Consider the following 57,671-nt stretch of genomic DNA (forward strand, 5'->3'; position numbering starts at 1 on the left):
GGTCGCCTGTAGGCGGGTACTCGGCGGAGAAGTCCGCTGTACCAAACACGATGTCCCAGATCGGGAAGACGGCGCCGTAGTTACAGGAATTGCGGCCGGCCGCGCGCAGGCCATGATGCAACCGGTGAAAGCGTGGCGAGACGATCAATCGGTCCCCGAGCCAGCCGAACGAAAGCTTGATATTGGCGTGGCTCAGGCTTTCGATGAAGCGCATGAACAGGAACAGCAGCGGAAACTGCAGCGGCGGAATACCGATCGCGAGGCCGACGACGCCGAACCAGATTGCGGCGACCAGGTCGTCAAGCAGATGGTTGCGGTCGTCCGACCAGAAACTCATCTGTCGCTGCGCATGATGCAACGCATGCAGTGCGTACCAGCTACGGTATGAGTGCGACAGGCGGTGACGCCAGTAATCGGCACAGTCCAGAATCAGCGCGTACGCGATGAAGGTAATGACCGGATGTCCGAGAAGCGGCGGTATCAACGTCTCAAGCGTTGGCGGTATGTAGCCGTGATCGACCACGAAGCCGTTCACCCACACCTGCACCTGATAGAACAGCAGGAAACTGACGACAGGCAACACCCCGACGCGGTTGAGGATCGTATAGAACGCGTCGGTTACGACGGCTTTGCGGTCATCCCAGCGTTCGATCGGAAAGAGTGCTTCGAGCGGCCAGCAAACCGCATACGTGACGATAACCGCGAAGAGGCCATAGACGCAGATCAGCGCCCAGTCGAAGGAAAGCTCTTCCCATTGCATCCAGCCGAAGTGATACAGCAACGGCAGAACGAGATACTGGTCGATTTCACCGGCCAGCATATTGAAGAATCTGTCGAGAAATATCAGCATGATGGGCGTTAGAGCGTTTCGGCGGTAACGAGACCTGGGCGGCTCATTTCGGTGGTGAGGAAGATGCCGTGCGGCGAGCGTCCGACATCAATGGTCTCGTAGTTGCCGCTGGCTGGATCGAGTACGGCGACCTGCTCCCGGAAACGCAGCGTCACCCATAGCTTGCCGTCGGGGCCGACAGCAATATCATCTGGCCCCGCAGCGTGGAACGGATAGGTACGACGAAGCTCGAGGGTGGTTGGATCGAGCGCCACCAGCGAGCCGCCGATCCGGTTGCTCACGTAGAGCGTCGCGCCGTCGGGCGTAAGAAAGACATTGTGCGGGCCGACGCCGGTTTTCACCCGCCGCAGCACGTTACCCGTCACTGGATCGACTTCCGCCACATGGTCGCTGCCCATCACGCAGACCAGTACCTTGCCGTTGTGCCAGAGCACGCCGGCGGGGGTCGATCCGACGTTCGACTTCCAGCGGATCGTCAGGTTCGTCAGGTCGAATGAAACGAGCGTGCCGGACTCCTGCATCGAATTGAAGCTCCAGCGCGAGTCCGGCGAGAAGTCGAGGTGGCTGGGCATGCCGCCGGGCGAGAAGCGCTTGACGAGCGTCAGGTCGTCGGGGCGGTAGATGTCGACATAGTTGAGCCGCAGTGCATTGACGACGAGGTAGCGGAAATCCGGCGTGAAGCCAAGCTGGTACGGATCGGCGATCACCTTATGGCCAAGCGCCAAACCGGTGTGCGGGTCGACAATGAACAGTGCATTGCCGCTGGCGTCGGCAATATAGAGCTTGCTTCTGTCGCGCGAAAGCGCCCAGTGACTGGGTTCGCGCAACGTCGGCAAGGTCCGGACGATCTTGTGCGACGCCATGTCGATGACCGAAACGCTGGCTTCGCCGGAATTCATTACGATAGCGAGATTGGGGGGCGCCGCGCTGGCGATACCTGAACGAAGGGCGAGGAAAGGCGACAGGCCGAGACTCAGGGGAATGGCCAGACTACGGCCAAGTACTTCGCGACGTGAAAGCTTCATGGAGGGCATGCATGAGAGAATTAACCACTCATTCTGCTGGATGGATTCACCGTCACGCAAGGACGAATTGCGAATGGCGCTGATATGGAGCGATGCTCAACCGCTTCCTGTCAGTCGCCTAACAAATTTCGGGCGAAGCTGACGATGCGCATGCGATTTCGCCGTATTTGACCGAGCTTCCCGCGGCCCCGGGCGCGCTTTGCGCAGCACCCGCCCCGATCATCCGCGGAGTTTGGCCGTTGTATATTGCCATCACGCGCTAAAGAACCTGGAGTAATAGCTGTGCCACGTTCGTCCAGAGAAGTCGGGAAGTGTCCATGAACAGCACTGCCGGCAAAAATACGCTCACAGATCGCACGACTGTTGCGATTCGCGATGTGCTGGCCGGCAAACGACGCGGCTTGCGCTCTGCGCTGTTGTTCGCCGGACCCGCAGTGATTGCCTCGATCGCCTACATGGACCCAGGCAATTTCGCGACCAACATCCAGGCCGGTTCCCAGTTTGGGTACACGCTGCTGTGGGTGGTACTGATGGCCAACCTGATCGCCATGCTGTTCCAGGCGCTCTCTGCCAAACTCGGCATCGTGACGGGCCGTAATCTGGCGGAAGTGTGTCGCGAGCAACTGCCGCGCAAGGCCGTCTTCGTCATGTGGTGTGTCAGCGAAGTGGCTGCGATGGCAACCGACCTGGCCGAATTCCTCGGTGGCGCAATCGGCCTCGCGTTGCTGCTCAAAATGCCGTTGATGGCCGGCATGGCGGTGACCGCGGTGGTGACATACGGCATCCTGGTGTTTGAAAAAGGCGGCTACCGGCCAATGGAGATCATCATCGGCGCGCTCGTTGCTGTGATCGGTCTGTGTTACCTGGTCGAATTGTTCATTGCGCCCGTCGCATGGGGACAGGCCGGATTGCACTCGATCTTGCCCTCAATGCCGAACCGGGAAGCGCTGACCGTTTCGGTCGGTATCGTGGGCGCCACCGTGATGCCACATGCGATCTATCTCCATTCCGGGCTGACTCAGGGCCGGACTCCGGCGAGCAACGCGAGCGAGCACCGCGCACTGCTGCGTTTTTCGAACCGGGAAGTCATCGTTGCGCTTTTCTTCGCAGGTCTCGTCAACATGGCCATGGTAATCATGGCCAGCGCGGCATTCCATGCCGGCCACCGCGACGTCGCGGAAATCGAAACTGCTTACCATACGCTCACGCCGTTGCTCGGTGCGGGCGCGGCGGCGGTTTTCCTGATTTCGCTCATCAGCTCGGGTATCTCCAGCTCCGTTGTCGGCACCATGGCTGGCCAGATGATCATGCAGGGCTTCGTCGGTTTCCGGATTCCCGTCTGGGTGCGACGTCTGGTGACCATGGTGCCGGCGTTCGTGGTGGTCGGCCTCGGCGTGAATGCCACCCAGGCGCTGGTGATCAGTCAGGTCGTACTTTCGTTTGCGTTGCCGATCCCAATGGTGGCGCTGGTGCTCTTCACCCGCCGCAAAGACATCATGGGCGAGTTCGTCAATAGACGTCTAACGGACATTGCAGCGATTGCCGCGACGGTCGTCATCCTCGCGCTGAATGCGGTGCTATTGCTTCAGTCGTTCGGCGTCAGCATTCCGGGCATGCCTGCAAGCTGATGCAGCCCACCCGGACTCTTTCGGGATGGGCCGCGCTCCCGGTGCGATGGACGGCGAAGTTTGTTCGCCAGCCATCGATTGACCGCTGGGGGACCAGAGCTCCGGCTCCAAAAACGGCTTGTCGATTCGTTCGCTTTCGTCTGCGATGCCGGTGCATGCCTATGCACGATCGCTGCTTCCATGTTCGTTTTGAGTTGTGAAACATACGGTAAGAACGGCGTTGACCCATGGGCACCTGGCTGGCTATGCGGATGAGGTCCGAGGCGGCATCTCCTGGTGCAAGCGTACGTCGACCTGGCGGGCTTCTCCGTTGTCTGGGCTGATCGTCCCAAAGAAAGCCTCGCCAGTGCGAGGCCCGGGGGTGGCTATTTGTACGGTCAGGCAAGCGCCGGGTAATCCGTGTACCCTTCTGCCCCTGGGTGATAGAACATCTCGGGCCGCGGCTCATTGAGCGATGCGTCCAATCTAAGTCGGCGCGGCAGGTCCGGGTTGGCGATGAACATCTGCCCGAAAGCAACCGCGTCGGCGTCGCCGACCGCAAGCAAACGTTCGGCGGTGTGCTTGGTCATCTTTTCGTTGGCGATATAGATGCCACCGAATGCTGCCTTCAGTGCGGGTCCGAGCCGGTCGTCTCCCAGCGCTTCACGCGCGCAGATGAAGGCAATGCGGCGTTTGCCGAGTTCGCCTGCGACATAGCCGAAGGTGGCCGCAGGGTCCGAATCGCCCATCGACTTCACGTCACCGCGCGCAGACAGATGCACGCCGACCCGGTTGGCGCCCCATATGGCGACGCGCGCGTTCGTGACTTCGAGCAGCAGTCTCGCACGGTTCTCGATCGACCCACCATATGCGTCAGTGCGCTGATTGGTGGAGTCCTGCAGGAACTGGTCAAGCAGATAACCGTTGGCGCAGTGGACTTCCACGCCGTCGAACCCTGCCTTTCTGGCGTTTTCAGCGCCGTGGCGGTAGGCCGCAACCACGCCGGCGATCTCGTCGGTTTCCAGCGCGCGCGGGACCTCCCTATGTGTCCGGGCGATCTTTCACGATAACCCGGACCGCGCATGACCAAACCCACCAGGAAGCAGCAATCTCCGTCCCGTCCCCCTGTAGACGCTCTCCAGTATGAACGGCTCGCGCTGGCCGCCTTCCATCTTTGCGACCGGCAGGGGCAGCAACTCCGACATCTGATTACACTTGCGACCTCGATGTGCAGGAGTCCTGCTGTGACTGCCGAGGAAAGGCACGAACACCGGAACCTGCTGGAGGTGATGATCCAGCTCGGCGAGGACTACCACGCCGCCAATCGCTGCGATCAGGAACTGTTCACGGTGCTTGCGCTCGACGCCAAGGGGCTTCCTAACCGCCAACTGACACCGCAGGACGCCGCAGCGATTCTCGCTGACGCTGCGCAGGGCGCGAACGGGAAACTGGCGGCTATGGACGCTTCGTGGACAAAGCACTAACCGGCGTCGATCACTTACGGAAAAAAAGCGGCTCAATGCCGCTTTTTTTTGTTGGACGGTGACACTGGAAAAATGCACCTGAAAATGAGATAGGCAGAGCAATTGTGAATAGCTGTCAAAACAGTTTTATCTCAATTTAAAGTCGTTGACCGTGTCGCGGTTTGGATGGTTTATTCGTCGGGTGTGTTCTGGAAAATCAGCAGAGGTCAGATGGAACAACAGAAACAGGATGAAACCGGGGGCAAGGAAGAATGCCAGCTTTGCCGTATCACCTATTCAATCTACTCAAACTTCCCGCCAATGCCGTCCGCAATGGCGCTGAACGCAGAAACCGGCGAATGGTTTCCGTTCGATAGGCTGAAGTCGTATTCAAATGGTTACGAGATGGCTGAAGCCCTCGGTTACGCATGAGCGTGCGATTGCCGGGAACGCTCCCGGAATCGTTTCGATGAACAGTTCGTACTGAGAGATCGTAAAGGCCGACCATTCGCGAACGCGCGCTATCGAGCGCGTGTTGGCCTGAACGTAGTAGCAAGTGGCGTCACGGACGCCGCAGGCCGCACACAGCGAATCAGCACCAAAGACGCGCGGCGGCTAACACTCGAAATCAGCGGGGGCGTCTGATGGGGATTCCTGTAGTGAGGGATCGAGACGCATGTGAAGGCCGAACGCATCAAGACGAATGCAGTATCAAGCTTGATACTTTACATTACAGGAGAAATCCGGAATGAACGAATCTGGTGAACGCAATAAGTACGGTTTCAAGGCGAACGAAAATGAAGAATGGTTCGAGGTTCATTCTGGCGCAGTGACGAACACGAATCCGGGCTCAATGGTTTATGTGACAATTGACACTACACCAATATGCCCAAACATGACGGACGCCGAATTTCGCGCCAAGGTCATGAAGTTGCGCGACGATGCGGTTGTTTTGGTTGACAAGCGAATAGCTGCATTGAAGACATGGAGTCCTTCAGAGCAAGCGCGCGTCGCCAATTGGTTTGGCACGAAGGACGATGCAACGCGCGATCTTCTGATTCAAGGATTTACCGCAGTCAATAGAGTTATGCGTGGTCTCCAACCCAAGAATTTTGTTCGGCAGTCCCCTGAGCTTGACCGTGTTCTTGGGTGTTTGCCCCATCCGGTCAGCAGTGGTTCTGCTGCGCACGTTTGCGCCCCTGATACAGCCACGCATACCATTGGCATTCACGAGGTCTTTTGCGAAACCCGTGATTTCACGTCAGGAGGGGATTCGAAGCTGTCAACGATCATTCATGAGTGCACGCACTTTACGGACACTTTTGGGAGCAAAGATTGGAAATATACGATCACAAGATTCTTGGCAACCTGGGGGCGAGAAAATCCGCAGCAAGCAATTAATAATGCAGATAGCCTGGCGGGATACGTCGTATATGAATATTAAATTGGGTGCCTTGGCATTTGGGCTGCTGTCTATCAGCGCACAAGCATGCAATACGTCTCAGAACCTTCCGGGTCAAAATATCGATTTGTATTTTGAAAGAAACTCGACGCAGGTATCGGCGGATCAAATTTTAAAATTGGCAAATTGGGCCATCGACATGCGCCTTAAGTATCCTATTCAAGAGGTACTGTCCATTGGTGGAGTGGCTGAGGCAAGCGAAAAGGAGCCTAAGCAATTGGCAATGCAACGTGCGGACACAGCAAAGGCAATGCTGATGCAGTTTGGTCTTACTCAAGTTCCATACGACGTCCGCGCTGGAATATACAAGCCCCTTGAGCATTTCGTCGAGCCGCCTGAAAAGGTCCGACGTGTGGAGATTGAACTGTCCCCCGGTTGTCCTAATAATTGCTGCGACGGAAAGTGAAGCGATGTGCAGAAACGAAGCGGTCTTATGCTTGTGCTGGCAACTCGAAAGCGACGCATTCCGTGTCGAGGGTCGTTTCGTGCGATGTCGTCGGGAAAGGGTATGTCGCGGCGTGTTCTACGGTTGCATCGCAACAGAAAGTACGTCGTAGTGAGACGACAGGTCCTGGCCGGACAATCCTGGTGGACAGGCCGCGCCCTCGCGCTTGCCGGTCAGTAGGTCTGTTCGTTAATAACCCGGGCCACTGTTTCCAGCGACCGGCGCAGCGTGGCCAGATCGACGGACCCAATCGCGAGGCGGATGGCGTGAGGTACATGCGTCGATGTCGCGAACGGCAGGGCCGTCGACACTGAAATGCGCTCACGCATCAGCGTCATCGCAATCGCGTCGGCGCGGACTTCCTGCGTCAGGGGGATCCAGATGAAGTACGACGCTGGATGGCTCATCGTCTTAAGCTTGCCGAGCGCTTCGGCAAGGATTTGGCGTGTCTTCGCATCCCGCCGCTTTTCGTCTTCGAGCCGGGCCACCGTGCCGTCGTTTAATTTCGCTTGAAAGAATACGGTCATGAAAACGCGGAAATTCCCCGACGCAAGGCCGCGGTCAAACAGGGGCTCACAGGCGTTCTCATACGGTTCCCACGTAACTATCAAATGCGGTCACGAGATGCTGGATCGCCTGTTCGAGGTCATCTGCCGGCGTTTCAAAAGACTGATTCAGTTGCATCGCTTCCCTCGACGTCAGGGCTTCCAGCAGTGTGGCGGTCATCTCATCGTAGCGATTGGCCCTTTCCCGGTCATGTGCGTCCGGTTCCCCGCTCCGAAGGACTTCGATCACCGCGGCGGCGCCGCAAACCACCCGCACCGCGACGGTCAGGTTCCGCAGTTGTTCGAGCCGCGCAGATCGCCGCTGGCCCTCCAGGAGCATACGTTCTCTCGCAACTTCAAGCCGTGAGCTGGCGAGACCGGCTTCGCGTTGGAGGCGATCGAGGGTGGCGGTCGATCCTCCAGCCATCCGAAGCGCGGCGGACGCGAATGCCATGTTGGCCGAAATCGCGGCTGAGATCACGGCATTCAGCGCGTTACTCTCCTTCTGCGGCCAGAGAAGAAAGCTCGCCGCCACGCCTACGCAGGCACCGACGAATTCATTGGTAAGACGAGCGACAATCAATCCCTCCGTCGGATGGATGAAATCCGACATCAGCATGAACATCGGCGTCAGGAAGACAACGAACAGACCGTAGTTCACCAACCTCAATGCGACGGTCACCGCGGCGAGCGGCAAGATTGCCAATGTCACCGCAACCGGACCGGACAGACTCGTCAGAAGAACAGCGGCGATCGTTGCGCCGATGAGGGTGCCGCATGCACGCTCCAGCACGCGCAACCATGTATTGGCGGAAACCGGTTGGGTCACGACGATTGCAGCGATCACGCCCCAGTATGCAAACGTGACACTCAGCGATGTGCCGATCATGAAAGCGAGCACCGATGCGACAGCCACCCTCAGCGCATGGTCCCAGACCAGCCTTTCAATCTTGACCGCGCGAGCGGCGGCAGGCGCGGGCGTCTCGGGGTCCATTGCGAGCGCGTGTCGCCCGTCCGCGAGCCGAGCGATGGCCCTTGCCGCAAAGGCAACGGCGCTTGCCGTTTGGTCCGTCCGTTCAGCCGTCTGCCGCAACAATGCGTGTGCTTGCGCTATCAGCGTATCGGGAATGGGCAGTTCTTGCTGTGCCTGCGCGGCCACGCTTTGCAGCAACTGTCGCAGGCCCTGGAGCAATTGCCGCGATCCATCGTCGTCGGCAATCGCTGCGTTGCGTCGGGCATGACCGATTGCGATCAGCGTGGAAAACACCCTGCCCGCGGCATCGACGCCCGGCCCGAGATCAGGGCCGTTGCGAACATCATGCGCCGCCAATGCCCTGCCGCGCTCGATCGACATGCGCACCCCGCGGCGATAAACGGTATCGAACTCGGTCCAGCCCTGCACATCCATTCCAGGCCGCGAATCCAGCGACTCCAAAAAACCGGCCATGTCCTCGAGCCTGCCGAAGATCGTCGCGAGCGTGAAGCCCGCGGACTGTGGGAACGGGACGGGCCAGAGGAAGATGCAAAACAGCATGGTCCAGGCTGACCCGAGCAGAAAATAGCCGCCATGAGCGAGTGCAGCGGCAAGCGGCTCGGGCGACGCAATTCCGATCACGACCGCGAGCGAGGCAATCAACCCCGCCTGCGCCGGCATAGGCCCGAGCGAGGGCTTGTAGGAGCGTGTCAGTCCACAAAGGAAGACCAGGACAAACAGGGTGACAATGCTGACGGCATAGCCCCAATGCGCGGCATAGGACGCCAGCGGCATGACGACAACGCCCATGGCCGTGAAGATGGCCATCGCCTTCAGGCGCTGTGACCTGGCCCCTTGCGGATCGCAGAGACAGTTCCAGAACGCCGCGACGGCTCCGAAAGCGATATCCGAACGACCGAGAATCGCCGCGGCACAGAGCATCGGCGCCATCGCAAGCGCAGCGTGTATCCCTTCCGCAATCCCGATGCGCTCGGGCGTTATGGCGAAGACATGACCTTCAGCCCGCAAGGTCCGACGGCTTACCAGGGATACGAGCTTACCTATTATTGTCATCGCACCTTTGCTGCTCACGAACGTTGATTGCTGGACGACAAGGCCCCAGGCCGTACCGGATAAACAACTCGTCGCCAGCGCGATGTCGCACACCGCTTCAACAAACACGCGCCCGTTCTCTTCCACGGCTTCGCAATTTGCGTCGCATGCTTGGTTCAGCCAGCGTGCGCTGTTGCCACCCTGCGCGCCGTCGATCACGCGCCCGTTCGAGAGTCCGAACAGGAACGTATGGCCGGGCTTCCCAGTACGCTTATAGCGGCTCGCCGCTCGCCGCCAGGCTCGCCGCTCGCCGCCAACTGGTCACTTCGCCCTTGTATTCGAGGATCCGTTCGCCAGCGGCGAGCGCTCGTAGCGCGAACACGCCGCTGCCGTGGACCGGCGAACGCCGGACTATCACACGTCTCATATCATCTCGGTTAGTCATTGAACGGCGGAAGTATACGCATCCAATAGTCGGCGCAGTCTCCGCACGCTCATATGTTCCGTTGCTCCTTAACCGGTACGTCAAAAAATCGTGTGCAGAGCGTACAGCGGAAAAGGCGCCGCTTGAGCATCTGCGCGGATTGCGTCCGGGTTCGCTTGAAGCCATGCGGCATTGCGGGCGCTTCCTGATGGCAATGCGGACACGCCAGCATCGGCCAGGGCGCTTTCAGGCCGAGTTTGACCCGCTGTTCACGATGTCCGGACGGGTCGAGCACGATCAGCCATTGCCGGAATCGCTTGACCCACGCCTTCACGATTTCCGGTGAGGTGTTCAACTCCGCCGCGGCATGCGCGAGTGGTCGATGTTGCGACAGCCACGGCAGAAAGTTGAACAGCATGTCGCGCCGGAGCATGTTCGCCATCGGCGTACGCGTCGCACGCGAAATATCGCGTACACGCGCGGCACTGGAAGGTCGGCAACGCCGTCGGGGTGCGCGGCCGACTCGACAGGTGCGTGTTGACGCCCTCGCAGTGCGGACACGCTGGAGGCTCAATGTTCTGCGAGAAGACCTTGCCGATTTCGTCGGCAAGAAAGGCCGTGAGTTCGCGATCCTCGATATGACGACGCGGCAACGGGCTGTTTGCGCGCAGTGGCTGGCTGAAGTCGAAACGATTTGCGTGCGGGGCTGGAACGGACGGCGCGGTAACTGATGCAGGCGCGGCGCGAGCGGGAATTTTCAGGATCGCGTGCTCGGCGCTCGCGAGCGCGGGCGCGACTTGCCCTGCTCGCGTGCGGCGTGCGACGGCAGTCAGCGCAAGATCCTTGACGACGCGTACCGTGATGTCCGCACCCTCCACGCCGGGGGCAATCGACCAGGTGCGGCTGCAGTGCGGACATAGGGCGCAGCGCCGCGTGTCCGGGCCGAAGCCGCCATTCCGAAGCTGCCCACTGTAGCCGCAGTGCGGGCATGTCCCGGTTGGCTGGTATTTGACACCAAGCCGCACGCGCGAGGTCCATCGGTCATCCGGATCATGCTGCGCGATCAGCTCGCGAAAGCGCATCAGCCAGTTCGACAGGGCCGTGTAATCGACGCGGAGTCGACGCGAGGCTTCCTCGAGCGGAATCGGCTGGGACAGCAGCCGGATGAAGGCGGGCATTTTCACGGCAAACCGCAGCCGCGCGAGAGGCGTCCCGGTTAGGCGCGAGTAGGTCCGCTTGCACGCGCGGCACCGGAAAAACGGTAATGCATGATGGCGATTCGGCCGGTTCTGCACCCGCGTGTTGCCACTCTTGCAGGCCGGGCACGGTGGCACGGGTGTCGTCTCTCGCGAGTACAACTCGTCCCAGATTCCGGTTACGAACGTTGTTAACAACGGATCGTCCTCGTCGCTGTACGCGCGGCCCGCAGCATGCGTGACCGGTAGCGTCGCGTCGAACTCGGGGATCAACGTTTGCGTTGGACTGCACGCGGTCGAGCCGCGGTGGTCCTTGTGCTCCGTGTGCTTACGTTTATGCGTGCGCGTCATGTTCGCTGTTCAAAGCTTCCTGCGGGGGTTTGATACTCTGGTGATGGCAGCTCTGGCACCAGTCACCCGCCAGCACGCCCTCCAGGCTGGCGAGCCATGTATGACCGGCCGCGCGGCGCCACCGTAGTTTTTCCCTGGTGCTCTCGTATTGGGTCGACAGGCACTGGCCACCCTTTGCCGCCGCGAGCGCACGCGCCTCCTCAAGCGAGTGAATCGTTGCGCGCTCATAGGCGCAAGCCTGGCACCAGCTACCCACGCGCAGCATGTGAATCAGCATCGGGAACCGGTGTCCCGCTGCGCACTCGAACTCGAGCGGCACCTTGCAGCCCTCATACGCGGCCGAGACGCATTGCCCACCCCACGCCCGCGCGAGTTTGCGGATCGCGGCGAAGGCCCGCTCACGATAGTCGGGCGCGCCGCTTCCGCCCGGTCCGGGCAGGCCGTCCCGTGCACGTTGTACGCGCTGTCTCGTGCCTGCGGGAACCCGCTCTGACCATACCGCAGTCGCGATCGGTCGGGTCCGCCGGGCTGTCGACTTCGCCCGACCTCCCGATCCGGTTTCGTGTTCACGGGCGAGCCGGGTGTCAACATCCAGCTGGTCGAGTTCCTGCTGCAGTTCGCGAAGCGTCTTCATCGGGCCGCCCCGTCATGCAAACACGTTGGGCACAGACACTTCCGGACGTCGTGTCATTCCGGCTAGTCCTTCTGGCGATCACCGGATGCGACCAGTTCCTGATCCATCAGCGTGAGCTTCAGCGGGGCATCGGCAGACAGCTTCTTCTTTACGATCACGTATTTCCAGCCATCGCCGTTGCCAGGATTGCGATAGAACGCGACGATCGCCACGTACTTCGTGTCTGCCTGCATGGGCTGAGACAGGCTGACCGACGCGCCCGGATTGACGACGGCTGCCATACTGGCCTGCAGGTCCTGCGCGAGTACGGTCCTGTCGTTCTTCAGCAGATCGTCGTAGGACACGCCGTCAAACAGCTTTCGATCCTTGAGCTGATAGACGCGGACCGCGAGTGACGTCGAACGGCCCGCGTCATCCGGATTCAGCTCGGCACGCGCGGTCAGGTCGACGTCAAGCACCTTGACCTGCCTGAAAAACACCGAGTGATACGCGCTGGAAGTCGTATCAGATACGGACTGCCAGGCGCCGCATGCGGAGAGCAGCAGACCTGACGCGAGGGCGGCCACGGTTAAACGTAAAGGCATGGTTTCTCCAGATTCAGGCTGCGCGCGGAACCCGATGCGGGTTCGGTCCGGGCGTGGGAAAGACTTCGTAGACGCCGAGCGCGATGGTGATGGTGCGTTCCTCATCCGAGGGCAACACGACGGTCCATCCAAGGCGCGGCGACGGACCAGCCGCAACCAAGCCGACCGACGGCGCGGGCGCGAGACGCGACGACACCTCCATGCGCAGGTGTACGTCGGCCTTCGTGCCCACATACAGGCGGATGAACGCCATCAGCTCGCGATGCAGCCATGCGCCGGGTAGCAGGTCGTGCGCCTGCTGGCCGCCCGAAGGGCGCAGCGTTACCCGCACGGCGCGACTGCGATACTCGAGGCGGTTGCCGAGCACATAGCCCCCGCCAAGTCCGCGGCGCTTGCTGTCTTCCTGAGCGCCGGCGAGCCTGCCTGACGATGTGAGGGGTTGCGGCTGTCCTGCGCGCCTGAGCGTCGGCCAGAACTCGTCGACACGCACCTCGACACCGGGCACCGCCAGCGCCACCACACCGGCGAGTCCCTCGGGCGTGCGCGTGCGCTGGACCATCAGACCCAACAGCGCGAGCACGCGTGAATCCGGCAGACCCGACCGGGCCGGCTTCTCGCCCCATCCGAAGCCGGCGAGGCACAGGAGGTTGCGCGACTGCGCATCGGTGCCGCCCGCCTGGAAACTTTCCGGGTAGCGGTACTTCTTCCAGGCGCGGTACAGCAGCGCCACGTAGCGGTGGTTGAACTGGTCGAGAAACGCTTCGACGGCTTCATGTCCTTCCTCGCGCAGGACGATCTCATCGATCATGTGCGATGGCACCGCGGCGTCGACGCCATACAGGCCCAGGAAGGTCGTGCGCACGGTCGGCGGCGCATCGGGACCGAATGTGTCCGACCCGTCATCGAATTCGACCGCGGCGATCTCACCGGCCGGGAACCCCAGCCGCGGCCTCGGCCGGAACCTCACCGGCTCGTGCCCCGGCGTGTCTCGCGTGCCGAAGCCGGGTTGATCGGGTACACGCACTTCGAGCAGCCTGCATAGCTGCATGAAATTCATCTTCGGCGCGCGCGCAAGCAATGACGCCACGAGCGGTTCAAGATTCGGCAACTCGCGTGGTCTCATAGGGGAGCACGCTGCGCCTTGCTGCGCGGCCAGTCGGTACGGGTTTGCGAAGGCAGGCTCACGATCGCGAGCTTCGTGAACAGGTTGATCTCCGCATACAGCCCGAAGAACCGGTGCAGCAGTTCGCCGAACAGCATCACGTCTCCCTCGCCCGCGAACGCGTGCGAATCGAGCGTGACTTCGATCAGTACGCCCCGCTCGACCGAGCCGCCCGACACCTCCTCGAGCAGTTCCTCCGACACATGCAGGATGCCGGCCAGGCGTCGGCGGTTCAGCTCGTCGTTGGTCCAGTCGTAGAGCGCCAGTGCGCCCCGCAGCACTTCCGCGTCCATCATCGACAGGAAGTTCGGCGCAAGATGCGACAGTACTCTCCACTGGAAACGATCGCCGGTCGGCGGGTAGAGCGGCAGCGTTGGCGCCACCAGGTTACGTACACCCGCGACATTGGGCGTGCTTGCGGCCAGTTCGTCAATGCTGGCCTCGCGCAGACCCTTGCGCGGCAGCATGCCGTTCGTGCCGGTTACGCGCAGCGATACGCTCTCCTCGGGCAGATCCTCCATCGTCTCCCACGCGTGGCCGCCGAGGATCACCCACGTTTCGTGCAGACCGGTCACGCCCGGCCGCACGCGGGTGTGGAAATACCGTTCGGGCGCTTCATGGCGCAGCATGCCGCCGCGATGCCGGAAGGTGGCGAACGGCACATACTCGTAGCGCTCAGCCGTCACATGGTCGAATGATTCGATCGCGTCGACCGAATAGGTTTCGACATGTTCGCCCTGGTGCCCGGCCGGGACGACCCGGTACTCCGTTTCGTGGTGATCGATCACGATCGGCGCGGCATCAAGCTCGAACAGGTTGATGACCGGCGTGCAGAAGAGCCGCACGTTCTCCGCGCTGAAACGCTGGTCGGACGGATACGCCCGCTTGAGCGCGATCTCCAGTTCGAAGCGCGTTGTGCTCGACGGCAGCTTCGTCACATCGAGTCCGCACAGGTCGACAAAGAGGAATTTCTCGCGGAAAGTAAAGTATTCGAGGAGCATCTGGTAGCCCGAAAACGACGCCTCGGCTTTGGGCCATAACCGCTCTTCGGTCGAAAATCCGGCCGGTTCCATCGTCACGCCGGCCAGCGGCAGCACCTCGCCATCACGCACTTCGGGGATCCGCCATGCAACTGAATCAACCTGGCGGGTCAGCGCAAGATGCATCGCGAATGCGGTCGGCAGATCCGCGTTCAGATACAGGCGCACACGGGACAGGTCCGTCGCTTCGCGTCGCGCAGACTGGTCCAGATGGAATCCGAGGCGGATCACCGAGCGGCCGTCATGTCGCACGGTAGGGCCCGCATGCGTGAGGCGCAGCGGCTGCAGCGTAACGTCCTGCGTGGTCCGGTAGAGGCACTGCACAGTCCTGGGCGTGGTGCCCTCGGCGCCCGCTGCCGGCGGCACGGCGATGGATGCGGAACGCACCGGCACGCCGGCAGGCACGTTTTCCGTCTTCTGCAGTGTCTCGGCCAGCGGGATCAGCTCGACGACCGACAGCGACGGCATCATGCGCAGGTAGTGTGGCCACAGCAGGCTCACGAGACCTTCCGTCAGTTCGGGCAGTTCGTCGTCGAGCTTCTGCTGCAGGCGCCCCGTCAGGAACGCGAAGCCTTCGTGCAGGCGCTCGACATAAGGATCGCGCTCTCCGACGCGATCGAGGTTGAGCATGCGCGCCCGGTCGGGATGCGCTTTCGCGAACTCCTTGCCGGACTCGCGCAGATAGCGCATCTCGGCTTCGTAGTAGCGCAGGATCGGATCGTCGTTTTCCATGGTGTTCTCTTGTTTTCGTTCTCTTATGACAGCGTCAGCGCACGGGATGGGTCGAGCACAGTCAGCTCGTCGCGCAACTGACCGATGCGGTGCGCGAGCGCCGGCTTGTCCGCGTCCTTGCGGCTGCTTGCGGCTTTCAGCGCACGCATCAACTGGTGCTTGACCTCGAAGATGAGCGCCGGCTCCCAGCGCATCAGCGGCAACCAGCGGGCAGCAGCATCGAGTTCGGTCAGCAGCGCCATCGCCGTATCGGCGCGGCCCGCATGATCGGCGAGTCGCGCCATCACGAGCCGCTGCAGGTAGCGCTGGCGTTCCGTCCGGATGCCAGGCAGTGCTTCGAGCCATGCGAAGGCTGCCTCGATACCGTCGCCGGCCACCATGTCGCGCGCCTGCGCTTCGATCTCGGGCCAGTCGCCAGCAGCACCATCGTCGCTGTCAGCGGATACGGACAGTGGTGCAACGCTTTCGCCCGCCTCGAGATCACGCACGACCGCGTGGCGGGCGATCCATTCGAGCGTCGCGTCGTCGGCGAACGGCGTGCCGTCGTTGAACGCGAGCCGCTCGATACCGGGCAACCTTTCGAGGAACAGCGCGAAGTCGGCGCGCAGCAGTTCCCGCCACGTGCTGTAGGGCACACCGACGTGGTCGAGCGCGACGTGCTGGAAGTACTGCAGGTCGAACCAGAGGTGGTTCACGCCCTCCATGTACGCCCCTTCGACGCGCTCCAGCAGTTCGTGCCACTGCTTCTGCAGCACGAGCCGTTTCATCTGCTGGCGAAGTTCGCCGCGAGGCGGCACGAGGCGCGTGCGTGCGCTCGCATCCGCTGGCGGCACCTCGTGCAGCGTGTCCCAGCGGATGCTACGCACGAGCCGCACGGAAGGCAGGTAGCCATTTTCCTGATCGCGCAGCCACGTTGCCATCGTGCGCGCCTGGTCAAGCAGATCACGCGTGGAGGCGATCGCGCTGGATGCTGAAGGGGACCCCGCCACGGCGAACGGCGCGGTCGAGTCGGGTTCCGCGCTGCGTGCCGGATCGTCGCTGCGCTCGAAACGGGACACGAGGGGGCGCAGGTTCGGACGGGCCGCTTCTGGCCACACCCCGGTGCGGGTCACAAGCAGATCGAGCGCGGCGATAGCACGTTCGAGATCGGCCGGCGCGAACTCGCCGCGGCTCTCCAGCAGGTCGATCATGCGGGTGGTGGCCAGCATATCGAGCGCGCCCTTCTTCGCCTCGGCGCGTGCGGGCAGCAGCGCCTCGCCGAACCGCTCCACCAGCGCGGCCGCAAGCTCCAGACCGTCCGCGAAGCCAGCCGTCCCATCCTGGCGCAGTCGCGCGAACGCGTAATACCCCACCACCCGCAGATCCTTGCCGGTTTCCTTCGTGAGCTGCTCGCAGGAGCGGACGATCAGGCCGTCATCAATGCCGGAGAGCCTGTTCGCCTCGTCCTTCAGTTCGAAGAACGCATCCTCGTAGCCCGGATCGCGGCCCACACCGTGGTCGCCTGGTAACGGGTGTAGCCAGGCGTCCCACGCATCGAGACGCGCGCGCACCAGTTGCTCCGCATCACGCGACGGAAAGAGACTCTTGAGCAGACCGGACAGCATTTATTCGACCTCCGGCATCGCGCCATGCGGCAGCGGCATCGCCGCGTGTTTCGCTGCTGCGATTGCCGACGGCGGCAGGGGCGGCGGATTGACGGCCGAGAGCTTCGGTCCGCCTTTCGCTGCGCTGGTCACGAAGATCCGCGTCGGCAGCGTGAAGTGGCGCAGTTCGAGCACGTCGAGCGGCCCCTTGCCGGCCTCACTGCGCAATTGCACACGCAAGGGAATGCCCTGACTCTGATCCGGCGTCCACGACAGCAGATAGCGCGCACTGTCCTGCGGCGTGACCGTGGCGTGCTCGAACAGGCGGATCAGCCCGAAGCGGCCCTGAGCGTCGAGCCCCGAGCGCAAGCCGCCCTGCTCAGTCTGCCACTCGATATGCGAGAGATTCTCCAGCGAGTCGCCGGGCCAGATAAACGGCGTCCACTCTTCCTTCTGGTTGAAGTAGTGCAACTCGCGGCCCGACAGCGCGAACTTCATGTCGGTTACGCCTGGTGTCGGCACCGCGCGTAGCTCATAGCGCACATGCGCGTCGCCGGATGGAAACAGCACGGTCGCCACGCGGGTGAGCCTGTTGAGGTCCGCGAGGAAGCCCGGATCCAGTGTGAGCGCGCCGTGATTCGCCCCTTGGGCGGCGACCCATCGGTCGCCCTGACGCTCGACGATACCGGCCAGTTGCGTCGTGACGAACCCGGTGATGACGCCGCTGTCCGGACGCATGAAGCGCGCCATCTCGGGCAGGGAAGCATCGTTATCCGAATCGGCGAATGGATAGCGGCCGCCGAACGTCCGGTTCCAGTCCGCGACAATCGCCGTGCGCCAGATGTCGTTCAGGCTCGCCGCGGCCGGCTGCACCACGACCTGCCAGGTCTGGTCGAGCGGTGCCTGAAAGAGATCGCCGAAGCCTGCCCATTGCTCGCCGAGGCTCGCAGCCAGACGGCTCGCGTAATCCCGGCTGTCGGCGATATCAGACGTCTTGCCCTGCAGCACCGATTGTGCGGCCGAGCGGGCCATCGCGTCCGCGTCGGCACTGTCGACCATCTGCTGTGCCTTCAGCCGCATCGCGCTCACCCGTTCGAGATAACGCGCGAGGCTCAGGTCGCCCGTGGCCGCCAGCTGGGAGGCGGCCTTCGCGTTTGCGGGAGCGCCCGAAGCCAGGGAAGCCAGGTCGCCGCCCGTCAGGCGCAGGACCGGTCCGAAGGCCGCGGCCAGCGGTGCCAGTTGCGGCTGGGTCTGCTTCGACGGATCTTTCTCGTCGGCGCCGACAAGCTGCTGCGCCTTGCTGATCAGGGTGTCGGACAGCGATTGCGTCGCGGCGCCCGCGCCTGCCTGATAAACCACTGCGTTCATCAGGGCAACAAGCGGCGAGCGCTGCGGATCGCTGAGCAGCGTCAGCTGGTCAACCGTGCCTGACAACGTCGGGGCGGGTTGCCAGCGCAGGCTGTTGAGAAACAGCTCCCAGGCCCGCGCGTAGTCGTCAAAATAGCGCTGACGCAGTTCGGCTTTCAGCGAGCCGATCGACGGCGCGCTCGCGTGGACGTCTGAGAGCACCCAGTCGCCGGTCAGGTTGCGCTGCTCGCTCGCGTCGTCGATCGCTTTCGAGATCCGCTCGTCCCACGCAGTGCGCGTGAACACGCCCGGTACGGTCACCGCGGTATTGAAAAGCCCCTTGCTGCTCGTATCGCCGAGCAGCGTCGCGAGCGACACAGGCGGATATTTCGGCTTCGCGTCGTCGAGGATCTGCTGGTAGATCGCGTCAGTCGAGTTCTGGATGCCGCGCACGCCGATGATGGTCTGACGGGCCGTGGCCACCAGTGCGCCATCCGGAACGATCGCGAGCGACGAGTCCCCGGCGGGTCCACGGCGCCCCAGGTGACTCGCAAAGAACGCGATTGCATGCTGGCGCAGGTCTTCCCACGTGCCGGACGTGAGCTGGGAACGGGCCGGGCGCGCTGGCACGGCCGTGGTGATCAGCTGCGGGGTCAGGAATGCGGCAACCGCGCGGTCCGGCCTCGCGAGCATCAGGTAGGTCTTGAGTGTGTCGTAGGCGGCCTGGACCTGCGCGTTGCCGCCGCTGGCGATTTCCGCATCCGAGAGCGAGGCGAGCTGGTGCAGGCGCTCCTCCAGTTTCAGACGGATCGGTGCGACGAGAATGCGGCTGACGGCGTTCTCATAACCGGGCCAGGCGGCAGTCAACAGCGCATCGTCGTGGTTCAGACCGAAGCGTGTAGTCCACGGTGCGCCGTCGCGCTGACGGACTTCAAGCGTATCGAGCTGTTTGTCCAGGTTATCGAGTGCGAGTGCCCCCTGCGTGCGGTCCTGCGTCGTCGACAGTTTCGTGAGCGTGTCAGTGGCCGTCTGGATCGTCGTGCGGTTCATCATGCCCGACAGCATCGTGCCGGCGACCCAGCATCCAATGAGCGCCGTCGTCATCCACGCGGCCGTGGTCGACAATGAGAAGCCAACACGGCGGCCGTGAATCTTGCGGCTGTGGTCGGCGACCGTTTGCCAGATCGTCCTTTGCTGCGGCGGTAGGGGGTCACTGTCTTCAGCGCCAAGAGCTGGAACGGGTGCAGTTTCTTCCCGCTCCTTGAACAGCGGAGCAAACAGCAGCCCGTGGACCGCATTGCGCCAAAGGCGTGACGCCCTGGTCTGCATCACAAGGTCCGACAATGCTGCGCGGAGTTCCGAAATGTGTCGCGACAGCTCGGCCGGGTACCGGTCGTTCGCGTCCTGCGTGAGGCGCACGACTCCAGCGTCGGCAAGATTTTCGGAGAGTCCGCGCAGCGACGCTTCGACCTCGTCGGGACGCGTGCGCTCATTCGCCCAGGTGAAACCGATCGCCTCGTCTGGTCCGGACTGTTCGCCACCAAAGTCGGTGACGTTCAGCAGGTACGCGGGCGCAGCCCAGCGCAGCGCGCGGGCGTGACGTGCGAGCCGCTGGGCAATGCCCTCCGCGTCGAACGGCGTATTCGCTGAACCGCGGTTTCGCGTCAGGGCTACGATCGCGTCAACAGGGCGTCGCCGACGCAGACGACGGATCTGGTCGAGCCATCCGGTATCGAGCTTGTCAGTTGTCTGCTTCGCATAGAGCAGCACGGTATCGCCGGTGATCGCATAGCCGGTGTCGGCGAGCCCGGGCGCAAGACGCTTGACGAGCGGCTCGTCGCCAGCGACCACGACCCAGCGGTCGCGATAACGCCAGCTCCAGCCGTGACGCTCGCGAAGCGCATCGCGCAGCATAACGATCTTGTCCGGTGTTGGGACGTGCGCGAACGCCGGGCCTTCGTTGGCACCTTGCGCCTGCTTCTGCGAATCGTAGCGTGCCAACCACCGCATCGCACGCATTGAAGCAATCCAGAGTAAGACGGCCTCAAAGTACTTTACGAACATCAACGCCAGGAGCAGCCCCGAGAGCAGACATAGTTCGATGATGATCCGTGTCTGAAGCGACCATCCGCGCGCCGGGCCCTCCATCCAGACGGCCAGACCCAACGCAACGAAAAGGATGCCAATCCCGATGCCAACGAAGAGCGCTACCGGCTCAGACTTTTGTTCATTCATGTTTGATTTCTGCACACGAGCGCGATCAGGTCGCCGCCGTCCGGTGTAAGTACGAGCTGCGGGTCGCCGGTCCGCGCCGCGAGTTCAGCCGCGAGAGCGGTTGCAAGCCATCCGCCCGTCGCCCCACAGTCCCCGACCGTCGTTTTCAGGTCGATCTTTGATCTTTGTCCGTCGAGTTGGGACGCCGACTTTATTGCTACCTCTAGCTCGGGCGAAAGTCCGTGACTCCAGACAGTCTTGACGCGTGTCGACGCCGCTTTCCCCCAACGCATGGCATGTCCGAGTGTCTCTCCAACAGTATCGACCGGGCCCCGTGCTGGACGATGCAGGAGCAGGGGCGGGTTTCCTGTCATTGTTTTGGCAAGGCTCGGGTGCCCCAATAGCAGCGCGACGCCCGCCTCCGCGACTCCGTCCTGCAAGCGCTCGCTGACCGCATTGCGCAATCGAACTGCAACGAGCAGGTGAACAACCTGCGGCCTCATGAGGTCGAACCACGCGTCCGCTTGAAACACCGACGAAGGCGCGGGGGGAGGCGTCATCGTCACACGTAGAGACGGCGATTTCGCGGAAACAAGCTGCGGCAGCAGGGCACGCACGTCAGTGTCCTCAAGTACGGAATGCAGGCTCGATTCGACCTGGAGCGTGGTGCGCGCCGGAAGGGCCATTAGTTGCGGCGCCAGGCTGTCGATCAATCGGACCAGAAGCCAATTGCAGACTGCTTGATGGCGAGCGTGTTCCGTTAGTTCGTTTCCCGCATGGAATTGCTGATCCGGGAGTTCTAGCCAACGAGCACTCACGTCGGTGTTTGGCTCGGCCCGGCTCGCCCGAGGGCGCAACACCAGGCTGCCGTCCACCAGCCCCTCGATACCGTTCTCGTCGTGATCGGAGGAGAAACACCACGCATGGCCCAGCAACGCCAGCGGCTCGCTGGCAAGGGCATGGCACTTTTCGGTTTCGTGGTCGCTGACGCGATTTGCCGCGATTGCTCCACTCCGTCGTGCGTATAAATATCCAAGGCGACAGCACAGCAAAAACGCCCATGCAAGCATCGGATAGCCGACGACACAGAACCAGAACCAAACAGTGTTTGTCGGTCGGCCTTTCGGCCACAGAAAAATCGTCAGCGCGGCGCCCAGGCACAGGACGACGCCGAGGAGCACTAGCCAAACGGTTTTCGAGAGCTGCGGCGGCGCAGGTACCGCAATCCGCGGCGGTATGCGAGCAAAGTCAATCGGCATCTGGCTATCGGACCGTCGCCCCATCGGACACAGCGATGAGGACACTTCCGCACTGGGTCTTGTCCCCATCACGCGAAAGCGGCGTGCCAGCATCCTTGATGCCGCCTCCCCCTTCCACGATTTCGTTGTCGCCGTGAATCGGGCAAGACACCAGGTCGCCCACGCGTGCGGCGCGACGACCCTTGACCTTGATACGGTCCGAGCCGGTAAGGATCTTCCCGCCGTGACTTGTGCTGTCACCTTCGTATGCTAATTTTTTCATTTCAATTCCTGTTCAAGTTAGCCGGATCAATGCGCCGCGTTAGCATCGTCGTTTCTCTACGGTTGTGGACGCCACTGGCGCAGTGCGTCTGATAACTTCAGACGCGTCCGGTCACGAGCCGAGACCGGACGCACGGTATGGTCCGAGTCGTTTTGCTTCACTGGGCCGTTGCTTGTATCGATGTCCAACCGAATGAATCGTCGTAGCGCCTTCGCCCACACAACTACCTATTGAGACTCAATATTCGGCCTCACTCGTCATAATCATGACGCCCGCCATTCACCATCTCATTGACGGCATGGACATTTTCAACACCTGAAATCTGATTCAAGTTGTTACGCGACCAAAAGACAAAGGCAAACCCCACTCCATACCTCACGAGTCATTCCCGATGCTTTTAACCATAAGCTGATCAACACGTCAGCATTATCATTCCAACGAAACCGCCTGAATCCATTTTTCGATGAAAGGTCCATTCGATTGCCTGTACTCGATTTTCACCCAGTCTGCTCCAGACTTATCAAGCACCCTTACTCGGTCCCCCTTCACTAGGTACGTCCGCGTTTGAGTGGATAAACTAGGTCCGTCATACAGACGCGCTTTATCAACTGATATTGTCAAGCCTTGAGACTGGGCAGAAGAATTTCCCTTCACTCCTAGTTTCTTGTCAATGTATCTGGCATCAGAGAAATTTCCGTCCTTTATTAGTTGACGAGCCATCGCAGCGTAAGCATCAAGATTGTCGGCTGCCGGTGGTTGACAGGCCATCAAGTTGGTGATGCCTAAATTCGAAACCAAAGCATTATTTAGTGTATAACGAAAGCTCTTCGCGTTTGCCGCCAGATATTCGTGCCATACAATGTTCACATTCTGGAATTGATAATCGAGCATTGCTTTGCTGGAATCACCATCATAACCAGGCACCACCCACAAATCTTTCCTTTGGTCCCAGCTACCACCGCATAAATCGCCGGACTGAACACTCACGATGCATCCCGTACCCACGTCCAAAACCGGGCAATACTGCCTTGTTTCAGGTTCTGGTTTCCCTTTCGGACCAGGATCGACAATGCCTGCTCTGAGAATATCGAGAACAGCGTATCGCCCAGAAGGCGAAATTTGAGGTGCATACGAGTCTTGAAATATTACGCCGCCGACTGTAAATGCTTCCATCGGGAAGAGATCAACCTGCTCACCCGTTACGCCGCGGTATGTCGCTTTCGTCCAACCAGATCCGAATTCCTCCTGTGATTTTCCTTTAAGCGGAGCGGAAAACATAAGAGCGGATCGATTCGAAAAGTCAATGCGATTCTCCTTTGCAACGCTTGTCGTTGCAATGAAGGTCAAGCATAGCAGTGCGAATACACGCTTACGGGAATTCTTCGTCATCAATTTATCCCTCATCATGCCAATCTTCCTTTGATAGCAGAATACCTTGCTGGCGAAACTGATACGCCATTGACCATTGCCATGGAACGACCGGGCTCGTAAATCTCCGGAATTTCACGCTCGTACGTGCTTTGGTTCCGGCCCCAATCATTCGGATTTCGCGAGACGCTAGGGTGGTTCACGTAAAATCGATCAAGAGCGAAGTCTCTTGCTCGACGTCGCAACGGGATCACTTATAGCCCCACTCAAGAATCTGGCGTCTCACCGCAAGTGCATTCTTATACTTGTAGGTTACTAAGTGTCCTTCGCGTGTGCCATCGAAGCCAACGCCAAACCGCTTGGTCAAATCCGTATCCTGATGCAACTGCGGCGACTTTCCGTCTTTCTCTATCCGTTCGTCGTAAGCAAATACCTGGTATATGCTTCCACCGGTAGCCAGAGCTGAACTGTCTGCGCTCCAGGCCACTATTACAAAGAGCTTCTTCGGCTTTCGTCCAGTCACAAATACACTCTTGACATCGGGTGTCACTCCCCCCTCTGGCTCATAGTAGTCGACGCGAATGGGTCCTTTTTCGCGAACACCAGTTATGTAGGCCCCTATCCCATCCCCATCGGGAGTCTTTTCTGGTCGAAACTCGATGTTCACCTGACCGCCCAGAAATGAAATGCGATAGCTTTCCTCTTCCGCCGCACTTGACGTACTGCACCAGAAAAAGAGGAGGCTAAAGATAACGAGAAGCGTACGGACGATGTTCGTCAAAGGGTATTTTGACATTATTAGTTAATCTCACTAAAAATTTCGGCATTCCAAATGGCGTGAAAGTTGTTTTTGCGCGCGCCGTAGCTATCTGTATGGAGATTGATGACTGCCGTAATCTGATCAACTACGCCGTCGGCGTGTCCTGTGTCCGCTATCGCCGGCAGACGATTGTGAATCCAAAAATAGATTGCCGAACGCACCGCATAGCGCATTTCGGCTACCAAGTCAGGATTCTCAATAAAATTGACATCATCGTCTCCCCACAACGAAGGATAGAAGTTATGGAAGCTAGTGTAGTTGCCCTTCCCGGTAAGTTGCTTTAATCCTCTTCCCCTATACCGCCAACCATCGCCACTCACCACAGAACCGTTTCCGATTTTGTTTGCATAGGCTCGGTTTGCAATAGGTTCGGGCTGAGCTGGATGGGATGCCGTTTTTCCGTACAACTCAGCTTCATCCGGATGCGAGGCGAAATACGAAAATTTTTGGGACAGAATGAACGATCGGTAGTTGAGGTTCTCCGACGTATTAAGACTGGTGCCTGCCTCCTGCCGGATCTGGGCGAAGAAGTGCGACAATCGAAGTCTCGAATCGAGCTTGTAGTCGCCAAGGCGGGGATTAAGTTCGTTGACTACGACTTGCAACTGATTAGTCGATGCCTCCGTAAAGATTCGCTGGAGCATCGCAACGGTGATCTTGCCGGGTTGACGAGCAAAATTCCCCACCAACCCGATCGGATGGATATGAAATACATCCGACGTGGGGAAGCCAGTCAAGCCGGCCTTGACCTCATCCCACCAGACCAGCTTTTCGATCCGTTTCTGTTCCTCGGCGTGTTCGGCCCGAGGGCCAGTGCGTGCCTCGATCGCGGCAATCAACTGCTTCCATTTGTCAGGATTAGCCCACTCGCTCTCGTGCTGAATGATCAGCCTTGACATACGCAGCGCATTCCACGGGTCGTTCGCCGCGTTGCGCAGATCATTGGCCGCTTGCGTCTGGTCGCCAGCCAGATGCAACGCCTGATAAATCGACGTCATGAGCGGGCTGAGCTTGTCCAGCGAACCCGGGTTCGGCACATCCGCATTGGTCGTATAGTCGACGAACCCTTGCGTGGTCGCGAACATCGTATGCGTGGGATCATGTTCGTCGTCCAGAGGCTGAAAGTCCACCCACTTCTGCGCAAACTCCCGCGTGACCCGGCCGCCCGTAAAGCTCTGTTCCCGCACCCATCCGTCGATTGGCTGGTGGCGAACATCCGCGCTGTCCACCTTCCACCAGTGCCGCTTCTGACCGTCGCTCCCCGCCGCTGTCTCCATGAACTGACGGTCCGCGTCCGCCTTTGCAAGCGCCGCGAGCGGAAAAACCTCGATCACACCAGTCTGGTTGGGCTCAGCACCTTCCTGGTTGGGCTGCTTGTACAACGTGGTCTGGCTGGCGATCCGCAGGATTGTCGGGTCGGCAGGCAGTTCCAGCTGCTGCCAGGCGCTTAAATGTCCGCCGTTATCTTTGATCCAGTCACTTCCCTTGTCGATAAACGACTTGACGCTGCCGTCGCAGAAGACCTCGATGTGCACCATGCGGTTGCCCGAAGTCTGCTGGGACAATGAATCGTAGCGCCCAAGATGGCCGATCAGTTCTCCCGCCTTGATCTGGACCATTTCTGCAGGATCGGACAGCACGATCACCTTGTCCAGCGAGGAATCAGGCATCACCTCCTTCGCGACGGGGCCACCGTTTTCCACGCCAAGAAAGATCCATCCGTTCACCAACGCGGAGGGCTGCACGAAACCACCCGCGACCGGTGGATATGGGGTTACGCCACTCGCATCCTTGATCTTCCCCCAGCCGCCCTCGCGCTTTCCAATGCTCACCTGCGCCCCCTGCGGAAGGATGCCAAGCACGGTGCCATGCGGCTTCGATACCCGAACCCGCAGCCCCTGCTGGTCAGCCAGCGCCGACTGGCCGCCCGCTCCAGCGGTGGGACGGTCCTGCGCGTGAGTGGTCACCTCGAACCGTGTTGTCCAGTACTTCGGCCTGGGAAGGGACGGGTCACTTTCGTAGTCAGCGAAATCCTGCAGGTGGGCGTACAGGCTGTAAAAAGTCAGTTTCTGATCTTTCGGAAACTCCATCGAATGACGCACCAGCGCGAAGCCTGTGCTGTACGGCGCGCTGATCGCAGGGTTGCCGTTCTGCGCGGGGATTTCGCTCACCGGGTAAGTGTGGTTGACGCGCCACGCAACCATTTCGCCGTCGGCAATGCAGCGCACCCCGCTTTTCAGATCCAGCGAAGCACCAGCGCCAGCCTCGGTCACATGGATTCCACCGTGCCACATGCCCTTGCCGCTGACCGAATAGGCGCCTGATGGCTCCTGGCTCAGCAGTTTGTGAAACTCATGCTCATCGGTGAAGTCAGCCGACGCCGCGCCGGTGCCCTGTCCTTTCTTGCGAAACGGAAAGGCAAAAGGAAGCTGCTTCACGGGAGTGCTGGGCGGATTCTGCGGAGTCGTATTTGCCATGATTGTGCTTATTCAGAAAACCCGAAGTTCATGTTTCCCTTGACATCTTTCAGGGGGCTGCCAGACCAGTTGGGAAAGGTGAAATCGCCCTTCGCCGGGCCGTCGACATCCAGACCACCCTTGACCTGTACTTCACTCGGGCTCACTATTTCGATCTTTCCATTTGCGATTTTCAGATACGCGCCCGCTCCATCGCCCAAGGTGATGCCCTTCGAACCGGTAATGATCACTTCGCCTGTTGACGAGCTGACTGCAATGTTGGTAAGCGCCATCAATTCCATCGCGTCGCCTTGGGCCTGAATCTGCACCTTGCCTTTGGCCGCAAAAATCCGGATTCCAAGCTTCGCGGCAAACAGCGAAATCGCCTCGCCTGCTGCTGCCGTGATGCGCTTGAGCACACCAATATCGAGCCCTTCGCCGGCTGTGACGAACATCTGCTTGCCGGCGGCCAGCTGCATGTGCTGACCACTCGCAACACCGATGCCTTCAGGTGCGCTCGCGACAATCACCGGCTTCTGCAGTTTCGCGAGCTGTTGTTCAACGAGCGTACGTTGCTGATCGACTGCGGCGAGCCACGCCTGCGCGGCGCTCGCCGAATCATTGAGGGAGCGCAGGATTTCCTCGGCCTGCTGAAGCGTGGTATCCGCGTTGGGCATCGCGAGCTGCTCGCCCGAAGCACCCGGCTGCGCCTCGGCGCTGAGCAAAATTCCCTTCGCCGCACGCGCCGAAAGATGTCCATCCGTCCGCAATTCCGCACCCTGCCCGCGTTCCTTGCTATCGGCGTCGACCATGTGGCCAAGGTTCAGCTCACTGGTCTGGTACGGCGTCGTCAGGTGGCTATGCTCGACACCTTCCTTGTCTTCGATTCGCCACTCCGTACCACCTGCGGTACGAACAATGTTCCGGGTGTTGTTGAGGTTATTGACGAGGTCGGGATGCAGACTGTCGTGCATCGAACCAATGATGACGGGCCGATTTGGATCCCCCGCCGTATGGATGATGGCCACCTCCGCCCCATCGATCAGCGGAAAATGGTGGCCGTAATTGTCGCCGCTGTATGGCTTCGCGAGGCGCACCGGCCGGCTGGTGCCACCCGGGCTCCACTCGTCGAGATCAAACGGCAGCTTGATCACGTACCAGCCCTGCTCGGTCAGGTACGCGTATTTGTATCCGCCCGGCGACGTAATACGCGCCGGCAGGATACCGTCGATCACCGGTCTCCTGATCGTATCGAGCGACGTGCGCCACACCCGGTCGGCCGGGATCGCCGTGAGCGTATTGGTGTAGGACTGGCTGCGGCCACCGCTGGATTCCACCGACGTGATAAAAAGCCCATGCGGCGCATCGACTGGGTTCTGGTCGAGCCGTACGACCTCGCCAGCCTCGATGGCGAATGCGTTGCCCGTTGCCTTGTAGGTGATCTGTGTTGCGAGATACGCTTCATGCCGCAGCCGTGCGATGCGCCGCCCTTCTTCAGGCGTCTCGTAATGTTCGCCCCAGCGATAGTCAACCGCGTTGGTCGTCTTGTCGTCGCGTGCGGCGTTTTCCTCGACGAGCAATGACACATCGGCCTGCCGGTGGTTATAGTCGTGCAGGCGGACAGCTTCCGGGACACGCTGCGTATATCGCTCAAGTGTCTTGATCGCATCTACGCCGACGCTTTCCAGCCCGGAGTGAAGCCGGAACGGCACAATGCGCTGATTGCGGGCATACGCGTCCAGGTCATCGCCGAAGACAATGACGGCGTGATCGCGCTTCTGCTCGAAGCGGAACCAGATGCCTTCCTCCGCGCAGATCCGCTGGATGAAGGCAAACGTCGTTTCCTCGCACTGTGTGATGTACTCGTGCCGCTTGTATTTCGCACGCAGCTTGAACTCGAAATCGACGCCCGCGCGGAAACTATAGTGGCGCAGCGTATCGGTAATGATTTCTTCGACCGACTGCTTCTGGAACAGCCGGCTCGTGACGCCGCGATTGAGGTCGGCGAGCTTCGGCTCCATCACGACCTTGTAGCGCGTCTCGTCAGCCGAAGTCCCGAGTTCATCGAACTTCGTGATAATGCCGTGGACTGTGTGTGCAGGCGGCATCTTGCTGAACTGCCCAGCGTTCTCGCCGAACATCTTGCGCAGATAGTCCATGTTCGGGTCGATCGGATCGATGATGAACTTCGCCGGGCGCCCCAGCACCTGATCCATCGGAATTCCGGCCATCGGGCTCGTGAATTCGATCTCGTACCGGTAAAGCTCGCTGAGCGCGTCGCGCCCGCTGAACTTCAGGATCGAGAACGGCGCCGGGTGCGGCGCCAGTTTCAATTCATAGGCCTGGGAAGGCAAAACCATCGACATTTTCGAAAGACCCCTTGAACACGCGTCACATCGCAAAGGACAGCGCCGGGGCGCATGTTTCAGCGCCCCGGCGGGGGTTACATCAGGTAATGCGGATCAGCTCTTGGCTTTCGGCATCTGCGATACCAGCGACAGGCCGATGTCCATGCCTTCCACCTGGAAGTGCGGAATGATGAAGAGCTTGATGCGGAAGAAGCCCGGGTTGTCCTCGATGTCCTCGACCGTGACCTTCGCCTCACGCAGCGGATGCGACGACTGCAACTCGTCACCCGGATCCTTCATCTCGGTCACGAGGCCCTTGATCCAGCTGTTCAGCTCAAGTTCGAGCAGACGCCGGTCCTTGGTCGTGCCGATGTTCTCGCGCTGGATCAGCTTCAGGTAGTGCGCAATGCGCGAGAGCAGGAAGATGTAAGGCAGGCGCGCATTGATGCGGCTGTTCGCGGTCGCCTCCCTAGTCTCGTACAGCGCCGGTTTCTGGGCCGAGCTGGCCGAGAAGAAGCACGCGAAGTCGTGGTTCTTGTAGAACGAGAGCGGAATGAAGCCGAGGTTGGCGAACTCGAATTCGCGGGTTTCGGGAATCAGCACTTCGGTCGGAATTTTCGGCTGCGCGCCGGTGCCCAGGTCGTACAGGTGAACCGGCAGGTCCTCGACCTTGCCGCCCGCCTGCGGGCCGCGGATCTGCACGCACCAGCCGTTGTTGACAAAGCTGCGCGTCATGTTGGCCGCGAAGGCGAACGACGCGTTGACCCACAGGTATTTGTCGTGGTCCGGACCCTTGACCGCTTCCTCATAGTTGAACGAACGCACCGGCGTCGTATCCTTGCCGTACGGCAGGCGACCGAGCACACGCGGCATTGTCAGGCCCACGTAGCGGGCGTCATCGGTGTCACGGAAGCTCTTCCACTTGATGTACTCGGCGCGATCAAAGTAGTTGCCGATATCCTGGATCGCGGCCACTTCTTCCATCGACTGCTTGCCGAAGAACGCGGCGCCGACTGAGCCGACGAACGGCATGTGCGCGGCTGCGGCCACCTTGGAAACGTTACGCAGCAGCGCCACGTCCTGCGGCGAGTTGGTGAACTCGTAGTCGCTGATCATCGCGCTGATCGGCTGACCACCCGGCGTATCGTATTCCTCGATATAGGTCAGACGGTACAGGCCGCTCTGGATGATCTCGGGCGTATCCTCGAAATCACGCTGCAGCGCTTCCTTCGACACGTCGAGTACTTCGACGCGCGCGTTCCGACGGAAGTCCGTCCGGCTCACGAGCATCTTGAGGCCACGCCAGCGGCCTTCGAGCGCCTGGAATTCCGGTGTATGCATCACTGCGTCAAGCTGCCGGCTGATCTGGCGGTCGATCTGGCCGATATGGAAATCGAGCAGCGACTTGTCGAGCCGGTCGACTGGCTTGCTGCCCTTGCTGATCAGATCGAGAAACGCACCCATGCCGCGCGCGATACGCTCGTCGGCTGAGGCCTCGGACAGCATGTCGCTGTCGCGGAAGGCGACCAGCGGCCGTGCCTCGGCGACGGGCTTCAGGTTGATCTTGCTGCACAGCGACGCATAGACGCTGTCATTGCCCCCATGGGGGGCGTCCAGCACGACGGTCTCGGTCGTGCCGCCTTGCTGCGATTCAGTGGGATTCATTTCGTGTCCTGTCTGCGATACTATCGCTACCTGCATATCTGTCCGGTTATGGAACGCGGTGAAGGCCGTCTTGGGCCGACGCCGTTCAGGCATGGCCTTCAGGCTGGGTGGCCGCCGTCGCGATCTGTGCGAGTTCGCCGCGCAGCTTGTCAGAGAGCGGCTTATCCTTCAGAATCTTCTCGAACTCACGGCGGAACGTGCCGTTATCGAGCAGATTCGATTTCAGGTCACGCAGCAGATTGCGCACCGCCAGCAGCGCCTGCATCTCCGGGATCTGACGTGCCACCTGTTCCGGCTCGAAGTCTTTCAGCGAGCGAAACGAGAGGTTCACCGGCAGTTCCGAGCCGTCACCGGCCAGGGTGTTTTCCGCAGCGACCTTGAGGTCCGGCGCGTAGTCAGCGAGAACAGAATCAAAATTATTCTTGTTGATGTCCGTTTTCTTGCGCTCGGCGAGCGGCGCCTGTTCCTTGCCCGCGCTGAAGTCACCGGCGACGAGCAGCTTCAACGGCAGCTCGACCTTCTTCTGGGCACCGCCCGTATGCAAATCTAACGTGATCGAAACCCGACTTTTCGGAATTTCGCGCTGGAAGCTGTCCATTTGTATTCCTTATTGAACGACGTTCAGGATCCCCCGCAGAACTCGCCCGATGCGATGCGGTGACCTCTTTCGATCGGGCGCACACGCATATGCGTGTTTCGCTCGCGAAGGACTCCTTGTGGTACCCCATAGCGCGGCCTCCATTCATGCGATCATTATTGCCACGCGTTATTAAACAGGTTTACCCGCGCCGAGTCAAAGTATGCCGGCGTTGTGAAATCGATACGGATTGTAAAGACATCTTGAATAATTGTTAATTATCATCAATTCAATGCGCATTCAGACTCGTCAATATGAATAATTTGATAAACGAGATATGCGAATGCGTGACAATTTTCACGAAACCGTTGCTGGCATTGGTTCACAAGGGCATGACATTGTCTGACAATCTTTCAATGATGAAGGCGGTACGATGGCAACATCGCGCTAACCATGCATCGAGAATATTGCCTATTCTGGCACGGACAATATCTCAAAAATAATCATCCTCTATTTGATGTAGTTCGCATGCTTAACTATTCTCAACTGTATACGGATCACAAGTCACGCGTATAGAATCGCCACTCACCATAATCCAAGATAACGGCACAACCACACCCATGCGGATCGATAAACCGCTCTTTCACGAAGGGCTGATCCTGACCCAACAGCACTTCCAGCAGCTGGGCCGAAACGTCGACTTCACGTTGAACCAGATCGCTGCCGCCTGCGTCGCCGAGCCGTGGGGCACGCAGGGCATCGATATCGACGAGGAAGTGCTTGCAGCTGGGCGTCTGAAGCTCACCCGACTGAAGCTGCGTTTTCCGGACGGCACACTGATCGACTCCACGGTGACCGATGCGTTGCCGCCTGCACGTGATCTGACGCAGGGACTGCCAGCCGATGTGCAGAGCGTGGTCGTGCTGGCCGCCCTGCCGCTGTTCAATGCCACGGGCAGCAACTGCCGGTTCGACGAAGCGACGCTGGCGCGGCCGCGGCGCTCATACCGGGAGTTCGTCAAGGTCATCGACCTCAACGGTACCGGCGAGGTCGAGATTGCCGCCGAACGCCATGCGGTGCGACTGCGGTTCGACTTCGAGTCGCATGCCGACGACACGGTGTGTGCGATTGCCCGGTTGACGCGTACCACGAGCGGGCAATTTCAGGTCGACCACCGATACGTGCCACCGTGCCTGACGCTTGGCAGTCATGCGCTGCACGTCGAACGGATCAATCGTCTTGCCGACATCCTGCAGGCGAAGAGCACGGCGCTGGGTTCGCGCAGAAGCGAACGCATCGAGCAGGTTGCCGAATACGGCGTGGCCGACGTGCAGCTGTTCTGGTTGCTCCACTGCATCCATACGGTCTGGCCGCAACTGCGGTTCTTCTCGACGCATCCGGGCCAGCCTCCGGAGCGGCTGTACTCGACGCTTGCCCAGCTCGCGAGCGTCCTCATGACGTTCTCGACCGGCTCGCAGCTCGGCGACATTCCGGCGTATGACCACGTACGTGCCGATGAAGTATTCGCCAGGTTGGAGACGCAGATCCGTGATCTGCTCGACGCGATCATTCCGTCGCGTGTGGTGTCGATTGGGCTCACGCACAGGAATCCGACGACGTGGGCGGGCCAGTTCCTCGACGAGCGCATCGTAGCGAGTTCCGCCGACTGGTATCTGTCGGTCCACGCCGCGTCGCCTGCATTCGAACTCGTCGAGCAGTTCCCGAGGCTCTGCAAGATAGGTGCGCCGGACGATATCGAGCACATCGTCAATTCGGCGCTCCCCGGCATTCCGCTGAAGGCCGTGCAGCGCGTGCCGGCCGCCATCCCGGTGCGGCTGGACAACCAGTACTTCGCGCTCGACGCGAGCGATCCCGCGCACGCGCGGATGCTGGCCGCCCGCGCCTGCCAGATCTACCTGCCGACGTCGGTTCCCGACGCGTCGCTTGAACTTTACGCGGTGTTGCGCTCATGAGCACGCTGACTCCTGCCCGCGGCGAGACCGCCCTGATGGGTGGATTCGCCTCTGCGAACCGTACTGCCGCCAGTGGTATTCGGGACCTGCTGCGCGACACCGCCCTGCTCGTGACGCGATTGTCCGAGGGTGCCCACGCGGAAGACCCTGCTACCCTGCGTCAACGTTGCAAGCAGCTGATGGCGGGTTTCTCAACCGCGCTCGATCAGCGCGGTTTTGCGGCGGACGTCCGCGAAGACGCAGAGGTTGCCCAATGCGGGCTGCTCGACGAGGCCGTACTGCGCAACCTGAGTGCGGAGAACAAGCCGGTCTGGGATGCGCAGCCGTTGCAGGTCGAGCGGTTTGGCAAGCATGACGCGGGCGAACGCGTGTTCGAACGGCTCGAGCAGCGGATGCGTGAAGCGTCGCCGCACATTGCGCTGCTCGAATGCTACGCGGCGGTCCTCGGGATGGGGTTCATGGGCCGCTACGCCCGTGAAGGCGAAGCGAAGCGTTCCGTGCTGATCGCCTCACTCAATACGCAACTCGAAAAACTGCGCCCCGAAGGAAGTCCCCTTGGGGGGCGCCCGGTCGCTGCCCGCCCTTTCTTTGCCGATCGTACCGGCAGGCGGTTCTCGGACTGGTTCTACCGCCTCTCGCCCTGGGCGATTGCCGGCCTCGCGTGCGTGGCGGCCGCGGTGATCTGGCTGATATGGGCACAGGTGCTCGATGCGCAGATTGCGCACCTCGTACCAACTGTACCGATGGCGCCGCCGCCGTGAAGTCCGATCTGCACGAACCGTCCGGACCGGCGCTCGGGGACACGAGCCGCACACTGGACCAGGCGCAGAGCCGCGCGCTGGAGGGCCTGGGTTACCCGTTCCGTGCCATCGTGACACTGATGGCCGCGCTCGCGCTCGCCGTTATCTGGCTGGTGTTGCCTGTCTCCCAGGAGGGCTTCCTTCGACCAACGAAAGTCCCTGTGGGACGGGGCGCCGGACAGGGTCTCGCATGGACGCTCACTGTCCCCATCGTCCTGTCATGGCTTGTACTGATCTGGCTGCGCACCCGTCAGCTCTCACGCGCGCGCGAACAGAACGTACACGTACTGACTGCACTCGGCGCCGCTACGTCGAATATCCCGGTCAACCTGCGCACCCGCATGCCGCTCGTGCTCGTGACCGGCGACGCCCTGGGGAACCTGTTCGACCGGATTGCCGGAGAGCGACGTCTCGCACACGTTGGCGACGGCGCAATATGGCTACGGGCCGACCGGCTGCAGGATCTGCCCCGCCTTGCGGTGGCCGTGAAGCAGTGGCGCGATGGGCGCGCACCCGATGGTGTCGTGCTGTCGGTGGCGCCCGCATTGCACGCGGGTGAAGATGTCCTGACGCAGAATCTGCGCGTCGTGCGGCAGTCCGTCGCTGACGCCTCGCGCATGCTCGGCGTGCGCCTGCCAGGCTTTGTTGCCGTCTACCAGCGGCTCACCAATGCGCCGGCCACACTCGCGATGCCACAGTGGTATGGCGTGTCATCGGCTACGCGCCTGGCTGACGCAAGCCGTTTTGAAGCCGTGGTCCAGGTGGCCGAAACTGAAGTTGAGCGGGCCGGAGGCGACCGCAGTGTGGCGGCAAGCGTGGCGGCACGCGCGGCAAGCCTGGCTTCGATCGTCGGCTGGACCCAGCGCGTCGTGATCGGCGTCCTAAGCGACCGCCGGCAGCCGGCCACGCCGTGGACACTGTTCGGCGCGGGCTGGATCGATTGCGGGCCGGCGAGCGGTCCGGGCAGGCCCTGGGAGCGCGACGTCGAAATGCAGACCCGGGTCGTGCCGCCTGCACTGCCGGCGTCCCCGCTGCCGTGGCCGCTGCCCCAGCCGTTGATCGAGGCCATGCCGCGGCGGTTGTGGATGTCGCCGCGCCTGGCGGCTCTCGCCCACGCCGTTGCTCTGGTTGCCTGCGCGATCGCGGTGGCGTTTTGGGGCGCCGCCAGGAACAATCAGGCGCTGATCACCCGTATCGGCGCGGATCTCGGAAGATATTCGATGATTCCTGCTGCACACGACGCCGCAAAGCGCGATGCGCTGCAGGCTCTCGTGGCCGATCGCGACCAGCTCGACCGCTATTCACGCACAGGGGTGCCGCTCGGACTTTCCTTCGGCATGTACCGCGGTGCGCAGTTGATGCCGGCGCTCAACCAGGCGATCGCAACCTACCAGCCGCCGCCGCCTCCGCCTGCGGTGGTCACGCTTGACAGCATGTCGCTGTTCGACAGCGGCCGCGCGCAACTGAAGCCCGGCTCGACGCGCGCGATGGTCGGCGCGCTTGAAATGATCAGGTCGCATCCGGACAAACGGATTCTCGTGGCCGGTTATACCGACAACGTTGGCAGTCCGGACAGCAACCTGACGCTGTCGGTCGCACGCGCGGGCGCGGTGCGCGACTGGCTCATCGAGGTGTCGGGCATTGCCGCCACGCAGTTCGCGATCCAGGGCTACGGCGATACGCGGCCGATCGCGAGCAACGATACGCAGGAGGGGCGAGCCAGGAACCGGCGCGTCGAAATCACGCTGGTGCCGGACGCCCCAAAAGAAATCCCGTTGGAGGATTCGACCAGATAGCAGGACCTCTTTTAGCCCTCGAAGCGAACGCTTCGGGTTTCAGAGGCTCGGGGGCTGGCTCCGGGCGATTGTCGTAGTACCAGAAAAGGGAGTGAAAGATGGCAATTCCGGCTTACATGTGGGTCAAGGACGACGGTGGTGCGGACATCAAGGGTTCGGTGACGGTCCAGGGTCGCGAAGGCAGCGTCGAGCTCGTCGCGTTCGACCATGGCGTGAACATCCCGACCGACGGCAACACGGGCAAGCTGACCGGTACGCGCGTGCACAAGCCGATCAAGCTGACCAAGGAAACCGATGCGTCGACGCCGTACCTGTACAAGGCGGTGACGAGCGGTCAGACGCTGAAGTCGGTCGAGATCAAGTGGTACAAGATCGACGACGCGGGCAAGGAGAAAGAGTACTTCAACACCAGGCTCGACAATGTGAAGATCGTGGCGGTCAACCCGAAGATGCTCGATATCAAGAATCCGGACTACGAGAAGCACAACCACATCGAAGAGGTCGAGTTGCGCTACGAGACGATCACGTGGTCGTACAAGGACGGCAACATCATCCACAAGGATACCTGGAACGAGCGTTCCTGATCCTGGCCACAAGCCATGTTGTGCCGGAACCGGTACTGCACCCCGCAGCCGGTTCCTTTTTGCCAGCCCCGTACGTGGGCTGGCACTTTTTTGATACGGGTAGAGCGGCGTTTCTGCCCCGTTCCGTGATACGGCATTGATATGACACTGCGCGACTCTACCCACCTGCTTCGCCGGCTCAACCCGCACTGCGCGAGAGCGCTCGAGGCGGCTGCGAGCCTCTGCCAGGCGCGCCTCGCGGACGAGATCACCGTCGAGCACTGGCTGCTCAAGCTTATCGAGGCAGACGACGGCGACATTCCTACGATCTTGCGCCACTACGGAATCGACATCAATGCCGTCTGGGACGCGCTAATGGCGGCGATCGATCACCTGCCCCGCAACCTGCGCGGCAAACCCGCCCTTTCCCTACAGCTGGCGACCGTGCTGCAGGATGCCTGGAACTGGGCATCATCGCAGGAGGCTGATCAGCCCATCCGTTCCGGTCATCTGTTGCAGGCGATTGTTGACGCGCCGCACGTGCTGCGTGCGCAAAACGCGCGGCCGCTGCTGTCGGTCAGTAGCGCGCAGATCCAGCGCCTGATCCCGCGACTCGGCCACCAGTCCTGCGAAAACCAGCCCGACGAAGCAGAACCGGCGAGAGCGTCAGCATCCGAAGTCGACGCAAGCCAACCGCCGTCGGCCACGAGTGCGCCCACGAAACATGCGCCGCCGCGCTCGACCGACGGCGAGGCACTTGCCCGGTTCGCTATCGACCTGACCGACAAGGCCCGTCGCGGCGAGATTGACCCCGTGTTCGGGCGCGAACGCGAAATCCAGCAGATGGTCGACGTGCTCGCGCGGCGACGCAAGAACAATCCGATCCTCGTCGGCGAGCCGGGTGTTGGCAAGACCGCGCTGGTCGAAGGCCTCGCGCTACGCGTCGCTGAAGGCAGCGTGCCCAATGTGATCCGCGACGTACGCATTCTGACGCTCGACCTGGGCCTGCTGCAGGCAGGCGCCGGTGTGAAGGGCGAATTCGAGCAGCGCCTGAAGAACGTGATCGATGAGGTGCAGGCTTCGCCCGTGCCAATCCTGCTCTTCATCGACGAAGCCCACACGCTGATCGGCGCGGGCAACGCCGCCGGCGGCGCCGACGCGGCGAACCTGCTGAAACCCGCGCTCGCGCGTGGTGAACTGCGCACGATCGCGGCCACCACCTGGTCGGAATACAAGGAATATTTTGAGCGCGACGCGGCACTCGAGCGGCGCTTCCAGATCATCAAGGTCGACGAGCCCGATGACGAAGCAGCGTGTCTGATGCTGCGGGGGCTCGCGAGCCGCTACGCGAAACACCATAACGTGCATATCCGCGACGAAGCGCTCGTCGCGGCCGTGAAACTCTCGCGCCGCTATATCCCGGCCCGGCAGTTGCCCGACAAGGCGGTCGACCTGATCGACACGGCCGCGGCGCGCGTGCGCATGGGGCTGGAATCGCCGCCGTCCGAGCTGCAGCGTGCCCGCGCAGCAGTCGCCGCGATCGAAATTGAACGCTCGACGCTCGACGCGGACGAACGGGCCGGCGTTGACGACGTCACGCCGCGACGTGATGCGCTCATTGCTGCTCTTGCTGATGCGAACAGTGAACTGATGGCTTTGCAGGCGCGCTACGAGCATGAGTTGGGGCTTGTCCAGGCGTTGCATGTACAGCGGGACACGAAAGATTCAAAACCGGATGCCGGAGCGCTTGCGAGCGCGAAGCGGACACTGGCCGATGCACAGGGCAGGACAGCGCTGGTTTTTGCGGACGTTGATGCGCAGGCGATCGCACGCGTAGTCGCTGAGTGGACCGGCGTGCCGGTCGGCGATCTTGTCGAGGACGAACTCAGGAGCCTGCTGACGATCGAGGACAGTCTCGCGAAGCGGGTCGTCGCACAGGACGATGCGCTGGCCGCGCTCGCGGAGAGCCTGCGCACCGCCAAGGCGGGGCTGAAGAGCGAGCGCACGCCGCTCGGCGTGTTCCTGCTGGCTGGTCCCTCGGGTGTCGGCAAGACCGAGACAGCGCTTGCGCTTGCCGATGTGCTATTCGGCGGTGAGGCGGCGCTCACGACCATCAACATGTCGGAGTACCAGGAAGCACACACGGTGTCGCAACTGAAAGGCTCGCCGCCTGGCTACGTCGGCTATGGCCGCGGCGGCATCCTGACCGAAGCGGTGCGGCAACGCCCGTACAGCGTCGTGCTGCTCGATGAGATCGAGAAGGCTCATCGCGATGTGCTCGACATCTTTTATCAGGTGTTCGATCGCGGCATGATGCGCGACGGCGAAGGCCGCGAAATCGACTTCCGCAACTGCGTGATCCTGATGACCTCCAACCTCGGCAGCGCGCAGATCGACGAGGCAACCGCGGAGAACCCCGCCATCTCGCAGGCCGAACTGCTCGAGGCGATTCATCCGCAACTGGTTGGGCACTTCCAGCCCGCGCTGCTCGCGCGCTTCCAGACGCTGGCGTATCGCCCTCTGGGCGCAGGCGCGCTCGCTTCGATCGTGCGGCTCAAGCTCGCGAAAATCGCCGACCGTCTGCGCAGGCAGCACGACGTCGCATTGACCGCCGATGACGCCCTGACCGATTCACTCGCGCAGCGTTGCCTCGCGCGTGAATCGGGTGCGCGCAACGTCGATGCGTTCCTCAACCAGCGGATCCTGCCCGCCGTGTCGCGCGAACTGCTCACGCGGATGGCGAACGGCGCGGCGCCGGCGGAAATCCGGCTGTCGAGTTCGCCTGAAGGGAATCTCACGATCGACTTTCTAGATCGTGGTGACGCATTTGCGGCAGCCGTTGCACATGTGAGCGACGCGGTGCCGGCCGGCGCCAGCGCCTGACGGAGCAGACGATGGCAGGCCCCTCGCTCTACGACATGCTCCTTGGCCAGATCGGCGGTGAGTCGCTCGACGCCTACGACGACAGAACGCTGGAAATCATGAGCGTGCAACAGAATGTGCGGCGCATCCTCAACACGCGCGCGGGCGCGCTCAAGCACCTGCCCGATTATGGCCTGCCGGACCTCACGAACATCTACAAGGCACTGCCCGCTTCGTCCCACCTGCTCAGGCAGCAGATGGAGGCAACGCTTTTGAAGTACGAACCCCGGATTCGCGCAATCGACGTCGAGATCATCGACAATCAGGACCCCGGCGTGCTCGTGAGCTTCGAGATGACGTGCCACATGAAGAAGGCCGGCCTGGTGCGGTTCGGCACGTACTTCGAGCCACCGGGACGGATGCGACTTGAGCGGAAGACTGAAGCAAAGTAGCCCTTCGATCAGTGAAGAACCCGATCCGCTGAGACAGGGCCATCTTATAGATGGCCCTGTCCGCCCACGCAAATTTCTTCATTATTGTTTCACTGTCTATTTCCGGCTTCGTGCCGTGCATTTGCAATGCGTATGTGGGAATCCCTTCAATACGACTTTTGCTTGCCCGAAAGAGATGCAAAAACCCGCCTCTTTTGCACGCAAGGCGTTGCGCATTGGATATACAGTTGCTTTCCAACCAGTCCGGTTAACGGCAATGCTTCCGTCTGCTTGAATGTCCCGGCCAGTGCGAGTGCCGTTGTGCGGCGTTCATACGGATGGCTCCTTCTCCTTGTAGACGTGGGTGACGAATCGAAGATTCGTCATTTGGTGCGAAAGACGCAAGTCCAGTATATGAGGTGCAGATGGAAACAACTTCGCTCTGGATAACGGCACCATCGGATGCCTACCGGCTTTGGCAGGAAGCGGATGCGGTCGGCGCCGACCGAAAGCCATGGCCTCCTCGGGTGTCCGTCCTGTTATTGGCGACGCCGTGCGAAATTTAGGTGCAGCGCATCGCAACCTTTTCTCCCCGCTCTGGCCGGAAAACAGGAAGTGATCAAGAATTTGAGCAATTCGGCGCCCCGATTACACACTTCCGGGTCTGCTCTCGCTGCAAGTCGAATGCGCTTTTCTCCGGGCGTAGCCCAAGCCCTCCTAGTTCTCGCCTGCTTTGATGCAGGCTTTGTTGCGCGTCCCCGAAGGGGCTCCCGCCCCTGCTTTCGCATACTGAAACGTCAGTCCGATATTCCGCATTGTGAGAGACGCGTGACACTCTTTATTTTTCACTGACGCTTTTTATTTCCAGGATCAAGAACACGACTCGAGACCCGTCCCCGAAATTTACTTGACATCTAAACTATCAAAACCTAAATTAATCTCACCGCAGAGTTCATTTTGGGGAACCAGCATGCGCATAGTCTGTATCGGCGGCGGTCCGGCCGGTTTGTACTTCGGTCTGTTGATGAAACAACGCAACCCCGGCCATGAAGTCATGGTAATCGAGCGCAACCGCCCCTACGACACCTTCGGCTGGGGCGTCGTGTTCTCCGACCAGACGCTCGGCAATCTGCGCGCCGCCGACGCCCCGAGCGCCGAGGCGATTCTCGACGCGTTCAATCACTGGGACGACATCGAGATTCACTTTCGCGGCCACAGCGTGCGCTCATCGGGCCACGGTTTTTGCGGCATCGGTCGCAAACGTCTGCTGAATATCCTGCAAGCGCGCTGCGAAGAACTCGGCGTGAAGCTCGTGTTCGAAACCCAGGTCGTGGACGACAGCGCGTACGACGCGGACCTGATCATCGCGAGCGACGGCCTGAACAGCCTCGTGCGCCAGAAATACGCGGACACCTACCAGCCGGACATCGACGTGCGCGACTGCCGCTTCGTGTGGCTCGGTACGAAGAAGCTGTTCGACGCGTTCACGTTCGCGTTCGAGCAAACCGAATTCGGCTGGTTCCAGGCGCACGCCTACCGCTTCGACGATCGAACCTCGACGTTCATCGTGGAAACACCGGAACGCGTGTGGCGCGCCGCCGGTCTCGACGAAATGAGCAAGGAAGACAGCATCGCGTTCTGCGAGAAGCTGTTCGCGAAGTACCTCGACGGCAACGCGCTGATGTCGAACGCGGCGCATCTGCGCGGCTCGTCGCAATGGATCCGTTTTCCGCGCGTCGTCAACAAGGAATGGGTGCATTGGCGCAGCAACGCAAACGGCACACGAACGCCGATCGTGCTGATGGGCGACGCCGCGCACACCGCGCACTTCTCGATCGGCTCGGGCACCAAGCTCGCGCTCGAAGACGCGATCGAACTCGCGAACAGCATCAGCGCGCACCCGGGTTCGCACCTGGACGATCTGGCCGCCGCATTGAAGCACTACACCGAAGTACGCAGCGTCGACGTGCTGCGCATCCAGAACGCCGCGCGCAATTCGACCGAATGGTTCGAGCACGTCGATCGTTATACGTCGTTCGAGCCGGAACAGTTCGCGTATTCGTTACTCACGCGCTCGCAGCGCATCTCGCACGAGAACCTGCGCGAGCGCGATGCGCAGTATCTCTCCGGTTTCGAGGACTGGCTCGCGAAGCGCGCGGGTGTCGAGCGCGCCGCTGACAGGCATTCGATTCCGCCGATGTTCACCCCCTTGAAGGTGCGCGGCGTCAAGCTGAAAAATCGCGTGATGGTGTCGCCGATGGCGCAGTACTCGGCGGTAAACGGCGTGGCCGGCGACTATCACCTGATGCATCTCGGCGCGCGCGCGATGGGCGGCGCCGCGCTCGTGATGACCGAGATGACCTGCGTGTCGCCCGAAGCGCGCATCACGCCCGGATGCCCGGGCATGTACGCGCCCGAGCATCTGGTCGCGTGGAAACGCATCGTCGATCTGGTCCATCTGCAATCGGATGCGAAGATCGGCATCCAGCTCGGCCACTCCGGCGCGAAAGGTTCGACCCGCGTCGCGTGGGAAGGCATCGATCAGCCGCTCGACGAAGGCAACTGGCCACTCGTTTCGGCGTCGTCGCAGCAGTATCTGCGCGGTATCAGCCAGCATTCGCGCGAAGCCACACACGAGGAGCTGCGCACCATCGAGCAGCAGTTCGTCGAGGCGACGCGCATGTCGATCGAAGCGGGTTTCGACTGGCTCGAACTGCATTGCGCGCATGGCTATTTCCTGTCGAGCTTCCTGTCGCCGCTCACGAATCACCGTACCGACACATATGGCGGTCCGCTCGAAAACCGTCTGCGTTATCCGCTGCAGGTATTCAGCGCGATCCGCGCGGTGTGGCCGCAAGACAAGCCGATCTCGGTGCGGATTTCGGCGCACGACTGGGTCGAGGGCGGCAACACGCCCGACGATGCCGTGAAGATCGCGCAAGCGTTCAAGGCGGCCGGCGCGGACATGATCGACGTGTCGTCGGGCCAGGTCAGCAAGGAAGAAAAGCCCGTGTTTGGCCGCATGTTCCAGACGCCGTTCGCCGATCGCGTGCGCAACGAAGCCGGCATCGCGACGATCGCGGTCGGCGCGATTTCGGAAGCGGACCACGTGAACAGCATCATCGCGGCGGGTCGCGCCGATCTGTGCGCGATCGCGCGTCCGCATCTCGCGAATCCGTCATGGACATTGAACGAAGCGGCAAAGATCGGCTATCTCGACGTCGCGTGGCCGAAACCCTATACCGCCGCGAAAATGCAGCTCGAACGCAACCTCGAACGCGAGCGTACGCAGGCCATCGCCAACGCCGGCCTCACGGCGCAACAACGCGCGCAACGCGCCGAAGGAACCGTGTGAACACCTCAGACACTCCTCTCGCCGGACAACACGCGGTCGTCACCGGCGGCGGCAGCGGCATCGGCGCGGCCATCGCGCAGGCGCTGCTGCGCGATGGCGCGCGCGTCACGCTGATGGGCCGCGACGCGCAACGCCTCGACACGCAGCGAGAGCAATGCGCGGCGCTCGGCGACGTCGCGTGTATCAGCGTGGACGTCACGCAAGAAGATTCAGTGGCGCGCGCATTCGAGCAGGCGGGCGCCGTCGATATCCTCGTGAACAACGCGGGCCAGGCGCAGGCCGCGCCGTTCACGCACACCGATATCGCGCTGTGGCAACGCATGCTCGACGTGAATCTGACTGGCGTGTTTCTCGGCACGCGCGCCGTCCTGCCCGGCATGCTCGAGCGTGGCTATGGCCGCATCGTCAATGTCGCGAGCACCGCGGGGCAAATCGGCTATGCGTACGTCGCCGCGTATTGCGCCGCGAAGCACGGCGTGATCGGTCTCACGCGCTCGCTCGCGCTCGAAACCGCGACGCGCGGGATCACGGTCAATGCAGTGTGCCCCGGCTACACCGAAACCGAGCTGCTGCATGCCTCGCTCGAACAGATCACGAGCAAGACCTCGCGCACCGAAGCACAGGCGCGCGAAACGCTGCTGCGCTCGAATCCGCAGCGCCGCTTCGTGAATCCGGAGCAGGTCGCGAACGCGGTGTTGTGGCTGTGCCGCCCCGGCTCGGATGCGATCACCGGGCAAGCCATTTCCATTTCGGGTGGAGAAGTGATGTGAGCAAATCAACCCAGGCAAAAAAGTCGGCGGCGGCATCGGATGCGAAGCTGTCGCGCAAAGGCGTGGCTCAACCCGCGGAGAACGTCGTGGACCTCGAAATGAGCACCGGTGCGGACAGCCACATGGGCCTGCGTTTGTGGCTGCGCATGCTGACCACCACCAACCTCGTCCAGGCCGAATTGCGCAAACGTCTGCGCACCGAATTCGACACCACGCTGCCGCGATTCGATCTGATGGCGCAGCTCGAACGACATCCCGATGGCCTGAAGATGACCGAGCTGTCGCGCCGTTTGATGGTGACGGGCGGCAACGTCACTGGCATCACCGATCAGCTCGAAAAAGAAGGGCTCGTCACGCGCGACACCGATCCGAACGACCGCCGCTCGATCAGCGTGTGCCTGACGCCCGCTGGCCGCAAGGCGTTCGACAAAATGGCCGTCGCGCACGAGCAATGGGTCGTCGAACTGTTCGGCGGCCTGAGCCTCGACGAAAAGATGAAGACGCATCAGGACCTCGGCAAGCTCAAGCAGCATCTGCTCGACAGCCTGAGAGGCTGACTTCGCACTGGAGGAATACATGACACGATCCAACGCCGATGCACTGTTGTCCGGCAACCGCCTGACCCTGGCAGGCCACGAGGCGAAGCATGTCGGCTGGTCGGTGACCGACAAGGTCGCGACGATCACGCTGAACCGTCCCGAGCGCAAGAACCCGCTGACCTTCGAATCGTATGCGGAGCTGCGCAACCTGTTCCGCGATCTCGCGTACGCGACCGACGTGAAAGCCGTCGTGCTGCACGGCGCGGGCGAAAACTTCTGCTCGGGCGGCGACGTGCACGACATCATCGCGCCGCTGATCGATCTGCCGATGCCCGAGTTGTTGCTGTTCACGCGCATGACCGGCGACCTCGTCAAGGCAATGCGCCATTGCCCGCAGCCGATCGTCGCAGCCGTCGACGGCGTCTGCGCGGGCGCCGGCGCGATCCTCGCGATGGCTTCCGATCTGCGCCTCGGCACCGCGCGCAGCAAGCTCGCGTTCCTGTTTACGCGCGTCGGCCTCGCTGGCTGCGACATGGGCGCGTGCGCGATGCTGCCGCGCATCATCGGCCAGGGACGCGCCGCCGAACTGCTGTTCACCGGCCGCTCGGCAAGCGGCGACGAAGCCCACGCCTGGGGCTTCTACAACCGCCTGTGCGACCCGGCCGCGCTCATCGAAGAAACACAGAAGCTCGCCGCCGATCTCGCGGCCGGCCCGAGCTTCGCGCACGGCATGACGAAGAAGATGCTGCACCAGGAATGGAGCATGAGCATCGACGAAGCGATCGAATCCGAAGCGCAGGCGCAGGCGATCTGCATGGGCACGCGCGATTTCGAGCGCGCGTACAACGCGTTCGCGGCGAAGACGCGTCCGGTGTTCGAAGGAGACTGAGTTGAGCGCCGATCATCAGAACATCCCGATCGATTTGCACAGCCCGCTCGCGTGGCCGTTTTTCGAGCCGCGTCATCGTGAACTCGCGGCAGGCATCGACGCATGGTGCCGCGCGCATCTCACGCATGACGAGCATGGCGACACCGATGCGACCTGCCGTCTGCTGGTGCGCGAACTCGGCCACGCCGGCTGGCTGAAATACGGCGTCGGCGGCGTCGCCTATGGCGGGCACGGCGACACGATCGACACGCGCGCCGTATGCCTGCTGCGCGAAACGCTCGCGCGCTATTCGGGCCTCGCCGATTTCGCCCTGGCGATGCAAGGCCTCGGCTCGGGCGCGATCTCGCTCGCGGGCACGCATGAGCAGAAATCGCGTTATCTGCCGCGCGTCGCGAGCGGCACGGCGATCGCCGCGTTCGCGCTGTCGGAGCCGCAAGCGGGCTCGGACGTCGCCGCGATGGCGCTCGCGGCTCGCGAAGAGGGTGAGCACTACGTGCTCGACGGCGAAAAGACGTGGATTTCGAACGGCGGCATCGCGGACTTCTACGTGGTGTTCGCGCGCACTGGCGAAGCGCCGGGCGCGCGCGGCATCAGCGCGTTCATCGTGGATGCGCAGACGCCGGGCCTCGATATCGCCGAGCGCATCGACGTAATCGCGCCGCATCCGCTCGCGCGCCTGCGCTTCACGAACGCGCGCGTGCCGAAGAGCCAGATGCTAGGTGCGCCAGGCGAAGGTTTCAAGATCGCAATGCGCACGCTCGATATTTTCCGCACCTCGGTGGCGGCCGCATCGCTTGGCTTTGCCCGTCATGCGATGGCCGAGGGCCTCGCGCGTGCGGCGTCGCGCAAGATGTTCGGCCAGACGCTCGGCGACTTCCAGTTGACCCAGGCGAAGCTCGCGCAGATGGCGTTGACGATCGACAGCAGCGCGCTGCTCGTCTATCGCGCCGCGTGGCTGCGCGACCAGGGCGAAAGCGTCACGCGCGAAGCCGCGATGGCGAAGTGGCACGCGAGCGAAGGCGCGCAGCAGGTGATCGACGCGGCGGTGCAGCTTTACGGCGGCATGGGTGTGCAAAGCGGCAGCGCGGTCGAGATGCTGTACCGCGAGATCCGCGCGCTGCGCATCTACGAAGGCGCGACCGAGGTGCAGCAACTGATCGTCGGCCGCGATCTGTTGAAGGCGCATGCTGCCGCGAACGGGAATGCGCAATGAGCACTTCGTTCGAGCGGCCCATACGCATCCGCTTTTCGCACTGCGATCCCGCGGGCATCGTGTTCTTTCCGCAGTACCTCGTGATGACCAACGTGCTCGTCGAAGACTGGTTCAACGAGGGCTTGCGCATCGACTACGCGCACATGATCGCGCGGCGCCGCATCGGCCTGCCGATCGTCAAGCTCGACTGCGAGTTCTCGCGGCCGAGCCAGATGGGCGAAACGATCCTGCTCACGCTCAAGGTCCGAACCATCGGCCGCAGTTCGATCGGCATCGAGATTCACGGTCATTGCAACGGCGAAACGCGTTTCCGATCTAAACAGGTGCTCGTGTTCATATCGTTCGACAGCGGCAAATCCATCGATATTCCCAGCGACGTCGCGAGCGCGCTCTCGGCGTACGCTCCATCGGCCCCCTCCATCGAGGCGCATCGCTCATGAAACAGGCTCTCCTTCCCGCCGGCTGGGTCAAGCCGCGCGGCTATGCGAACGGCGTCGCTGCGAGCGGCACGCAGGTGTTCATCGCCGGCCAGATCGGCTGGGACGAACAGGCGCAGTTCCAGTCCGATGACTTCGCGCAGCAGTCCGAGCAGGCGCTGAAGAATCTGCTCGCCGTGCTGCGCGAAGCGGGCGGCAAGCCCGAACACCTCGTGCGCCTCACGTGGTACGTGACCGACAAGCGCGAGTATCTCGCATCGCTGAAGGACATCGGCCGCGCGTTTCGCGAGCTGATCGGCGACTACGACATCGCGATGAGCGCGGTGCAGGTCGTCGCGCTGATGGAAGACCGCGCGAAGGTCGAGATCGAAGCCACCGCGGTGATTCCGCACTGAACGTCGTACAGGTACCGAACGCACAGGCAAGCCCTTCACACCGAACGAAGCGCATTTTCCGGCTCAACGCCTCGGGAGACCATGATGGAACCGTCAGCACACGTCGATACTTTCGCGCGCGACAATCTTCCGCCGCAGGATCAATGGCCCGTCTTACTGCTCGACAATCCGGACGTCGCCTATCCGCCGAGGCTGAACTGCGCGACCGAACTGCTGGAGCGGACCATCGAGGCGGGGCATCGCGACCGGCCGGCGATCTGGTCCGACGTAGACGGCAAGCCGCAAGCCACCACGTACGGCGAACTGCTCGCGCGGGTCAACCGCAGCGCGCATGTGCTCGTCGATGAAATGGGCTTGCGCCCCGGCAACCGCGTGCTGCTGCGCGGACCGAACACATTGCAGATGGCCGTCGCCACACTCGCGGCGCTGAAGGCCGGGCTCGTCGTCGTGCCGACCATGCCGCTGCTGCGCGCGAAGGAGCTCAAGCAGATCATCGAGAAGGCGCAGGTCAGTGCCGCACTTTGCGACGCGCGCCTGAGCGCGGAACTCGAGCGCTGCACGAATCCGCGGGACGAGTTCTGCTGCGCGGTGCTGAAACAGACCCGCCGCTTTCACGACGACTCCGCCGATTCGCTCGACACGCTCGCCGTCAACAAGCCCGAGCACTTCACCGCCAGCGACACCGCCGCCGACGACATCTGCCTGATCGCGTTCACGAGCGGCACGACCGGTGCGCCGAAAGGCTGCATGCATTTCCATCGCGACATCATCGCGATGTGCGACCTGTTCCCGCGTCATGTGCTGAAGCCTTGCGCGAGCGACATCTTCTGCGGCACACCGCCGCTCGCGTTCACGTTCGGGCTCGGCGGGCTGCTGTGCTTTCCGCTGCGCGTCGGTGCCTCGACGGTGTTGGTCGAAAAGCTGGCGCCGCAGACCTTGCTCGAGGTGGTCGAACGATTTCATGCGACCGTGATGTTCACCGCGCCGACGTTCTATCGGCAGATGGCGCCGCTCGTCGCGCAACATGACCTTTCGTCGCTGCAGAAGACCGTGTCGGCCGGCGAGGCGCTGCCCGATTCGACGCGGCGCCTGTGGCGCGAGGCGACCGGCATCGACATGATCGACGGTATCGGCGGCACCGAGCTGATTCACATCTTCGTTTCGTCGCAAGGCGCGGAGATCCGGCCGAACGCAATCGGCCGCGCGGTGCCGGGCTACGTCGTGCAAGCCGTCGACGACGACATGCAACCCGTGCCGCCCGGCACGATCGGCAAACTCGCGGTGCGTGGCCCCACCGGCTGCCGCTATCTGGCCGACGAACGGCAGTCGCGCTTCGTGCGCGACGGCTGGAACCTGCCGGGCGATTCGGTCTATCTCGACGCGGACGGCTACGTGTTCTACCAGGCGCGCGCCGACGACATGATCGTGTCGGCCGGCTACAACATCTCCGGTCCTGAGGTGGAAAGCGTGCTGATGCAGCACGAGGCGGTGGCCGAATGCGGCGTGATCGGCGTGCCCGACGAAACGCGTGGGCAAATCGTGCGAGCCTTCGTCGTGGTGAACCCGGGCTACACCGCCGACGATAAACTGGTCGCGCAGCTGCAGGATTTCGTTAAGAATAACGTCGCGCCGTATAAATATCCCCGCGTCATCACGTTCGTCGGCGCGCTGCCGCGCACCGAAACCGGCAAGCTCAAACGTTTCGAGTTGCGCATGATGACGTAACCCCTATCTTTCGTGAGACTGGAGGCAGACTGCATGGCCGGCTCTTTCATCGAAGTCGTCGCCCACGATGGCGGCCGTTTCAACGCATACGTCGCGCGGCCCGCGCAGGGCTCGGTCCCAGGGCTCGTACTGCTGCAGGAAATCTTCGGCGTCAACGACACGATGAAAGCGAGCGCCGATCGCTACGCCGAAGAAGGCTACGTCGTGCTCGTGCCCGATCTGTTCTGGCGCATCAAGCCGAGCATTGCGCTTGGCTACGGCGACGCCGACATGAAAGAGGCGCTCGGCTATCTGGGTCAGTTCGACGCGGACGTCGCGGTCAAGGACATCGCCGCCACCGTCGCCGCGTTGCGCGAACTGCCCGAGCAGGCCGGCAAGGTGGGCGTGGTCGGCTACTGCCTCGGCGGCAAGCTCGCGTTTCTGAGCGCGGCGCGCACCGACGTCGATTGCGCGGTCAGCTATTACGGCGTGGGCCTCGAAGCGCATCTCGACGAAGTATCGGCAATCAACTGCCCGATGGTGTTCCACTTCCCTGAAAACGACGCGCACTGCCCACCCGAAACGCGCGAGCGCATCAACGCCGCGCTGCGCACGCGACCGCAAATCGAGCAATACGTGTACCCCGGCTGCGATCACGCGTTCGCCGCGCCGCAGCGCAAACAGTACGACAAGCCCGCCGCGATGATGGCGTACTCGCGCACGCTCGCGCTGCTGCGCAAGGTGCTCGGTCCGGTCTACGATCTGAACGCGCTGTGGGAAGCGCACTGCTATCACGAGTTCGCGACACGGGACGTCGACGCGGTGATGCCGACGATGGTCGCCGAGCCCTACGTCAATCACGTGCCGACGATGACGGGCGGCGTCGGGCATGACAATCTGAAGCGCTTTTACACGCATCACTTCGTCAACTCGAATCCGCCCGACACGAAGCTGATTCCGATTTCGCGCACGATCGGCTCGGATCGCGTCGTCGATGAATTCATTTTCAGCTGCACGCATAGCTGCGAAATCGACTGGCTGCTGCCGGGCGTCGCGCCGACCGGCAAGCACTTCGAGGTGCCGATGCTCGCCGTGGTGTGCTTCCGCGGTGACAAGCTTTATAACGAGCATATCTATTGGGATCAGGCTTCGGTGCTCGTGCAGGTGGGGCTGCTCGATCCGGGGGGCTTGCCGGTGGCGGGGATTGAAAGTGCGAGGAAGTTGCTCGATGAGACGTTGCCGTCGAATGGGTTGATGGGGGGTAAGTCAAAGGTTTAAGGAAGTGGTGCTGCCGTCGCTGTGCATCATCCGAATGACTCGCGCCGGCAGCGCGTATTAATCGCGGCGTGCAAGACCGAAAAACTCATCGTCCAATCGACGAAAATCTGGCGATCATGCGGTCATAGAATGACGGGGGCAGCTTTATAAACGACGCGTCGCCGCCGCCGCGGGAAAATGAAACGCCTTCGTCGTCCACCCAAATCAATTCAGGAACCGGTGTGCTGAAGGTTCTGCGCACTAGCAGTTTGCCTGACGCGGCGTCGTAGACCTGACCGAGATAAGCCGGGTCGTTGCCGCCTCTCCATTGGAGCAGGCATCGCTCCGCAGTGTAGCGGCTGTTTTTTGACGTGCTTTTGATGCATTCGCTCGCATTCCTGCGATCGGTGTGCGTCGCGACGAGAAGCACGGCAAACGCGACTGTGAGCACTACAGCGCCCCATCCGATCGATCGCCCCGGTTTCATAATTACACCTTGATCGGTGGGTCGATTCGAACAAGCTTTCGATCCGAATAGATCATGAAGTCACCTCCTCGCTGGTGTTTTATTGCCCACTCTCTAAAGTCCTTATTGTGAACCGGGTAGTACACGTTGCCCCTGACCTTCGGGTTCCCCAGTGCAACGGGATAGGAAAAATACAATCGCGGTTCGTTCAGATATGACATCGCGCCGTTGTAAGCCAGAACGATCACCCCGTTTTTGCTCCAATGGCCAAGATATTGCGACGCCTCGCCAGGCTTGTCGGTGAAGTCGTAACTATCCTTAATATAAACGTAGATACCTGAGATTTCTGCAACCCTGGTATTGCCTTCCTTCCCGCTCGAAGCCGCCACCGCGCGCGGCGGCAAATACGAAATCCTCGGCAGTGATTGAAGCGGAACCGCGCGCGGCTTCGCGCAGCGCCGCCGCCCAGGATTTCGTAGTTGGACGCTAAATGTGCGGGTGCTAGACTCGAAAACCCATCGTCGGTGATCGACCGAATCCGCGTAAAGGGGCGTCCGCATGACCCATTCCCTCCATGGCAAGCAACGCTGGCTCGCGCTAATCGTGCTCTGCCTCGGCGTACTGATGATCGTGCTCGACACGACCATCGTGAACGTCGCGCTGCCGTCCATCGCAGCCGATCTCGGCTTTAGCGAAACTTCGCTCGTGTGGGTCGTCAACGCCTACATGCTGACGTTCGGCGGCTGCCTGCTGCTCGGCGGACGGCTTGGCGATCTGTACGGACACCGCAAGCTGTTTCTCAGCGGCATTACGCTCTTCACGCTCGCTTCGCTCGCCTGCGGCCTCGCGAATTCGCAGGTGCTGCTGGTCGCCGCGCGCGCCGTGCAGGGCCTGGGCGGTGCGATCGTCTCGGCGGTATCGTTGTCGCTGATCATGAATCTGTTCACCGAAGCCGGCGAACGCGCGAAGGCGATGGGCGTGTATGGCTTTGTCTGCGCGGGCGGCGGCAGCATCGGCGTGCTGCTCGGCGGACTGCTCACCAACCTGCTGAGCTGGCACTGGATCTTCCTGGTCAATCTGCCGATCGGCATTGCGGTGTACGCGCTGTGCCTCGCGCTATTGCCCGCTGCGCGCGGCCACGCGCACGGCGAACGGCTCGACGTGGCCGGGGCGCTCAGCGTGACCGCATCGCTGATGCTGGCGGTCTATGCGATCGTCAACGGCAACGAAGCGGGCTGGACTTCGGCGCAAACGCTCGGCCTGCTGTTCGTCGGGCTCGCGCTGCTTGCCGTGTTCCTCGCAATCGAGGCGAGAATCGAACACCCGTTGATGCCGCTCGCTCTGCTGCGTTTGCGCAATGTCGCGACCGCGAACCTGGTCGGCGTGTTGTGGGCGGCGGCGATGTTCGCGTGGTTCTTTATTTCGGCGCTGTATCTGCAGCGCGTGCTCGGCTATCGGCCATTGCAGGTGGGGCTCGCGTTTCTGCCCGCGAACCTGATCATGGGACTCTTTTCGCTGGGATTGTCGGCGCGCGTGGTGATGCGCTTCGGGCTGCGTCGTCCGCTCGCGGCCGGCCTGCTGATCGCGGCATGCGGGCTTGCGCTGTTCGCGCGCGCGCCCGTCGACGGCAGCTTCGTACCCGACGTGTTGCCCGGCATGTTGCTGCTCGGCTTTGGCGCGGGCATCGCGTTCAATCCGCTGCTGCTCGCCGCGATGAGCGACGTCGATCCCGCCGATTCGGGCCTCGCGTCGGGCATCGTCAATACATCGTTCATGATGGGCGGGGCGCTCGGGCTTGCGGTGCTCGCGAGTCTTGCCGCGGCGCGTAGCGAGGCGATGCAGGCGTCGTCGAGTGCGGCGGCTGCGCTGAACAGCGGGTATCACGTCGCGTTTCTGTTTGGGGCGGTTTTTGCGGCGGCGGCCGGCGTGCTGGGTGGGCTGTTGCTGAGGCCGGGGCAGGCGGGTGGCGCCGCGGGCGTGCATGGTGACGCGGCGGAATCGTCTCGGCCCTCCGCCGCGACTGCAAAACCGCAAGCGCGATCAAATGCGTGAGTTCGCCGCTGACTATGCTGGCTTCATGCTGACATGAGAGCCGAGATGAACCCGGTTGGAAAAGCGCTCTGGTATATCGAAAGCCACTTCGCCGGCGAGTTGACGCTCGACGACATCGCCCGCTGTGGCTGCGTATCGCGCTTTCACCTCGCGCGCGCGTTCGAAGCGGCCACCGGGATGCCGGTGATGCGCTACGTTCGCGCACGGCGTTTGAGCGAGGCCGCACGACGTCTGGCCGATGGTGCGCCCGACATCCTCGCGGTCGCTCTCGACGCCGGCTACGGCTCTCACGAAGCATTCACGCGCGCGTTTCGCGAACAGTTCGGGCTCACGCCCGACGCGCTGCGCGCGCGGGGTCATCTCGACAACCTGACCATCGTGGAGCCGATCAAAATGGACGAAACCCTTCTCACCCATCTGGACCCGCCGCGCTTCGAAGACGCGCGAGCGTTTCTCGTCGCTGGACTGAGCGAGCGCTATACGTGCGACAGCAGCAAGGCGATCCCATCCCAATGGCAGCGCTTTGGCGCCTGGTACGGCAGGGTGCCGGGACAGGTCGGCAAGGTGGCTTATGGCGTTGGCTATAACGCCGATGAACTGGGTAACTTCGACTACATGTGCGGCGTCGAAGTCAGCGATTTTTCCGCATTGCCGCCAGAGTTGAGTCGTGTGCGCATCGCCGCGCAACGGTATGCGGTGTTCACTCATCGCGAGCACATCTCAGGCATTCGTCGCACGATGAATACGATCTGGAATCAGTGGTTGCCCGCGTCAGGGCACGTGCCTGCCGATGCACCGCATTTCGAACGGTATGGCGAGCAGTTCGACCCGGTGACGGGGATGGGTGGAGTCGAAGTCTGGTTGCCGCTGAAAAGTTGATGGTCGATCCGGCGGATGGCCGTTGCGGATGGCCGTTGTGGCCGGCCATCCGCCTGATCATTCACGGAGTGGCATGTCTGCTGTCATGCAATGCATGCACGTCGTCGTATTCCCGCGAAATGTCCTTATTCGTGTAATCGCCCAATCGCATGGCGGCGGCCACGCTAATCACCGCGCACGCGAAGACATACCAAGCCACCGCAAATCCCGAATGGAAGTAAGCATAAAGCGCCGTCGCAATCAACGGTGCCGGACCGCCAGCGATGACGGAAGCCAACTGATAGCCCATCGACGCACCGCTGTAGCGCAAGCGCCCCGTGAACGATTCGGCGATCAACGCGGCTTGGGGACCATACATCATCGCATGCGGCACCAGCGAAAGTACGATGGCCGCGAAGATCCATATCGGGTTATGGGTTCCAACCATGAAAAAGTACAGGAAGCCGAATAGCCCGACAGCAGCGGCACCGATCACATACATGCGTCGACGTCCGATCAGATCAGACACGTGACCAAACAGCGGAATCGTGAAGAATTCCAGCACCGAAGCGGCCAGCACTGCCGTGAGCAACAGATCGCGTGTGACGCCCAGACTCATCACACCATAGGTGAATATAAAGGCCGTGAAAATATAGAACGGCGCCTGTTCCGCCATACGCGCAAGAGCCGACAAAAGAATGTCTTTCGGCTGCCGGCGCAATACTTCACGCATCGGCGCCTTTTCGATCCTGCGCTCAGCGAGCAGCTTCGCGAAGATAGGCGTCTCGAGGATACTCAAGCGGATATAAAGGCCGATCGCGACCAGCACGATACTGAGGAAAAACGGCACCCGCCAGCCCCAGGTGAGAAATGCGCTGCCGGAGATCTGGCTGACGGCAAGCACCACCAGATTCGCGACGAACAATCCCGCCGGTACGCCGAACTGCGGCCAGGACGCGATGAAACCGCGATGCTTGTTGGTACGTGCCCACTCCATCGACATCAACACCGAACCGCCCCACTCGCCTCCAACGCCCACACCTTGAATGAAGCGCAGCGCCGTGAGCAGGATTGCCCCCCAGATACCAATCGTCGCATAGGTTGGAACAAAGCCCACGGCAAACGTCGCGAGTCCCATCAGCAACAGCGTCACGATTAGCGTGGCTTTACGTCCGATGCGATCGCCATAGTGGCCGAAAATCGCCGCGCCCACCGGTCGCGCGATAAAGCCGACAGCGTAAATCAGAAAAGCTTGCAGTGTGCCGACGAGCGGGTCCGATTCAGGAAAGAACAGTTTCGCGAATACAAGACCCGTGACAATGCTGTACAGGAAGAAGTCATACCATTCGATTGTGGTACCAATCGTGCTGGCGATGACAGCACGGCGCAACTGGCGCCGAGCCTCCTCATCCGAGAGGGGCACCGCCCCTGATTGCGTGGCAGCCATTTGCTATCTCCCCAAAATGGACGGATGACATCGTTTTTTGACATTTGAGGTATTGCGTGGTTCCAGTGAGGACGCGAGGTACGTGCAGCGAAAACCGGCTTCGCGGCTACTGTTATGGCTGGGCGGCCGGGTCGATAAAAACCGGCTCCGAACCACTATTCGCAGAGAGCGGGGCTTTATTCAGAGAGACATTTCGAAATTGCATTTTTTGCCGAATTAGCAATCGGCAATGCTCGCTCAATGCAATTGATACCGATGGAGCAACTTGCTTCGCACTAGCAGGCATCTCACATGCTCATCACACCCATCCCAATCACACCAACGGAATGTAGATATCCGTCTGCCACTGATCCAGCGGCGTCTCAGGATAGACGCTCAGGTAGTGGAAAAACAGCGGATGGTCCCGCAACTCTTCCCCACTCGAAGGCAACCAGTCGCGATAGACCGGGTAGATCGTCTCGCCGATGTGGTCGGTCGATCCTGCGTGCCGAACCACCGCGCACCGTCCACCCTGCATCACGAGCTCGCGCACGCCATAGAGATTCGGCGCGACCGGCTCGTCGATCTCTCCGCAGATATCGAAACGGAATTCATCCGCTGGCACCGTGTCTGGATTGCCGTGCGGGACGCCGAAGGTCCGGCTCGACGCCACCGGTGATTGTCCGCTTTGAATACGCCAATCGATGAACTTGCGCGCACTCTCGTTGACGAGTCCGGGCGAACCACAATGTTCGAGCGCGGCAACGCGGGTTTCTGCAAAATCGACGATTTTCACTTGCATGGTCAGTTTCCTCGAAACATAGGGAACAACAAAACTCGCACTCCAGAATTGCCATGTTGGATGTCGTCGAAACGCGCTCGGCGCCATGCCGAACGCACGCTTGAACGCACGGCTGAAGGCTTCGGGACTGTCGAAGCCGGCGTCGAGCGCGGCATCGAGAACCGGGCACGACGCCTGCGACGCGAGGCGGCGGCCCGCGCGACGCAAGCGCATCAACTGCACGTAGCGTGCGACGGGCACGCCGACATACGCGACAAACTGCCGATGAAAATGGAACATCGAGAAGTTTGCGATGCGGCTTAGCGCGTCGACCGACAGATCGCCCTCGAGGTTTGCATCGATATAGGCGAGAACGGCTTCGAAGCGCTTCGTGTAGGCAGCGGTGGCGTCTGTGTGAGCTAACATGGTCTGGATCGTGCGAGTTTCGATATGGTCGCCGAGGTTGGACACATCTTACCTAGCCGGACTTGCTCGATCTTCAATTGGCTCGCTGCCGAGCCTGGAGAATTTACGTAAACTTATCTTCGTTCACCCGCGCTTCCTGAGATTGTCCGCCGATGCCCTCTTCGATCAGCAATTCGCTCCTGTGGATCTTCGACGCGTTCGAACGCGATCCGACGTATATGCGTCGGCGGATGTTTGGTAGCGACGCTGCGTATATCGATGGGCTGTTGTGCCTGGTTGCCGCCGATCGCGATAAGCCGTGGAATGGGCTGCTCGTCTGTACGTCGCGGGAACGCCATGCTGCTCTGATTACCGATATGCCTGCGTTGCAGCCTCACCCGGTGCTTGGGAAATGGCTTTACGTGCAACAGGAGGATCCTGCGTTTGAAGACACTGTCGAGAAGTTGACGGCACTCGTGCTGGAGCGGGACCCGCGAGTGGGCGTCGAGCCTAAGCCGAAAAAGCGGCGCGGTAAGTCGGTGTTGCCGGAGGGTTGAAGCGCGGCAGTGCCGTTTCGGTCTCTCTTCCTGTCCGAATGCGCGCTCATGCCGGGCAATCATCCAATCAGCCGCGAATCGCACCACCCCGTCATACTCTCGCCGACGAACCCGGCAGGGATGTAGAAGGGCGTCGCTCAACGCGAATTCCGGCGCAGTGACGTGGACCACGCCGGACCCGCTCGGAAGCCGCGCGGAGGCAGCCGTCAGTGTCGCCAATGGCGTGGTCTTCGGATGCAATCTCGACTACACGAATGGCACGATGTACGCGCTCGATTCTTCCAACGGAAAAGTCCTGTGGTCATTCAATAGCGGGGGTGCATGCAATGCCGGGCCGGCCATTGCGGACGGCGTGGTGTTCTGGGGCTCTGGCTCGACGAGTGGACCGGGGCCGCTGAAATTGTTCGCCTTCGGTCTGTAGGAAACGCCCGAGGCCCGGTCCGTTCGCGGCGGGGCCTTTGGCTCTTTGCTACGATGTGAGTCTGTTCCGAAGCCGGCGCATTTGGCGCGTACCGCCCGCCGGCCGGCAGTCATCACCGAACTCACCGAGCACTAGACCTTGACGATCCACATCCGCCCCGCCACCGCTTCCGACGCCCCCCTGATCCTGCGCTTCATCACCGAACTCGCGATCTACGAAAAAGCCGAGCACGAAGTCGTCGCCGGCGTCGAAGACATCGAGAAGAGCCTGTTTGCC

General features: G+C 61.6%; 48 protein-coding genes and 3 pseudogenes (2 of these 51 cut by a window edge). 25 read left to right on the plus strand and 26 right to left on the minus strand.

The genetic code is table 11. The features are described 5' to 3' along the window. Positions 1 to 850, minus strand: the 5' portion of a protein-coding gene (locus HDG33_RS16245) for a sterol desaturase family protein (RefSeq protein WP_184030237.1). 116 nt of this gene lie to the left of the window's left edge; 850 of the gene's 966 nt are visible here — the first part of the coding sequence; its start codon is at positions 848 to 850; its stop codon lies beyond the left edge, outside the window. A gap of 8 nt (positions 851 to 858) precedes the next feature. Continuing rightward, a complete protein-coding gene (locus tag HDG33_RS16250) occupies positions 859 to 1,875 on the minus strand; it encodes a YncE family protein (protein ID WP_260321023.1) in 1,017 nt (338 codons plus the stop codon). Positions 1,876 to 2,192: 317 nt separating this feature from the next. On the opposite strand from HDG33_RS16250, the gene HDG33_RS16255 reads away from it, so the two are divergent. Further along, on the plus strand, positions 2,193 to 3,503 hold the full coding sequence (locus tag HDG33_RS16255) for an Nramp family divalent metal transporter (protein WP_184030249.1): 1,311 nt from the start codon (positions 2,193 to 2,195) through the stop codon (positions 3,501 to 3,503). Positions 3,504 to 3,880: 377 nt separating this feature from the next. Here HDG33_RS16255 and HDG33_RS16260 read toward each other — a convergent pair. Next, positions 3,881 to 4,519 (minus strand): annotated as a pseudogene (locus tag HDG33_RS16260) (alkene reductase); the annotation flags it as partial. 45 nt (positions 4,520 to 4,564) lie between these two features. On the opposite strand from HDG33_RS16260, the gene HDG33_RS16265 reads away from it, so the two are divergent. From HDG33_RS16265 to HDG33_RS16280, 4 genes are all read left to right on the plus strand, one after another. Continuing rightward, positions 4,565 to 4,966 carry a hypothetical protein gene (locus tag HDG33_RS16265; RefSeq protein ID WP_184030252.1) on the plus strand — a complete coding sequence of 134 codons (402 nt, stop codon included), beginning with the start codon at positions 4,565 to 4,567 and terminating at the stop codon, positions 4,964 to 4,966. A 210-nt stretch (positions 4,967 to 5,176) separates the two neighbouring features. After that, a complete protein-coding gene (locus HDG33_RS38045) occupies positions 5,177 to 5,377 on the plus strand; it encodes a hypothetical protein (protein ID WP_311548312.1) in 201 nt (66 codons plus the stop codon). 316 nt (positions 5,378 to 5,693) lie between these two features. Continuing rightward, positions 5,694 to 6,389, plus strand: coding sequence for a M35 family metallo-endopeptidase (locus tag HDG33_RS16275; RefSeq protein ID WP_184030255.1), 696 nt, complete (start codon positions 5,694 to 5,696; stop codon positions 6,387 to 6,389). After that, complete coding sequence (locus HDG33_RS16280) at positions 6,379 to 6,813, plus strand: hypothetical protein (protein ID WP_184030258.1); 435 nt, start codon at positions 6,379 to 6,381, stop codon at positions 6,811 to 6,813. Before HDG33_RS16275 ends, HDG33_RS16280 begins: the two co-directional genes overlap by 11 nt. A gap of 212 nt (positions 6,814 to 7,025) precedes the next feature. Here the strand turns inward: HDG33_RS16280 and HDG33_RS16285 are convergent. From HDG33_RS16285 to tssB, 19 genes and pseudogenes are all read right to left on the minus strand, one after another. Then, a pseudogene (locus HDG33_RS16285) lies at positions 7,026 to 7,379 on the minus strand (PLP-dependent aminotransferase family protein); the annotation flags it as partial. Positions 7,380 to 7,437: 58 nt separating this feature from the next. Continuing rightward, a complete protein-coding gene (locus tag HDG33_RS38050; protein ID WP_311548325.1) occupies positions 7,438 to 9,444 on the minus strand; it encodes an FUSC family protein in 2,007 nt (668 codons plus the stop codon). Next, positions 9,428 to 9,850 (minus strand): annotated as a pseudogene (locus HDG33_RS16295) (SET domain-containing protein). Before HDG33_RS16295 ends, HDG33_RS38050 begins: the two are co-directional and overlap by 17 nt. 67 nt (positions 9,851 to 9,917) lie before the next feature. Next, positions 9,918 to 10,202, minus strand: a complete 285-nt coding sequence (locus HDG33_RS38240) for a DUF746 domain-containing protein (RefSeq protein ID WP_409259026.1) — start codon at positions 10,200 to 10,202, stop codon at positions 9,918 to 9,920. Further along, complete coding sequence (locus HDG33_RS16300) at positions 10,117 to 11,316, minus strand: DUF746 domain-containing protein (protein WP_184030267.1); 1,200 nt, start codon at positions 11,314 to 11,316, stop codon at positions 10,117 to 10,119. Before HDG33_RS16300 ends, HDG33_RS38240 begins: the two co-directional genes overlap by 86 nt. Before the next feature lie 61 nt (positions 11,317 to 11,377). Beyond that, positions 11,378 to 12,028 (minus strand): hypothetical protein, encoded by a 651-nt coding sequence (locus HDG33_RS16305; RefSeq protein WP_184030270.1) that lies wholly within the window; start codon positions 12,026 to 12,028, stop codon positions 11,378 to 11,380. 62 nt (positions 12,029 to 12,090) lie between these two features. Next, positions 12,091 to 12,612: a type VI secretion system lipoprotein TssJ gene (gene tssJ, locus HDG33_RS16310; protein WP_184030273.1), complete on the minus strand. Its 522-nt coding sequence runs from the start codon at positions 12,610 to 12,612 to the stop codon at positions 12,091 to 12,093. A 13-nt stretch (positions 12,613 to 12,625) separates the two neighbouring features. Continuing rightward, a complete protein-coding gene (tssG, locus tag HDG33_RS16315) occupies positions 12,626 to 13,735 on the minus strand; it encodes a type VI secretion system baseplate subunit TssG (protein WP_184030276.1) in 1,110 nt (369 codons plus the stop codon). Further along, complete coding sequence (gene tssF, locus HDG33_RS16320) at positions 13,732 to 15,546, minus strand: type VI secretion system baseplate subunit TssF (protein WP_184030292.1); 1,815 nt, start codon at positions 15,544 to 15,546, stop codon at positions 13,732 to 13,734. The genes tssG and tssF overlap by 4 nt, the downstream gene beginning before the upstream one ends. Before the next feature lie 23 nt (positions 15,547 to 15,569). Continuing rightward, entirely contained in the window at positions 15,570 to 17,150 is a 1,581-nt protein-coding gene (tssA, locus tag HDG33_RS16325; RefSeq protein WP_184030307.1) for a type VI secretion system protein TssA, read from the minus strand. After that, on the minus strand, positions 17,151 to 20,711 hold the full coding sequence (locus HDG33_RS16330) for an ImcF-related family protein (protein WP_184030310.1): 3,561 nt from the start codon (positions 20,709 to 20,711) through the stop codon (positions 17,151 to 17,153). Then, positions 20,708 to 21,949 carry a hypothetical protein gene (locus HDG33_RS16335; RefSeq protein ID WP_184030313.1) on the minus strand — a complete coding sequence of 414 codons (1,242 nt, stop codon included), beginning with the start codon at positions 21,947 to 21,949 and terminating at the stop codon, positions 20,708 to 20,710. Before HDG33_RS16335 ends, HDG33_RS16330 begins: the two co-directional genes overlap by 4 nt. A gap of 4 nt (positions 21,950 to 21,953) precedes the next feature. Beyond that, positions 21,954 to 22,211 (minus strand): PAAR domain-containing protein, encoded by a 258-nt coding sequence (locus tag HDG33_RS16340; RefSeq protein WP_121324170.1) that lies wholly within the window; start codon positions 22,209 to 22,211, stop codon positions 21,954 to 21,956. Between the two features lie 429 nt (positions 22,212 to 22,640). Continuing rightward, entirely contained in the window at positions 22,641 to 23,618 is a 978-nt protein-coding gene (locus tag HDG33_RS16345; RefSeq protein ID WP_184030316.1) for an SH3 domain-containing protein, read from the minus strand. A 211-nt stretch (positions 23,619 to 23,829) separates the two neighbouring features. Beyond that, positions 23,830 to 24,360 carry a hypothetical protein gene (locus HDG33_RS16350; RefSeq protein ID WP_184030319.1) on the minus strand — a complete coding sequence of 177 codons (531 nt, stop codon included), beginning with the start codon at positions 24,358 to 24,360 and terminating at the stop codon, positions 23,830 to 23,832. Positions 24,361 to 24,377: 17 nt separating this feature from the next. Beyond that, on the minus strand, positions 24,378 to 26,876 hold the full coding sequence (locus HDG33_RS16355) for a chitinase (protein ID WP_184030322.1): 2,499 nt from the start codon (positions 26,874 to 26,876) through the stop codon (positions 24,378 to 24,380). An 8-nt stretch (positions 26,877 to 26,884) separates the two neighbouring features. Further along, entirely contained in the window at positions 26,885 to 29,221 is a 2,337-nt protein-coding gene (locus HDG33_RS16360; RefSeq protein ID WP_184030325.1) for a type VI secretion system Vgr family protein, read from the minus strand. A gap of 96 nt (positions 29,222 to 29,317) precedes the next feature. After that, positions 29,318 to 30,868 carry a type VI secretion system contractile sheath large subunit gene (gene tssC / locus HDG33_RS16365; protein ID WP_184030341.1) on the minus strand — a complete coding sequence of 517 codons (1,551 nt, stop codon included), beginning with the start codon at positions 30,866 to 30,868 and terminating at the stop codon, positions 29,318 to 29,320. Between the two features lie 85 nt (positions 30,869 to 30,953). Next, a complete protein-coding gene (gene tssB, locus HDG33_RS16370; RefSeq protein WP_090807869.1) occupies positions 30,954 to 31,466 on the minus strand; it encodes a type VI secretion system contractile sheath small subunit in 513 nt (170 codons plus the stop codon). Positions 31,467 to 32,065: 599 nt separating this feature from the next. Between tssB and tssK the strand changes: the two genes are divergently transcribed. The 15 genes from tssK (at position 32,066) to HDG33_RS16445 (ending at position 50,450) form a co-directional block, all read left to right on the plus strand. Then, on the plus strand, positions 32,066 to 33,418 hold the full coding sequence (gene tssK / locus HDG33_RS16375) for a type VI secretion system baseplate subunit TssK (protein ID WP_184030360.1): 1,353 nt from the start codon (positions 32,066 to 32,068) through the stop codon (positions 33,416 to 33,418). Next, positions 33,415 to 34,179 carry a DotU family type IV/VI secretion system protein gene (locus HDG33_RS16380; RefSeq protein WP_184030363.1) on the plus strand — a complete coding sequence of 255 codons (765 nt, stop codon included), beginning with the start codon at positions 33,415 to 33,417 and terminating at the stop codon, positions 34,177 to 34,179. The genes tssK and HDG33_RS16380 overlap by 4 nt, the downstream gene beginning before the upstream one ends. Beyond that, on the plus strand, positions 34,176 to 36,014 hold the full coding sequence (locus tag HDG33_RS16385; protein ID WP_409259027.1) for an OmpA family protein: 1,839 nt from the start codon (positions 34,176 to 34,178) through the stop codon (positions 36,012 to 36,014). Before HDG33_RS16380 ends, HDG33_RS16385 begins: the two co-directional genes overlap by 4 nt. 98 nt (positions 36,015 to 36,112) lie before the next feature. Continuing rightward, positions 36,113 to 36,598: an Hcp family type VI secretion system effector gene (locus tag HDG33_RS16390; RefSeq protein ID WP_090807873.1), complete on the plus strand. Its 486-nt coding sequence runs from the start codon at positions 36,113 to 36,115 to the stop codon at positions 36,596 to 36,598. 141 nt (positions 36,599 to 36,739) lie between these two features. After that, positions 36,740 to 39,460, plus strand: a complete 2,721-nt coding sequence (gene tssH / locus HDG33_RS16395) for a type VI secretion system ATPase TssH (protein ID WP_184030369.1) — start codon at positions 36,740 to 36,742, stop codon at positions 39,458 to 39,460. Between the two features lie 11 nt (positions 39,461 to 39,471). Beyond that, positions 39,472 to 39,891 (plus strand): type VI secretion system baseplate subunit TssE, encoded by a 420-nt coding sequence (gene tssE / locus HDG33_RS16400; protein WP_090807878.1) that lies wholly within the window; start codon positions 39,472 to 39,474, stop codon positions 39,889 to 39,891. 949 nt (positions 39,892 to 40,840) lie between these two features. After that, positions 40,841 to 43,225, plus strand: coding sequence for a bifunctional salicylyl-CoA 5-hydroxylase/oxidoreductase (locus HDG33_RS16405; RefSeq protein ID WP_184030372.1), 2,385 nt, complete (start codon positions 40,841 to 40,843; stop codon positions 43,223 to 43,225). Further along, the gene (locus tag HDG33_RS16410; RefSeq protein ID WP_184030375.1) at positions 43,222 to 43,995 is read left to right on the plus strand and encodes an SDR family NAD(P)-dependent oxidoreductase; all 774 of its coding nucleotides are present in this window, start codon (positions 43,222 to 43,224) and stop codon (positions 43,993 to 43,995) included. Before HDG33_RS16405 ends, HDG33_RS16410 begins: the two co-directional genes overlap by 4 nt. Continuing rightward, on the plus strand, positions 43,992 to 44,552 hold the full coding sequence (locus HDG33_RS16415; RefSeq protein WP_184030378.1) for a MarR family winged helix-turn-helix transcriptional regulator: 561 nt from the start codon (positions 43,992 to 43,994) through the stop codon (positions 44,550 to 44,552). The genes HDG33_RS16410 and HDG33_RS16415 overlap by 4 nt, the downstream gene beginning before the upstream one ends. 19 nt (positions 44,553 to 44,571) lie before the next feature. Then, a complete protein-coding gene (locus HDG33_RS16420) occupies positions 44,572 to 45,423 on the plus strand; it encodes an enoyl-CoA hydratase family protein (protein ID WP_184030381.1) in 852 nt (283 codons plus the stop codon). Between the two features lies 1 nt (position 45,424). Continuing rightward, complete coding sequence (locus tag HDG33_RS16425; protein ID WP_184030384.1) at positions 45,425 to 46,636, plus strand: acyl-CoA dehydrogenase family protein; 1,212 nt, start codon at positions 45,425 to 45,427, stop codon at positions 46,634 to 46,636. Next, a complete protein-coding gene (locus tag HDG33_RS16430) occupies positions 46,633 to 47,076 on the plus strand; it encodes a thioesterase family protein (protein ID WP_184030387.1) in 444 nt (147 codons plus the stop codon). The genes HDG33_RS16425 and HDG33_RS16430 overlap by 4 nt, the downstream gene beginning before the upstream one ends. Further along, positions 47,073 to 47,468 (plus strand): RidA family protein, encoded by a 396-nt coding sequence (locus HDG33_RS16435; protein ID WP_018423881.1) that lies wholly within the window; start codon positions 47,073 to 47,075, stop codon positions 47,466 to 47,468. Before HDG33_RS16430 ends, HDG33_RS16435 begins: the two co-directional genes overlap by 4 nt. An 84-nt stretch (positions 47,469 to 47,552) precedes the next feature. Continuing rightward, positions 47,553 to 49,193 carry an AMP-binding protein gene (locus tag HDG33_RS16440; RefSeq protein WP_184030391.1) on the plus strand — a complete coding sequence of 547 codons (1,641 nt, stop codon included), beginning with the start codon at positions 47,553 to 47,555 and terminating at the stop codon, positions 49,191 to 49,193. 33 nt (positions 49,194 to 49,226) lie between these two features. Then, entirely contained in the window at positions 49,227 to 50,450 is a 1,224-nt protein-coding gene (locus HDG33_RS16445; protein ID WP_184030394.1) for a dienelactone hydrolase family protein, read from the plus strand. 85 nt (positions 50,451 to 50,535) lie between these two features. Here HDG33_RS16445 and HDG33_RS16450 read toward each other — a convergent pair whose 3' ends face one another. Together HDG33_RS16450 and HDG33_RS16455 are read right to left on the minus strand one after the other, a co-directional pair. Further along, positions 50,536 to 50,880 (minus strand): hypothetical protein, encoded by a 345-nt coding sequence (locus HDG33_RS16450; protein ID WP_311548316.1) that lies wholly within the window; start codon positions 50,878 to 50,880, stop codon positions 50,536 to 50,538. A 38-nt stretch (positions 50,881 to 50,918) separates the two neighbouring features. Then, entirely contained in the window at positions 50,919 to 51,299 is a 381-nt protein-coding gene (locus tag HDG33_RS16455; RefSeq protein ID WP_184030399.1) for a DUF6402 family protein, read from the minus strand. A 154-nt stretch (positions 51,300 to 51,453) separates the two neighbouring features. On the opposite strand from HDG33_RS16455, the gene HDG33_RS16460 reads away from it, so the two are divergent. Both HDG33_RS16460 and HDG33_RS16465 read left to right on the plus strand, forming a co-directional pair. Beyond that, the gene (locus HDG33_RS16460; RefSeq protein ID WP_184030402.1) at positions 51,454 to 52,947 is read left to right on the plus strand and encodes a DHA2 family efflux MFS transporter permease subunit; all 1,494 of its coding nucleotides are present in this window, start codon (positions 51,454 to 51,456) and stop codon (positions 52,945 to 52,947) included. A 45-nt stretch (positions 52,948 to 52,992) separates the two neighbouring features. Continuing rightward, positions 52,993 to 53,826, plus strand: coding sequence for an AraC family transcriptional regulator (locus HDG33_RS16465; protein WP_184030409.1), 834 nt, complete (start codon positions 52,993 to 52,995; stop codon positions 53,824 to 53,826). A gap of 61 nt (positions 53,827 to 53,887) precedes the next feature. Here the strand turns inward: HDG33_RS16465 and HDG33_RS16470 are convergent, their stop codons facing one another. Together HDG33_RS16470 and HDG33_RS16475 are read right to left on the minus strand one after the other, a co-directional pair. After that, positions 53,888 to 55,252: an MFS transporter gene (locus HDG33_RS16470; protein WP_184030420.1), complete on the minus strand. Its 1,365-nt coding sequence runs from the start codon at positions 55,250 to 55,252 to the stop codon at positions 53,888 to 53,890. A gap of 313 nt (positions 55,253 to 55,565) precedes the next feature. Next, entirely contained in the window at positions 55,566 to 56,438 is an 873-nt protein-coding gene (locus tag HDG33_RS16475; RefSeq protein WP_184030425.1) for a GyrI-like domain-containing protein, read from the minus strand. A 152-nt stretch (positions 56,439 to 56,590) separates the two neighbouring features. Here HDG33_RS16475 and HDG33_RS16480 point away from each other — a divergent pair, with 152 nt between their 5' ends. From HDG33_RS16480 to HDG33_RS16490, 3 genes are all read left to right on the plus strand, one after another. Beyond that, complete coding sequence (locus tag HDG33_RS16480; protein WP_184030428.1) at positions 56,591 to 56,974, plus strand: hypothetical protein; 384 nt, start codon at positions 56,591 to 56,593, stop codon at positions 56,972 to 56,974. 61 nt (positions 56,975 to 57,035) lie between these two features. After that, complete coding sequence (locus HDG33_RS16485; protein ID WP_311548326.1) at positions 57,036 to 57,395, plus strand: PQQ-binding-like beta-propeller repeat protein; 360 nt, start codon at positions 57,036 to 57,038, stop codon at positions 57,393 to 57,395. Positions 57,396 to 57,533: 138 nt separating this feature from the next. Continuing rightward, on the plus strand, positions 57,534 to 57,671 hold the 5' end (the start) of the coding sequence (locus tag HDG33_RS16490; protein WP_184030452.1) for a GNAT family N-acetyltransferase. 360 nt of this gene lie beyond the right edge of the window; only the first 138 of its 498 coding nucleotides appear in the window; the start codon lies at positions 57,534 to 57,536; the stop codon falls past the right edge of the window.

It is taken from the genome of Paraburkholderia sp. Cpub6 (genome assembly GCF_014201065.1).
Lineage (GTDB): Bacteria > Pseudomonadota > Gammaproteobacteria > Burkholderiales > Burkholderiaceae > Paraburkholderia > Paraburkholderia tuberum.

Excerpts from the sequence above, each read along its gene's own strand:
- tssF (WP_184030292.1), bottom strand. The coding sequence starts at position 15,546 with ATGGAAAACGACGATCCGATCCTGCGCTACTACGAAGCCGAGATGCGC.
- HDG33_RS16405 (WP_184030372.1), top strand. The coding sequence starts at position 40,841 with ATGCGCATAGTCTGTATCGGCGGCGGTCCGGCCGGTTTGTACTTCGGT.
- HDG33_RS16305 (WP_184030270.1), bottom strand. The coding sequence starts at position 12,028 with ATGAAGACGCTTCGCGAACTGCAGCAGGAACTCGACCAGCTGGATGTT.
- HDG33_RS16440 (WP_184030391.1), top strand. The coding sequence starts at position 47,553 with ATGGAACCGTCAGCACACGTCGATACTTTCGCGCGCGACAATCTTCCG.
- HDG33_RS16475 (WP_184030425.1), bottom strand. The coding sequence starts at position 56,438 with ATGTTAGCTCACACAGACGCCACCGCTGCCTACACGAAGCGCTTCGAA.
- HDG33_RS16390 (WP_090807873.1), top strand. The coding sequence starts at position 36,113 with ATGGCAATTCCGGCTTACATGTGGGTCAAGGACGACGGTGGTGCGGAC.
- HDG33_RS38050 (WP_311548325.1), bottom strand. The coding sequence starts at position 9,444 with ATGACAATAATAGGTAAGCTCGTATCCCTGGTAAGCCGTCGGACCTTG.
- tssA (WP_184030307.1), bottom strand. The coding sequence starts at position 17,150 with ATGCTGTCCGGTCTGCTCAAGAGTCTCTTTCCGTCGCGTGATGCGGAG.
- HDG33_RS16335 (WP_184030313.1), bottom strand. The coding sequence starts at position 21,949 with ATGCCGATTGACTTTGCTCGCATACCGCCGCGGATTGCGGTACCTGCG.
- HDG33_RS16465 (WP_184030409.1), top strand. The coding sequence starts at position 52,993 with ATGAACCCGGTTGGAAAAGCGCTCTGGTATATCGAAAGCCACTTCGCC.
- HDG33_RS16340 (WP_121324170.1), bottom strand. The coding sequence starts at position 22,211 with ATGAAAAAATTAGCATACGAAGGTGACAGCACAAGTCACGGCGGGAAG.
- HDG33_RS16380 (WP_184030363.1), top strand. The coding sequence starts at position 33,415 with ATGAGCACGCTGACTCCTGCCCGCGGCGAGACCGCCCTGATGGGTGGA.
- HDG33_RS38045 (WP_311548312.1), top strand. The coding sequence starts at position 5,177 with ATGGAACAACAGAAACAGGATGAAACCGGGGGCAAGGAAGAATGCCAG.
- tssK (WP_184030360.1), top strand. The coding sequence starts at position 32,066 with ATGCGGATCGATAAACCGCTCTTTCACGAAGGGCTGATCCTGACCCAA.
- tssC (WP_184030341.1), bottom strand. The coding sequence starts at position 30,868 with ATGAATCCCACTGAATCGCAGCAAGGCGGCACGACCGAGACCGTCGTG.
- HDG33_RS16255 (WP_184030249.1), top strand. The coding sequence starts at position 2,193 with ATGAACAGCACTGCCGGCAAAAATACGCTCACAGATCGCACGACTGTT.
- HDG33_RS16330 (WP_184030310.1), bottom strand. The coding sequence starts at position 20,711 with ATGAATGAACAAAAGTCTGAGCCGGTAGCGCTCTTCGTTGGCATCGGG.
- tssH (WP_184030369.1), top strand. The coding sequence starts at position 36,740 with ATGACACTGCGCGACTCTACCCACCTGCTTCGCCGGCTCAACCCGCAC.
- HDG33_RS16250 (WP_260321023.1), bottom strand. The coding sequence starts at position 1,875 with ATGAAGCTTTCACGTCGCGAAGTACTTGGCCGTAGTCTGGCCATTCCC.
- HDG33_RS16275 (WP_184030255.1), top strand. The coding sequence starts at position 5,694 with ATGAACGAATCTGGTGAACGCAATAAGTACGGTTTCAAGGCGAACGAA.
- HDG33_RS16480 (WP_184030428.1), top strand. The coding sequence starts at position 56,591 with ATGCCCTCTTCGATCAGCAATTCGCTCCTGTGGATCTTCGACGCGTTC.
- HDG33_RS16435 (WP_018423881.1), top strand. The coding sequence starts at position 47,073 with ATGAAACAGGCTCTCCTTCCCGCCGGCTGGGTCAAGCCGCGCGGCTAT.
- tssJ (WP_184030273.1), bottom strand. The coding sequence starts at position 12,612 with ATGCCTTTACGTTTAACCGTGGCCGCCCTCGCGTCAGGTCTGCTGCTC.
- HDG33_RS16360 (WP_184030325.1), bottom strand. The coding sequence starts at position 29,221 with ATGTCGATGGTTTTGCCTTCCCAGGCCTATGAATTGAAACTGGCGCCG.
- tssG (WP_184030276.1), bottom strand. The coding sequence starts at position 13,735 with ATGAGACCACGCGAGTTGCCGAATCTTGAACCGCTCGTGGCGTCATTG.
- HDG33_RS16345 (WP_184030316.1), bottom strand. The coding sequence starts at position 23,618 with ATGATGAGGGATAAATTGATGACGAAGAATTCCCGTAAGCGTGTATTC.
- HDG33_RS16420 (WP_184030381.1), top strand. The coding sequence starts at position 44,572 with ATGACACGATCCAACGCCGATGCACTGTTGTCCGGCAACCGCCTGACC.
- HDG33_RS16265 (WP_184030252.1), top strand. The coding sequence starts at position 4,565 with ATGACCAAACCCACCAGGAAGCAGCAATCTCCGTCCCGTCCCCCTGTA.
- HDG33_RS16430 (WP_184030387.1), top strand. The coding sequence starts at position 46,633 with ATGAGCACTTCGTTCGAGCGGCCCATACGCATCCGCTTTTCGCACTGC.
- HDG33_RS16280 (WP_184030258.1), top strand. The coding sequence starts at position 6,379 with ATGAATATTAAATTGGGTGCCTTGGCATTTGGGCTGCTGTCTATCAGC.
- tssE (WP_090807878.1), top strand. The coding sequence starts at position 39,472 with ATGGCAGGCCCCTCGCTCTACGACATGCTCCTTGGCCAGATCGGCGGT.
- HDG33_RS16460 (WP_184030402.1), top strand. The coding sequence starts at position 51,454 with ATGACCCATTCCCTCCATGGCAAGCAACGCTGGCTCGCGCTAATCGTG.
- HDG33_RS16470 (WP_184030420.1), bottom strand. The coding sequence starts at position 55,252 with ATGGCTGCCACGCAATCAGGGGCGGTGCCCCTCTCGGATGAGGAGGCT.
- HDG33_RS16445 (WP_184030394.1), top strand. The coding sequence starts at position 49,227 with ATGGCCGGCTCTTTCATCGAAGTCGTCGCCCACGATGGCGGCCGTTTC.
- HDG33_RS16355 (WP_184030322.1), bottom strand. The coding sequence starts at position 26,876 with ATGGCAAATACGACTCCGCAGAATCCGCCCAGCACTCCCGTGAAGCAG.
- tssB (WP_090807869.1), bottom strand. The coding sequence starts at position 31,466 with ATGGACAGCTTCCAGCGCGAAATTCCGAAAAGTCGGGTTTCGATCACG.